Consider the following 57,671-nt stretch of genomic DNA (forward strand, 5'->3'; position numbering starts at 1 on the left):
GTGGAACGACGACCTGGCCAATGCCGCCAACAGTCACACGCGCAATATGGCCAACGGTAACTTCTTCGACCACCTCGACCACGACGGCCGCACCCCCGGTGACCGCGCCGAACTGGCCGGGTATATCGCGAAGACCATCGGCGAAAACATCGCCGCCGGCCTCGACACGCCGCGCAAGGTGGTGGACGGCTGGCTCGCCAGCCCCGGCCATTGCGCCAACCTGATGAACCCGCAGTTTCGTGAACTGGGCGCGGCCTATGCGATGGACCCCAAGAGCGACGCGGGCATTTACTGGACAGGGGTTCTGGGTTCGCAATAGCAGCGCGGCTGCCGAGCAGCCCTGGCCTCACGTGCAGGTAGCGTCAGATTGCCAGCATCTGGATAATCGCACTGAACTGGCAGCCGCCCCACCGGTCTGTTGCCTGACGCGCCGGCAGATTTGCGTGCCCTCAAGACCGCTGTAGAGAAGGTGTTCACCCCATGATGAATTGGCTGCAAAGCAGCAGCGACATGGCCGAGCAGGTTCGCCTGCATGATTGGGCCAGCACCCCTCTGGGGCCGCTGGAACATTGGCCCGATGTGCTCAAGACCACCGTCGCACTGTGCTTTGCTTCGAGTTTCCCCCAGTCCATCATCTGGGGGCCGTCGATGACCCTGCTCTACAACGACGCGGCCATTCCCATCCTGGGCGACAAACCCTACGCGCTGGGCCGTCCGTTCAACGAGGTGTGGCAGGAGGTCTGGGAGGAAGTGCGCCCCATCGCCCAGGCCGCTTTCGAAGGGCATGCCACCTACGTGGAAAACTACCCACTGGTGATCGAGCGCGGCAACGGCCCGGAACAGACCTACTTCACCTTTTGCTACAGCCCCATCCGCGACCCGCAGGGCACAGTCGTGGGCATGCTCAACACCGTCACCGAAACCACCGCCACCGTATTTCTGGCGCGGCGCCTGGCGGTGCTGGATGCGATCGGCAACGGCGTGGCCAACGCCACCGATGCCGAAGCCATAATGACCATCACCACCCGCCTGCTGGCCGAACACCTGAACGTGTCCAACTGCGCCTACGCCGACATGGACGCCGATGAAGACGGCTTCACCATTCGCGGCAACTGGGCGGCACCGGGTTCGCCGAGCATTGTGGGGCGCTATAGCCTGGCCTCCTTTGGCGCGCGGGCAGTGCAACAGTTGAACGCCGGTGAAGCGTTGGTGATCCGTGACAACCGTGTCGAGTTCACCCCCGAGGAATCCGCCAGTTACCAGGCGCTGGGCGCTACCGCCACGGTGTGTTTCCCGCTGATCAAGGATGGCCGCCTGACCGCCCTGATGGCCGTGCATGACAAGGCGGCACGTGCCTGGTCGCCCTATGACCTGGCGCTGGTGGGCGAAGTCACCGAGCGCTCCTGGGCGCACATCGAACGCGTGCGCGCCGACGCCGCCGTACGCGAAGGCCTGGCAGCGATCACCGAACTCAATGCCACCCTGGAGCAGCGCGTTCAAGAGCGCACCGCCGCGCTGACCCAGGCCGAAGCCGCGCTGCATCAGTCACAAAAGCTCGAGGCCATCGGCCAATTGACCGGCGGCGTGGCCCACGACTTCAACAATTTCCTGACCATCATTCGCTCGTCGATGGATTTTTTGCGCCAACCGAACCTGGCCGATGAACGCCGCCAACGCTACCTGAGCGCGGTGTGCGACACGGTGGAGCGCGCCAGCAAGCTCACCAGCCAGTTGCTCGCCTTCGCCCGCCGCCAGCCGCTCAACCCGGAAGTCTTCGATGTGTGCCTGCGGGTACGCAATATCGGCGAAATGCTCGAAAGCCTGACCGGCGCGCGCATTCAGGTGCAGATCGAGTTACCCGAGCAGCCCTGCCATGTGCGTGTCGATTCCAGCCAGTTCGAGACCGCGCTGATCAATATCGCCCTCAATGCGCGCGATGCCATGGATGGCCAGGGGACGTTGTGCCTGCGCGTCAGCCATGTGGCCGCATTGCCACGCATCCGCGGGGATGCCGAAAGCCGGCAACCCTGTGTGGCGATTGCCCTGGCCGACACGGGCGTGGGTATTGCCCAGGAAGCATTCGAACGCATTTTCGAGCCTTTCTTCACCACCAAGGCGGTGGGCAAAGGCACCGGCCTGGGCCTGTCGCAGGTCTTCGGCTTTGCCAAGCAGTCCGGCGGTAACGTCGACGTGGCCAGTACCCTGGGCCAGGGCACGGTATTCACCCTCTACCTGCCCGCCGTTGAAGCACCGGCCTCGGCACCTGCGGCCGTCGCCGAGGAACGTTGCCCGAGCATCGATGCGGCCCTGCGCCATATCCTGATCGTGGAAGACAACCTGGAGGTCGGCCGTTTCGCCAACCAGATCCTGCAAGACCTGGGCTACCAGACCACGTGGGCCACCGATGCCGAACAGGCGCTGGCCCTGGCTGGCCCTGCGGTTGCGGGTTTTGATGCGATTTTCTCGGATGTGGTCATGCCCGGGATGACCGGCGTCGCCATGGCCAAGCTATTGCGCCAGCGCCGGCCCGATCTGCCGGTGGTGCTCACGTCCGGCTACAGCGAAGAATTGGCGGACAGGGGTTATGAAGGATTCGAGTTCCTTGCCAAGCCCTACTCTGCCGAGCAGGTGGCCAGGGTGTTGGCCAAGTCGATGCACAAGGACTGACGGCTAGTCGGCCACGGCGACCTGGTTACGCCCCATGGCCTTGGCGCGGTACAGCGCCTTGTCGGCGGTGTTCATCAGGCTGTGCAGGTCCTGATCCAGGCTGCGGGTGGAGGCCACGCCGAGGCTGGCGGTCAAGCCCTGCACCGGCTCGGAGGCCAGCCCGGAAATCGCCTTGATCAGTTGTTCGGCAATGTCCCGCGCGGTCTCCAGTGACGTATTGGGCAGCAACACCGCGAACTCTTCCCCGCCTAGACGCCCGTACACATCCGCCTGACGAAACGATGCGCTGATCACCCCGCCAATCTGGCGCAATACCTGATCGCCCGCCTGGTGGCCATAGGTGTCGTTGATGTCTTTGAAATGGTCCATGTCCATCATCAACGCGCACAGCGGTTGCCGGTTGTGGCGGCATTGCGCGTACAACAGGTGGGCATGTTCGAAGAAGGCGCGGCGGTTCATCAGCCCGGTCAGCTCATCGGTCTGCGCGGCCCGCGTGGAGATATTGTGGGCGCGCTCCATTTGCCGGGTCAGGCGAAAGGCTTTTTCCAGGGCATCAGACAATTTGCGTGTGGCGCTGACCACAAAGGTCGAGAACACCAACACCGCCACGGCCACGCCCACCTGCATCGGCGAGTGCTGGAACAACAGCCACAGCGTGCACGGCAACAGCACCAGGGCCATGGAGCCCAGGGTCATATACCGATAAGCCGAATAACACGAGACCGCGCTGACCGACATGCCCACGGTAAACAGCATGACCAGCACCTGGGAAACACGGTCGTCGATGGGCATCACCGCCAGTGCACCGATGCCCCACACACCCGCAGACAGCATCAGCGTGACCCAGTAACGGCGCTCCCACCGATCGGGGGTACGCTCATGGTTCGGGCAGCGAAACCAGTCCATGAACATCTTGACGCGCAACAGTGACGTCACCGCCAGCACCGTCAGCCAGACCAGCATGACCTTGTGGTCGAAGCGGTCCCAGCACAGCCAACAGAGCATGACAGCGCCCAGGTAACTGCCAAAAATGGCGGCGAACGATTGGCGAAACAGCTGGTGCAAACGGTCAGTTCGCACCTGCTCTTCGATAAAGCCATCCTGGTCTTGCCCACGCCCAAGGCCGTTCATGAAATCCGCCTGCTTCAACTGCCACGACAAAGGCGCCATTGTGGCACCCTGCCACTAGCCCGGACAACAGAATCCGGCACAGTAGAGCCCTTAAAGCACTTGCGGCCGCAGAATCAGCACGCCCAACGGCGGCAGATTCAGCGACAACGATACCGGCTGCCCGTGGCGCGGTTCATCCACCGTGAACACCTCACCCCCGTTGCCATAATTGGAACCGGCATAGGTGTCGGCATCACTGTTGATCACCTCGCTCCAGCGCCCGGCAAACGGTACACCGACGGCATACGCCTCACGGGGCACCGGGGTGAAATTGGCCACCACCAGCACCGGCTTGCCGTCCTTGCTCCAGCGCAACCAAGCGTAGACGCTGTTGATCGCGTCGTCACCGATCAACCACTGAAAACCTTGCGGCGCATCGTCCTGCTCATGCAGCGCAGGCTCCTCGCGGTACAGGCGGTTGAGGTCACCCACCAGTTTCTGCACGCCCCGGTGCTCGGGGTATTGCAAGAGGTACCAGTCCAGTTGCTGGTCGTGGTTCCATTCGCGCCACTGGCCGAACTCGCAGCCCATGAACAGCAGCTTTTTGCCGGGGTGCATCCACATGAAGGCCAGGTAAGCGCGCAAATTGGCAAACTTCTGCCAGCGATCGCCGGGCATCTTGTCGATCAGCGAGTGCTTGCCATGCACCACTTCGTCATGGGAAATCGGCAGGATGAAGCGCTCGGACCAGGCATACACCAGGCCGAAGCTCAGCTCGTTGTGGTGATGGGCGCGGTACACCGGGTCTTGCTGGATGTAATGCAGCGAGTCGTGCATCCAGCCCATGTTCCATTTGTAGTTGAAACCCAGGCCGCCCTGCTGGGTCGGCTGGCTGACACCCGGCCAGGCCGTGGACTCTTCAGCAATCACCAGCGCACCGGGCGCCTCCAGCGCGACCACGTCGTTCAAGTGGCGCAGGAAGTCGATGGCTTCGAGGTTCTCGCGGCCGCCATGGCGGTTAGGCACCCACTCGCCGGCCTTGCGCGAGTAGTCGCGGTACAGCATTGAGGCCACGGCGTCGACGCGCAGGCCATCAATATGGAAGTGCTTGAGCCAGTGCAACGCCGACGCCAGCATAAAGCCATGCACTTCGGTGCGGCCCAGGTTGTAGATCAGCGTGTCCCAGTCCTGGTGAAAGCCTTCCAGCGGGTTGGCGTACTCGTACAGTGCCGTGCCGTCGAATTGCGCCAGGCCGTGGGTATCGGTGGGAAAATGCGCCGGCACCCAGTCGAGGATCACGCCGATGTTGGCTTGGTGCAGGGCATTGATGAAGAAAGCAAAATCCTGCGGCGAACCAAACCGCGCGGTCGGCGCGAATTGCGACAACGCCTGATAACCCCAGGAACCGCCGAACGGGTGCTCCATGATCGGCATCAGCTCGATATGGGTGAAGCCCAGCTGCTGCACATACGGAATCAAACGCTCGGCCAGTTCGCGCCAGCCATATTGGCGGGCGACTTCACCGGCCTCGTCCAGCTCGCACTGCCAGGAGCCCACGTGCAACTCATAAATCGACAGCGGCGCGGAGGCTTTTTGTCGCTCGGTGCGCGACTGCATCCATTCATGGTCCTGCCAGTCCACCTGCAACGGCTCGGCAACCTTTGAGGCAGTGTCCGGCGGCAACTGAGTGGCCAGCGCCATCGGGTCGGCCTTGAGCGGCAGAATCCCGTGGGCGCCGAGAATTTCATACTTGTAGGCCGCGCCCGCTTGCAGGCGCGGGATAAAGATTTCCCACACCCCAGACGGATGCCGCAGGCGCATCGGATGGCGGCGGCCATCCCAGATATTGAAATCACCCACTACCGACACACGCCGGGCATTTGGCGCCCACACGGCAAAACGCACACCGTCTACGCCGTCAACCTGGGTGACTTGCGCGCCCAGGCAACTGCTGAGGTCGCGGTGGTTGCCTTCAGCAAACAGGTACAGGTCCATCTCACCGAGCAATAATTGATTGAAGCTGTAGGGGTCTTCGGTGATCTGCTCGCCACCGGCCCACTGGATTTTCAGCAGGTAAGGCTGGCGTGTGGAAAAATGCCCGACGAACAAACCCGGCACTTGCGTGGCGTCAAGGCTGCCGATCGGTTCGCCGCTGTCGCGCGCCAGTACCTGGACACTCAGGGCCTCCGGCAGGAATGCGCGGATAAACTGGCCGCCGTGTTCATCATCGTGCGGCCCCAGAATCGAGAACGGGTCGTGGTGTTCGGCGCGCACCAATGCTTCAACGTCGTGCGGCGCCGGCATTGCAGTCAACTTCGCTTGCAGCGGTTCTTTATGTGTAAAACTCATGACGTCTCCCCACCGCGTGCAGTCTTCGATATAGGTATGAGCCCGCTGAGCAGGCCGTGCAAACCTTGCAACGGCACCGGCAACCAGGTCGGGCGATTTTCCGCTTCGTAAGCCACTTCGTACGCGGCCTTCTCCAGGCTGAACAACGTCAGCGCTGCGTCCTGGCCTTTGGCATCCTGCCAGTCATGCGCCAGTGTAGACGTAGCCTGATGATAAGCCTGGATAAATGCCGCGCGCGCTTCATTCAAGTAACGGTCGGTCACACGCCTGCGGGCAATGTCCGCTTCGGGCGAGTGATCAACGCCTTGCACATTCAGGGCCATGGCCGCTGCGTAATCAAACGAGCGCAACACACCGCTCACATCTTTATACGGGCTGTGCTTGCCGCGCCGCTCGTGCAATGGGCGCGCCGGCTCGCCTTCAAAGTCGATCAAATAGGCATCGCCCTTGACCACCAATACCTGGCCCAGGTGCAAGTCACCGTGGACGCGAATCCGCAACCCGCCCGCCGTGGCTTTCGCCAGGGCCTGGACATGGCTGCCGATGGCCTTTTTCTGCGCCAGTAATTCACTGACCAATGCCTGATCAGCGGGGTTCAACTGGCTTTGATGAAGTTTTAGTAATTGCAGGGCGCGGTCGATCTGCGCCCCCACGTCCTTGGCCCAGGCTTGAGTGTCTTTGGCGGTGGTGGCTTCAGGCTTGAAGTCTTTGTTGGCGGTTTTCGCCGCCAGCACCACGTGCATTTCGCCCAGGCGCTGACCCAGCAAGCCGGCAAAGTCCTGCAGCTCGCCGAGGGCGTTGTAATGCTGTTCCTGCTCGGACATCGCCTCGGCCAGCTCATCGCGAATCGCCCGCTCCAGGCTGTTTTGCGTCCAGGCCCAGGCATCGCCCTGGTTGCTTAAATAGCCTTGGGCAATCATCAGCAGGTTGTCTTGCCCTGCCCCGTCGCGACGCACCATCGAACCCAGCAGCGGCGAGATATTCGGGTAACCGGCGGCCGTCAGGTAGGCGCTCATTTCCAGTTCCGGGTGGACCCCGGTGCTGACTTTGCGGATCAGCTTGAGCACCAGGCTCTCGCCGACCACCACCGAGCTGTTGGACTGTTCAGCAGACAGGTAGCGCACCTGGGATTCGTCACTCAGGTGCAGGTTGGCCAGGTGCGGGGTGGCTTCAAAACGCAGGTCGCCGTCAGTGGAGTTCAGCACCGTACCGGCCTGCAGGCCCTGGATGACGGCACGAATGAAATGCTCCAGGCTGAAGGCATCGGTGACCAGGCCCACCTGTCGCGTGCGACGCACGCGGGCCAGGGCCAGTTGTTGCGGCAAGGCGCTGGTGAACTGATCCTCGCCGAGAAAGCCGAACGGCAGTTGATAACGGCTGACCTGCCCGCCGCTGGTGACTTCAATTTCACTGAGCAGCACCGGGTGCTCCGGGTCGCCAAACCGCACGCCGTAGGCGATGTTGACCTGTTCAATGGCTGCGTCCTTGCCGGCAAACCAGCGTCGTTTGGGCAGCCAGGCCGGCAACGAGGTTTGCTCCAGGCTGGTGCGGCACGGTTCTTCAAGCAACTCTTCCATGCGCTTTTTCAAGACCAGGGTGGTGAAGTCCGGAATGCTCTGCGCCGGTTCCACATGCCAGCTGGGCATCTGGTTTTCCGCCGCCAGCACGAACCAGTAAAAGCCGTAAGGCGCCAGGGTCAGCAGAAAATTCAGCTGGCCAATCGGCGGGAACGCGTTGCCGCCAAGCATCTCTACCGGCACCATCCCGGCGAACGCCGACAGGTCCAGTTCCGCCGCCTGGGCACTGCGCGACACGTTGGCCACGCACAGGATGATTTCCGTGCGGCCATCGGCCCCGGTGTATTCGCGGGTGTACGCCAGGATGCGTCGGTTGCTCGGCGAGAGCATTTTCAAGCTGCCACGGCCAAAGGCCTTGGACTGTTTGCGCACCGCCAACATGCGCCGGGTCCAGTTCAGCAGCGAATGCGGGTCCTGGGTCTGGGTCTCGACGTTGACCGACTGGTAGCCGTACAGCGGGTCCATGATCGGCGGCAGCACCAGGCTGGCCGGGTCGGCGCGGGAAAAACCGCCATTGCGGTCGATAGACCACTGCATCGGCGTGCGCACGCCATCGCGGTCGCCCAGGTAAATGTTGTCGCCCATGCCGATTTCATCGCCGTAATACAGAGTCGGTGTGCCGGGCATCGACAGCAGCAAGCTGTTGAGCAGTTCCACGCGGCGGCGGTCGCGCTCCATCAGTGGCGCAAGGCGACGACGAATGCCGAGGTTGATGCGCGCGCGGCGGTCAGCGGCGTAGTAATTCCACAGGTAATCGCGCTCCTTGTCGGTGACCATTTCCAGGGTCAGCTCATCGTGGTTGCGCAGGAAAATGGCCCATTGGCAATTGGCAGGAATCTCCGGCGTCTGGCGCAGAATGTCGGTGATGGGGAAGCGATCTTCCTGGGCCAGGGCCATGTACATGCGCGGCATCAGCGGAAAATGAAAGGCCATGTGGCACTCGTCGCCGTCATCGCCCTTTTTGTCGCCGAAATACAGCTGCGTGTCCTCCGGCCATTGGTTGGCTTCGGCCAGCAACATGCGGTCGGGATAATGGGCATCGATCTCGGCGCGGATCTGCTTGAGCACGTCATGGGTTTCGGGCAGGTTTTCGTTATTGGTGTCGTCACGCTCGATCAGGTACGGAATCGCGTCCAGGCGCAGGCCGTCGATGCCCATGTCCAGCCAGTAACGCATCACCGACAGCACGGCTTTCATGACTTGCGGGTTGTCAAAGTTGAGGTCGGGCTGGTGCGAATAGAAGCGGTGCCAGAAGTACTGGCCGGCTACCGGGTCCCAGGTCCAGTTGGACTTTTCGGTGTCGAGGAAAATGATGCGGGTGCCGTCGTATTTCTGGTCGTCGTCGGACCACACATAGAAATCCCGCGCCGCCGAGCCGGGCTTGGCCTTGCGGGCGCGCTGGAACCAGGGGTGCTGGTCGGAAGTATGGTTGATCACCAGTTCGGTAATCACCCGCAGCCCACGCTTGTGGGCTTCGGCGATAAAACGCTTGGCGTCGGCCATCGTGCCGTAATCGCTGTGCACGCCACGGTACTCGGCGATGTCATAGCCGTCATCGCGACGTGGCGAGGGGTAGAACGGCAGCAGCCAGATGGTGTTCACGCCCAGGTCGGCGATGTAGTCGAGCTTGGCGATCAGCCCGGGAAAGTCGCCGATACCGTCGTTGTTGGAGTCGAAATAGGATTTGACGTGAACCTGGTAGATCACCGCGTCTTTGTACCAGAGCGGGTCTTTGATGAAGGTGGAGGGGCTGGGTTTCTTCGCCATTGGAAACTCCTCGAAACGCTGAATTTATGCAGACTGGAAGCGGCCAATGTGGGAGCGGGCTTGCTCGCGAAAGCGGTGTGTCAGGCGATGAATTCATTCACTGGCCCACCGCTTTCGCGAGCAAGCCCGCTCCCACCTTTTGACCTCAATCAGGCTCAAGAAAGACTGATACGCCAGATACCGAACGGGGTATGGGGCTCCAGCCGCATCCACTGGGTTTTGCCGTACCAGGTCCAGCGGTGGCCATTCATCAAATCTTCGCCCTGGGTTTGCGCATCGTCGGGCAGGCCCAATTCCCATAATGGCAATTCGAAATTGGCTTCCTGAGCGTTGAACGGGTCGAGGTTGACGGCGACCAGAATGAAATTGCTGCCATCGGCGCTGCGCTTGCCGAAGTACAGGATGTTGTCGTTCCAGGCGTTATAGAGCTTCAGGCCCAGGTGCGTGTGCAGCGCCGGGTTCTGCCGGCGGATGCGGTTGAGTTGGGCGATTTCGGCAATGATGTTGCCGGGCGCGGTGAAGTCTCGGACGCGGATCTGGTATTTCTCCGAATCCAGGTACTCCTCTTTGCCCGGTACGGGCGCGGCTTCACACAGCTCAAAGCCCGAATACATGCCCCACAAGCCCGACCCCATCGTGGCCAGTGCCGAGCGGATCAAAAAGCCCGGCCGCCCGGATTCATGCAGGAACGGCGGGTTGATATCCGGAGTGTTGACGAAGAAGTTCGGTCGGTAACACTCGCGCCACGGCGACTGGTTCAATTGCGTGAGGTATTCACTAAGCTCAGCCTTGGTGTTGCGCCAGGTGAAATAGGTGTAGCTCTGGGAATAACCGACCTTGCCAAGGCGCGCCATCATTGCCGGCGTGGTGAAGGCCTCGGCCAGGAAAATCACCTCGGGGTATTTGCAACGGACGTCACTGATCAGCCATTGCCAAAATGGCAGCGGCTTGGTGTGGGGGTTGTCCACGCGAAAGGTCTTAACACCCTCCTCCACCCAGCCGACTACGATGTCGCGCAATTCGGTCCACAGGCTGGGGATCGCATCGGCGGCGTAAAAATCGACGTTGACGATGTCCTGGTATTTCTTCGGCGGGTTTTCCGCGTATTTGATCGTGCCGTCCGGGCGCCAATTGAACCAGCCCGGATGCCTCTTGAGCCACGGGTGGTCCTGGGAACACTGGATGGCAAAATCCAGGGCGATTTCCAGGCCGTGGTCGGCAGCGGCCTGGACCAGCCGACGGAAGTCGTCGCGGCTGCCCAATTGCGGGTGGATGGCTTCGTGGCCGCCGTCTTCACTGCCAATCGCGTAGGGGCTGCCGGGATCATCCGGGCCTGCGGTCAGGGAATTGTTCGGGCCTTTGCGATGGCTGCGCCCGATGGGGTGGATCGGCGGGAAATACAGCACGTCAAAGCCCATGTCGTGAATCATCGACAGGCGCGAGTGCACATCATTGAACGTGCCGTGACGCGCGGGATCATCGGTGATCGAGCGGGGAAACAACTCGTACCAGCTGGCAAACTGCGCCGCTGTGCGCTCCACGTCGATGGGGTAGACGGTGCTGATGCTCAAATACGCGCGGTGATCGGCCTGAGTCATCAGGTGTGCACTGTCATCGTGCAGAAACAACGCGACCTGCTCGGTTTCCAGCAGCCCGGAAAGCTCGTGGTGCAGCAGCATCAGGCGGTCGCGCAATTCGTTGTCACTGCGCTCGGCGGCCTGCAACACCAGGCTGCGACCCTCCTGCAATTCCAGGCTGACCGGCACCCCGGCCTCATGTTTCTTGCGCAGTTCGTAGCAGAAGCTGGCGAAGGTATCGATCCAGGCTTCAATGCAGAATTCGTGCGGGCCTTGGGTGGTGACCGTGAACGCGCCTTCCCAGCCATTGTTGCCCGCGTCGGCCATGACCACGCTGTGCCAGCTTTCATCCTGCAGCGGGCGCCAGCGAATCAGCACAGCCAGCTTGTCGTGGCCGTCGGCAAACACTTTGCTGGTGACATCAACCTGCTGGCCTACCACGGCCTTGACCGCAAATTCGCCGCCGTCGATCACTGGCGTGGTGCTTTCAATCGCGATCCTGGGCAGCAGCAATGCCTGGGACAGCGGCAATCTGGAGTCTTCTGGAGTCAGTGTTTCAGCAGTCATCGAGCATCTTCCCCTTACGCCCTGTGGACGCTCTTTGCTTGATCCGAATTCTGAGACGGCAGCGCTCTCCCTGAGCAGGGCCGTAATAGGTCCGAGCCCGGGGGCGCGCCAAAAGTTCAGGTGGATGTGCCGCCATCCGGCGGGGAATCAATTCACCCGTGCGGGTGTCCACCGCTAGAGCAAAGCACACTCGATAGAACAAAGCACAAAGGAGGCCACACCGATGAATATCCCGATCCCGGCTGAAACCCCTGATCCCAATATCGATAATCCAACCCTGCCGCCCACCGAACCGGAACCGATTCCCGAGAAAGAACCACCTGAAGACCCGCCGCCACCCGTGGAGGAGCCGCCGACGACCATGCCGCCGGTGATTGTCAGTCCTTCTCAAACCGCTTGACGATCTTTGGCATCACGCTGAACACCGCCAAGGCCAGCAACGTACTCAGCACCGCTGTCGATTCCCGGCCCAACCCGGCCGAGACCCCAATCGCAGCGGTCATCCACAGGCCGGCCGCCGTGGTCAGGCCTTTGACATGGCCTTCTTCATCATCCTTGCCCTTGATGATGGTGCCTGCCCCCAGGAAGCCGATGCCCGCGATCACGCCCTGCACCACCCGGCTCATCGCATCCGCCTGATTACCGGACATCTGCGGCACCATCACAAACAACGCAGCGCCCAAGGCCACCAGCATGTGGGTGCGCACCCCGGCGGCCTTGCCCTTGCTCTCTCGCTCGAAACCGAGGATGCCGCCCAGCACGGCTGCGATCAGCAGGCGCGCAGTAATCTGAGTGAGTTGCCTGGCATCGCCGATGTCGGCAAATTCGGCCTGCAGGGTTTGCCACACTTCATGCCACCAGGCGTCCATGAATACCTTCCTTTGTCGGGTTGATACAGGGTTGACACCGGCGACCGCCAGTCAGTTGCCTTGAACCCCTGCGCATGACGGGTCCCTAACCTGAATAGCCCACAAATAAGGAGAACGGCATGCCACTGCGTATCGAAAACCAGCTGTGCTACTTCACGCTCGATGACAACGGCCAGGAACAAAGCGTGCCAGCGACTCGGGTCACTATCGTGACCGACACCGACAAAGCCATGTCCTACGTCGAATTGGCGGCAGAGCGCATCTACATCACCGAAGCCGAGGCTGACGCGCTGACCGTCGCGGGGGCCCACGATGGTCGCCAGCATGTAAAGGCCGAGGAGCCTGGTTCGCTGATTTGACTGATCTGTATCAGGCCACGCATAAAAACGCTGCGCCCCATATGCCATGGGGTGCAGCACAATGTCGCAGGCAACCTTCGAAGTACCCTCTGATACGGTTTTTATCGCTCTAGCTGAGTCTGTTATGAAATCAGCGCGACGCTCATAGTTTGACGGCCTGATGGAGGCTGATGAGCGAACGACCATGAGCGAAAGAATCCCGACCGTGGAAACCTTTGAGCCCATACACCCAAAGAAGGTGAAGGCCAAAGCCAGTGACACCCTGATCCATACCCGCAGCTTCACTGGCCTGTACCGCACCTTGCGGGTGAGCGGCGCGGCGTTGCTGTTCCTGGCCTTTTTCGGCACCGTGTGGCTGAACTGGGGTGGGCGCCAAGCGGTGCTGTGGGACTTGGCCGAAAGCAAGTTTCACGTATTTGGCGCGACGTTTTGGCCCCAGGATTTCATCCTGCTGTCGGCGTTGCTGATCATCTGCGCCTTCGGCCTGTTTGCGATGACCGTGTTTGCAGGGCGTGTGTGGTGTGGCTACACCTGCCCGCAAAGCTCATTTACCTGGCTGTTCATGTGGTGCGAAAAAGTCACCGAGGGGGAGCGCAACAGTCGCATCAAACTGCAGGCAGCGCCGTGGAACCTGAACAAACTGGCGCGGCGCTCGGCCAAGCACACGTTGTGGTTGGGCATCAGCGTCATGACCGGGCTGACCTTTGTCGGCTACTTCACGCCCATCCGCCCGCTCGCCGCCGAACTGCTGACCTTGCAAATAGGCGGCGTGAGCCTGTTCTGGGTGCTGTTTTTCACCGCGGCCACCTACCTCAATGCCGGTTGGTTGCGTGAAGCCGTGTGCATGCACATGTGCCCGTATGCACGGTTCCAGAGTGTGATGTTCGACAAGGACACCCTGACCATTTCCTACGACGCCGCGCGTGGCGAGCGCCGTGGCCCGCGTAAACGTGAGGTCAATCCTGCTCAGGCCGGCTTGGGTGATTGCATTGACTGCCAACTGTGCGTGCAGGTGTGCCCCACCGGCATCGACATCCGTGACGGCTTGCAAATGGAATGCATCGGTTGCGCGGCCTGCATCGATGCTTGCGACTCGATCATGGACAAGATGGGTTACGCTCGCGGGCTGGTCAGCTATACCTCCGAGCATCAACTGCAAGGCGGCAAGACCCACCTGCTCAGGCCGCGCCTGATCGGCTACAGTGCCGTGCTGCTGGTGATGATTGCCGCGCTGATAGTCGCCCTGGTGGAGCGGCCGATGGTTTCACTGGACGTGACCAAAGACCGTGGCCTGTTCCGTGAAAACAGCCGGGGGCAGATCGAAAACATTTACAGCCTGAAAGTCATCAATAAAACCCAGCAGCGCCAGGACTATTGGCTGGAGCTGGTTGACGCGCAGGGCTTCCAGCTGCAAGGCAGGACGCAGCTAAGCCTGGCGCCGGGGGAAATCAGCGACGTGCCGGTGTCGGTGGCGCTGCTGGCGGACAAGCCGGCGAGCAGTTCGCAGACCATTCGCTTCAAGGTGACGGATGTGGATGAACCGTGGATCTTCAGTGCTGCCGACAGCCGCTTCGTCGCGCCCTTGAACCGCTGAGGTCTAACTGACTACAGAGATTAACTGTGGGAGCTGGCTTGCCTGCGATGGCGGTGGGCCAGCTGCTAAATATGAACACTGACACACCGCCATCGCAGGCAAGCCAGCTCCCACATTTTGTCCTGCGCACAGGTCAAGAACGCTAATCAGGCCCCTATGAAACGCTACGAAAAATTCGCCGACGACATCGCAGAACTGATCCGCTCCGGCGTCCTCGGGCCCGGGCAGCGCGTGCCTTCGGTGCGCTATGCCAGCCAGACCTACGGCGTCAGCCCGTCCACCGTATTCCAGGCCTATTACCTGCTGGAGCGCCGTGGCCTGATCCGCGCACGCCCGCGTTCCGGCTACTTCGTCAACACCCATGCACCCAGCCCGTTTTCCGAGCCCGTGGTGAGTGAGCACGCGCATGAATCCACCGAAGTCGATGTGAGCGAACTGGTGTTTTCGGTGCTCGACTCCATCAAGGACCCCAATACCGTGCCTTTCGGCTCGGCGTTCCCCAGCCCCATGCTGTTTCCGTTGCCCAGGCTGGCGCGCTCCCTGGCCAGCGCCAGCCGCGAGATGGACCCGCGCCTGGTGGTCACCGACATGTCGCCGGGCAACCCGCACCTGCGCCGGCAAATCGCCCTGCGTTATATGGTGGGCGGGCTGATGCTGCCCATGGAAGAACTGCTGATCACCAACGGCGCCCTGGAAGCATTGAACCTGTGCCTGCAAGCCGTGACCGAACCGGGCGACTTGGTGGCCATCGAAGCACCGGCGTTTTATGCCTGCCTGCAAGTGCTGGAGCGCCTGAAGCTCAAGGCGGTGGAAATCCCCGTGCACCCGCGCGACGGCATCGACCTCAACGCCTTGGCGCAAAGCCTTGAGCGCTACCCGATCAAAGCCTGCTGGACCATGACCAGTTTTCAGAACCCGATGGGGGCCACGTTGCCCGAGGCAAAAAAACAGGCACTGGTAGAACTGTTGCGCAGCCATCAGGTGCCGCTGATCGAAGACGACGTTTACGCCGAGTTGTATTACGGGCAACAGGCACCCAAACCGGCCAAAGCCTTCGACACCGAGGGGCTGGTCATGCACTGCGGGTCTTTTGCCAAGAGCCTGGCGCCGGGTTACCGCGTCGGCTGGGTGGCCGCCGGGCGGTTTGCACAGAAGGTCGAGCGCTTGAAGCTGATGACCTCGCTGTGCCCATCGATGCCGGCCCAGGCCGCGATTGCCGATTACCTGCAACACGGCGGCTACGACCGGCACTTGCGCAAATTGCGTTATGCCCTGGAAGAGCAACAAAGCGCGATGCTGGCCGCCATCGCCCGCTACTTCCCGCCACAGACGCGGGTCAGCCAGCCAGCCGGCGGGTATTTCCTGTGGCTGGAGCTACCGGAGCAAACGGATTCGTTGAAGTTGTTTCAAATGGCGCTGGCCCAGGGCATCAGCATCGCACCGGGGCCGATTTTCTCGGCGACCCGGCGTTTCAGGAATTGCATTCGCCTGAATTATGGAAGCCCGTGGTCCGACGTGTCTGAAAAAGCGATGGAAACCCTGGGCCGGATAGTCCGCTCGTTCTAAGCGGGAACCGAATCGCAGAAAAGACCACGCAGTGAGGCGCACTTTCCCCGGGGCGAGTGCGCTTCCCTTGGTCTGACCCGGAGGCTTTCTCCCATGTGCCTGTCTGTCACCTCCAGCCCCTTGAGGCTGCCCATTCCTCCTCACTACATGCGTGCAGCCGAACAGCGGCACGTTCGAGAGATGGCTGGGCCCACAGGCCGTTCAGCCATTGATCACCGCAGTGCCGAACGAATCATTGAGCAGAGCCCTGTGATGAGGCGTTTTCTGGAAGGCCGCGATCACTACGAAGTGGGTGATGAACTCATGCTGCAGGTCGGTGACTGGACGCACGCCAACCCGGATCCAAAGGCCAGGGCCGATGCAGCCTATTACCTGGACCAGGTGCTGCGGTTTATCGACAACGTGGACGATCGCACGCTCAAACAGAGCCATAGCCGCAACGGCTTTATCGACGGCTTTTACAGCGACGGCTATGGCAGTGCGGACGAGTCGGAAGCCAGCTTGTTGAAGGCATTTTCCCGCAAGGGCTACGAAGTCTTGCGTTATCTGCCGACCTGATCAGCAGACGCTTTAACGGCCACCGCCCAAATCCAGGAACGTGCCGGTGGTGTAGGAAGCCTTGTCCGACAGCAGCCAGATAATCGCTTCCGCCACTTCATCCGGGCGCCCGCCACGTGCCATGGGGATCCCCGACTCCAGCTTACTGACCCGGTCCGGGTCGCCGCTCAGGGCGTGAAAATCGGTAAAGATGTAACCCGGACGCACCGCGTTGACACGAATCCCTTCACCCGCCACTTCTTTGGACAGACCAATGGTGAAGGTATCCAACGCGCCCTTGGACGCCGCGTAATCGACATATTCACCCGGCGACCCCAGCCGCGCCGCTACCGACGACACGTTGACGATACTGCCACCCTGCCCGCCATGCCTTGGGGACATGCGCAACACCGCGTGCTTGGCGCACAGGATTGGGCCCAGCACGTTGGTCTTGATGATTTTCAAAATGCGAAATTCGGACATCTCGTCCACCCGCGACTTGTGCCCCACCGTGCCGGCGTTATTGACCAGTGCGGTCACACGCCCCAACTCGGCATCCACGCGGCTGAACAGCGCGATGACTTCATCTTCGATGCTGACATCGGCGCGCACCGCAATGGCCTGTGCACCCAGCGCGCGAACCTGCTCCAGCACACGGTGGGCGGCCTCCTCGTCGGACTGGTAATTGATGCAAATCCGATAGCCCTGGCGCGCAGCCAGCAAGGCCGTCTCGGCGCCAATCCCGCGACTGCCTCCGGTGATGATGACGACTTTGTCCATGCGTGCGGTCTCCTGATTCAACCTGATGGTTAGGGTTGGATCCAAGAATACCCGTCACATATGGCTTTTGTCAGTCGTGGCCGCGACTTCGGCACGCTGGATGTCGGCCATGAACCCGTCAGCCGGCAAAGGGTGCCCCAGCAAATAACCTTGCAGGGAATTGCACCCCAGGCGCGTCAGGAAACTCTGTTGTACATCCGTCTCCACGCCTTCGGCGACAATCCGCAAACCCAAGGCTTGGCCAAGGGCGACGATGGCCGAAACAATCGCAGCGTCATCACTGTCGTGCTCCAGGTCGCGAACAAACCCACGGTCAATCTTCAGCTCGTTGGCCGGCAGGCGCTTGAGGTACATCAGGCTGGAATAGCCGGTGCCGAAATCATCGATGGACAGGTCGACGCCCATGTCCGAAAGCTGCTGCAACACCGTCATGCTCGCATCGGCATCGCTCATGGCCGTGGTCTCGGTGATTTCCAGGGTCAGGCTGTTGGCGGGTAACTGATGGCGCTCCAGCGCCGCCGCGACACTGTTGACCAACCCGGCATGGCAGAACTGCAACGCCGACAAATTCACCGCAATGCGCCAGTCTTCGTAGCCCTGGGCGTACCAGAGGGCCATCTGGCGGCAGGCTTCATTGAGCACCCACTCGCCAATGGGAATAATCAGCCCGGTCTTTTCCGCCAGCTCGATAAAGGTCGCCGGCAGCAACAAGCCCTGCTGCGGATGCTCCCAACGCAGCAAGGCTTCAGCACCAACTGCAATGCCACTGGCGGCATCGAACTTGGGTTGGTAGTACAGACGCAACTGCCCTTGTTCCACAGCGTTGCGCAGATCCTGCAGCAGTTGCAGTTGTTTGCGCGCATTGGTGTTCATCGACACATCGAAAAAGCTGTAACCGTTCTTGCCCATCCCCTTGGCGTGGTACATCGCGGCGTCGGCGTTCATCAACAGGTCCTGGGGGTTATTGCCGTTACCCGGGAACAAAGCGATGCCGATGCTGGCGGAGATTTTCAGCTCATGCTCGGCCACCTTGAACGCACGATTGATCAGGCCCACCTGGCGATCGGCCAGGCCCATCGCATCGTCCGGCTGGGTCAATTGCACCAGCAACACAAACTCGTCGCCGCCAATACGCGCCAGTGTGTCCTGGCTGCGCAAATCCTCGCGCAGACGCAGGCCAACCTCGCGCAGCAATTGGTCGCCCATATGGTGGCCAAAAGCATCGTTGACCGGCTTGAAGCCGTCCAGGTCGATAAACATCAGCGCAAAGCAGCCGCCCTGCTCTTTCACCACCTCAATGGCTTGCTGAATGCGGTCGGCCAGCAGGGTGCGATTGGGCAGGCCGGTCAGCATGTCGTGCAGGGCCAGGTGGGTCAGCTCCTGGTTGGCCAGGGTCAGCGAATCGGCGAGGACCGCCGTGCGCGCTTCAAGCCGGGCGTCGAGCAACGAGGTCACCAAGGCGATCAGCAACACCGCCAACGACGTCACCAACACCAGGTTATCCAGGCCTTTGCCGCTCAGGCCGGTCAGTGCCGCGCCACAAAAACTGTCATCGGCAAACTGCGCCGCCGCCATCCCGGTGTAGTGCATGCCGACGATGGCAATGCCCATCACCACGGCTGCCCCGCCACGGGCCAGGCGCACATAAGGCGTGTTGCGGCGCAGGTTGAAGGCGATCCACAGCGCGGCGCCGGAGGCCCCCACGGCGATCAGCAATGAGGCGCCGAACAGCGTCGGATCGTAGTCGATACCCGGCGTCATCTGCATCGCGGCCATGCCGGTGTAGTGCATGCTGCTGATACCCGCCCCCATGATCAGCGCACCGAATGCCAATTGCCACGCCGGCAAGCGTGGCTGGCTGACCAGCCACAATGCAAAGCCGCAGGACAACACCGCGATCAACAGCGACAGCGCCGTGATGCCCAAGTCAAACCCCAGGGCAAACGGCAGGCGCAAGGCGAGCATGCCGATAAAGTGCATGGACCAGACCCCCACGCCCATGGCCAACGCACCGCCGGCCATCCACACATACACTGCGCGGCCTTTGGCGGTCGCGATGCGGCCAGCCAGGTCCAGCGCGGTATAGGACGCCAGTATCGCGACGAACAGGGAGATCACGACCAGAGAGGGGGAGTAGCTACCGATCAGCATGGGCTTTCTCGAAACTGACGGGCGTGAGACGCCCGTGCCAGGTGGCAAAGCGGGCGATTGTAGCGAGATTAATTCTTGACGCGTTGATTAATTATCACGGGGCCATTAGTGGCGTTTTGACGCCAATTTGCTGACTTGAGGCTGCACTCCCGCAGAAAAACAGAGCACAGCGGTCTGGCGGCTGAAACAGGTAAAACTGTGGGAGCGGGCTTGCTCGCGAAAGCGGTGGGTCAGCCAGCTCATGTTCAACTGACCCGCCGTATTCGCGAGCACGCCCGCTCCCACATTTGGATCTCAGTACATCAGGTAGGCGTACTGTTGCCCTGCTTTTGCTTCAACCACTCAGGTCGATATGCACTCGGTCATTTCTTCTGCGTCAGAGCTGTCTGGCCGTCCCAACCACCGCCCAATGCTGCAATCAGTTGCACACTGGCTACCAACCGGTTTTGCAACAGCGTCAGCACCGTGCGCTCGTTGCTCAAGGCCGTCGCCTGCACCGTCACCACATCCAGGTAAGCAATCAACCCGGCTTTATACTGGTTCTCGGTCAACCGCAGCGATTCGCGCGCCGCGTCCAGCGCTTCATTGCTCACCACCGCCTCGTCTTCCAATACCTTCAACTGGACCATGTAGTTTTCCACTTCGCGAAAACCATCCAGTACCGTCTGCCGGTACTTGGCCACCGTTTCGTCATAGGTTGCGACAGTCCGGTCAACCTCCGCCGAACGCTGCCCGCCGTCGAACAGCGTCATCGCCAGTTTCGGCCCCACCGACCAGAAGCGGTTCGGCAAGCTGATCCAGTCGGCGTAGGTGCTGCTGGAGTAACCGCCCGCCAGGCTCAGGGTCAAGTCCGGATAATAGGCCGCCTTGGCCACACCGATGTTGGCGTTGGCGGCAATCACCGAGCGCTCAGCCGAGGCAATATCCGGGCGGCGCTCCAGCAACTGCGAGGGCAGGCTCACCGGAATCTGCGGCAGCGCCGGAATGTCCTGGCTCACCGCCAGGTTGAAATTGGCCGGCGCCTCACCGATCAGCACGGCGATGGCATTTTCCAGCTGGGCGCGCTGCCAGATCAAATCGATCAGGCTGGCCTGGGTGGTCTTGAGCTGGGTCTGCGCCTGGGCAATCGCATCCTTGCCGGACACGCCTGCGCGGTACTGGTTTTCGGTCATTTTCAGCGAGCGCTGGTAGGTATCCAGCGTGGCTTGCAGCAAACGGGTCTGTTGATCCATCACACGCAGTTGCAGATAGTCCTGCACCAGTTCCGACTGCTGGCTCAAGCGCATCGCTGCCAGGTCCGCAGAGCTGGCTTCGGCGGTGGCTTCATTGGCCTCCAGGCCACGGCGCAACTTGCCCCACACGTCTGCCTCCCAACTCACGCCCAACTGCGTATTGAGGGTGTCACGGATACCGCTGCTGGAGCTGCTGAGGCTGGCATTGCTGCTGCCGGTGCCCTGGCTGGCGCGGGTTTTCCCGGCGCTCAGGTCAACCGTGGGGAAAAACGCGCCCCGCGCGCTGCGCACCTGGGCCTGGGCCTGGCGAAAGCGCGCCTCGGCCTGGGCCACGGTCTGGTTGGAATTGTTGAGGCGTGTGACCAGCTCATTGAGTTGGCGGTCGCCATACAATTCCCACCAGGCACCACGGGCCAGGGAGTCGCTCGGTTTGGCCTGGCTCCAGCCCTGGGCTTGCTTGAACTGTACAGGCTCGACGACTTCCGGGCGTTTATAGTCCGGGCCGATGGCGCAGGCGCTGAGCAAGGCACCGCACAGCACTACCGAAAATAACTTAATACCGTGGCGAGGGAGCTTGCTCCCGTTGGGCTGCGCAGCGGCCCCGCAAAAGCCAGGGAGTGCTTCGCCCTCCAGCGGGAGCAAGCTCCCTCGCCACAGGTCGGGTGTTGAGTCGGTCATAGCGCAGTGTCCAGGGCAGCATCGGTACGCACGCCGCGCCAGGCGTTGAAGCGGTGGCGCGCGCGGTCGAGGTAGAGGTAAACCACCGGGGTGGTGTAAAGGGTCAGGACCTGGCTGAAGACCAGGCCGCCAATGATGGTCAGGCCCAGCGGGTGGCGCATCTCTGCACCGTCACCCGCGCCAAGCAGCAAGGGCAAGGCACCCAGAATCGCCGCCAGCGTGGTCATCAGGATCGGCCGCAAACGCAGCAGGCAGGCACTGCGAATCGATTCCAGCGGCCCCATGCCGTCGTGACGCTCCAGTTGCAAGGCCAGGTCGATCATCAAGATGGCGTTTTTCTTGACCACGCCGATCAGCAGAAACAGGCCCAACAGGGAAATCAGGCTGAACTCGCCCCCCGTGAGGTAGATGGCGAGCATGGCGCCAACCCCGGCCGAGGGTAGGGTCGAAAGAATCGTGAGTGGGTGAATGTAGCTTTCATACAGAATGCCCAACACCAGATACACCGCGACCAACGCGCCGAGAATCATGAACGGCTGGCCCTTCTGCGTCGCCGCAAATGCATCGGCGGTGCCGGCCATCTTGGCGATCACGTCTTCGGGCAACCCGACCTTGGCAACCGCCCGCTCGATGGCGGCTGTGCCCTGCTCCACCGTCACCCCGGGCGACATGTCGAAAGCGATGTTCTCCGAAGCGAACTGGCCTTCATGGCTGACGCGGTCGTCGGCCAGGCTGTTTTCGTAATGGGCAATGGTCGACAGCGGCACCCGCGCGCCCGTGGAGGTGATCACCTGCATCTGGTTCAGGGTGATCGGGTCCTGGGCATATTTCGGGTTGACCTCCATCACCACCTGATACTGATTGAGGCTGTCGTAGATGGTCGAAATCTGCCGCTGGCTGTAGGCGTTGTTCAACACCGCCGTGACCATGCTCATGTCGATGCCCAGGCGCTTGGCCTGGTCGCGGTCCACCACCAGCGTGACCTGGGCCGCACCGCGCCCTTCGCGGGCGTCGATGGCGGTCAGCTCCGGCAGCTCGCGCAAGGCGGCGACCACTTTCGGGTACCACAGGCGCAATGCGGCCAAATCGCCGCTTTGCAGGATGTAGGAATACTGCGCGCTGGTCTGGTCGCGGCTGCCGCCGAATTGCAGGTCCTGGTCGGCCATCAGGAACAGGCGCCCGCCCGGCACCAGCGGCATTTCCTTGCGAATACGTTCGATCACGGCCTGGGCCGAGATTTTGCGCTCGGCGATGGGCTTGAGCCGCACCAGCATCACCGCGTTGTTGGTGCCGCTGTTGCCGCCGATAAACCCGGCCACGCTGAGCACCGCCGGGTCCTTGAGCACGGCCTTGCGGAATGTCTCCATCTTCGGCTGCATCACGCTGAACGACAGCCCGTCATCGCCGCGCACAAAGCCGATCAACTGGCCGGTGTCCTGCTGGGGCATGAAGGTTTTCGGCACCACCACATACAGCGCAACGTTCACACCGATGGTCAGAAACAGGCTGAGCAGGGTCAGGCGCCGGTGGCGCAGCACCCAGTCCAGGCTGGTGGCGTAAACGGCCACCATGCGGTCATTGACCCGCTGGCTCCAGCGCTGCAAGCCGGTCATCTGCCCCTTGATATGCGGCTTGAGCCAGCGCGCGCAGAGCATCGGGGTCAAGGTCAGCGAGACGATCAGCGACACGATGATCGCCGCCGACAAGGTGATGGAAAACTCGCGGAACAGGCTGGTCACGATGCCGCCCATAAACAGGATCGACAGGAACACCGCGACCAGCGACACGTTCATCGACAGCAAGGTAAAGCCGACTTCCTGAGCGCCCAGGTACGCCGCCTTCATCGGCGGCACGCCTTCGTCGATGTGCCGGGAAATGTTCTCCAGCACCACAATGGCATCGTCCACCACCAGGCCAGTGGCGAGGATCAGCGCCATCAGCGAGAAGTTGTTCAGCGAGAAGCCCCACAGGTACATCACCGCAAAGGTGCCCACCAGCGACACCGGCACCGCCAGCGTCGGGATCAGCGACGCGCGGAAGTTACCGAGGAACAGGTACACCACCAGAATCACCAGGGCCACGGCGATCAGCAAGGTCATCTCGGCTTCGTGCAAGGTCGCGGTGATCACCGGCGAGCGGTCCATGGCCAGGTTGAGCTTGACGCTGGACGGCAACACCGCCTGCAAGGCCGGCAACTGCGCCTTGATCTGCCGCACCGTCTCGATGATGTTGGCGCCGGACTGGCGGTTGATCACCAGCAATACGGCCGAATCATTGTTGAAGAAACCACTGTTGTAGCGGTCCTCCACGCCGTCGCTGATCTTCGCCACATCGCCCAGGCGCAGAGCCGCGCCATTCTGGTAGCGAATCAGCAACGGCTCGTAGTCCTTGGCCTTTTCCAGCTGGTCATTGGCCTGGATCTGCCAGTTGCGCTCGCTGTCTTCCAGCGAGCCCTTGGGCCGGCGCTGGTTGGCGTTGGCGATGGTGTTGCGCACATCATCCAGGGCCACGCCGTACTGGTCCAGCGCCTTGGGTTCCAGCTCGATACGCACGGCCGGCAACGAACTGCCGCCGATCTGCACTTCACCCACCCCCGGCACCTGGGACAGGCTTTGCGAGAGGATGGTGGACGCCAGGTCGTAGAGCTGGCCCTTTTGCAACACGTCCGAGGTCAGCGACAGCACCATGATCGGCGCCTGGGACGGGTTGATCTTCTTGTAGGTCGGCATGCTGCGCATACCGCTGGGCAACAGGTTGCGCGAGGCGTTGATGGCCGCCTGCACTTCCCGCGCCGCGCCGTTGATGTCGCGGTCGGAATCAAACGCCAGGATCACCCGCGTGGAGCCCTGGCTCGACGAACTGCTCATGGTGGTGATGCCGGCAATCGCACCGAACGAGCGTTCCAGCGGTGTGGCCACGGTAGACGCCATCACCTCGGGGCTCGCGCCGGGCAAGCTGGCCGACACCACGATCACCGGAAAGTCGATCTGCGGCAACGGCGAGACCGGCAACAGGTTGAAGCTCACGCCGCCCAGCAACATGATCGCCAGGCTCAGCAGCATGGTGGCGACCGGCCGGCGAATAAAAGGCCCTGACAGGTTCATGACTCAACCGGCTCCAGGCTTTGCGGCTCTTTGCGCCAGCGACGGCCAAGACGGTCGAAGTACAGGTAGATCACCGGCGTGGTGAACAGGGTCAGTACCTGGCTCACCAGCAAGCCGCCGACCATCACCAGGCCCAATGGCTGACGCAATTCCGCGCCCGAACCGGTGGCCAGCATCAGCGGCACCGCACCGAACAGCGCGGCCAGGGTGGTCATCAGGATCGGCCGGAAGCGCAGCAGCGCCGCCTGATAAATCGCCGTCTGCGGGTCCAGCCCCTGGTTGCGCTCGGCGTCGAGGGCGAAGTCGATCATCATGATCGCGTTCTTTTTCACGATGCCAATCAGCAAAATGATGCCGATGATCGCGATCATGCCCAAGTCATTGCCACTGAGCAGTAACGCGAGCAAGGCCCCCACCGCCGCCGACGGCAAGGTCGAAAGAATGGTGATCGGGTGAATGTAGCTCTCGTACAGCACGCCCAGCACGATGTACATGGTCACCACCGCCGCCAGTATCAGCAGCAAGGTGCTCGACAGCGAAGCCTCGAACGCTTGCGCCGCGCCCTGGAACTGAGTCTGCACGCCCACCGGCATGCCGATGTCTTTCTGGGTCTGGTTGATCAGCTCCACGCCTTTGCCCAGTGCCACACCGGGGGCCAGGTTGAATGACATCATCACCGCCGGGAACTGGCCGATGTGGGCAATCGCCAGCTGCGCCTGGCGCTGCTCCACATGGGCCAGGCTCGACAGCCGCACCTGGCCGCCGTCAGTGGTTTTCACGTGGATCTGGTTCAGCGCCGCCGGGCCGAGGGTTTCACCCGATTGAGCCTGCAGCACCACCCGGTATTGGCTGGCCTGGGTATAGATGGTGGAAATCTGCCGCTGGCCAAACGCGTCGTACAGCGCATCGGTGATGGTCGACACACTGACGCCCAGGCGCGAGGCCGCGTCGCGGTCGATCACCAGGTACACCTGCAAGCCTTTGTCCTGCAGGTCGCTGGCGACGTCAGTGAGTTCCGGCAACTGGCTGAGGGCGTGCACCAGCTTGTCGCTCCACAGCGCCAGCAGCTCGGCGTCGGGCGACGACATGCTGAACTGGTACTGGGTGCGGCTGACACGGTCTTCGATGGTCAGGTCCTGCACCGGCTGCATAAACAGGCGGATGCCCACCAGCTTGTCGATTTGCGGTTGCAAGCGCGTGATGATTTGCGCGGCGCTGAGGTCGCGCTGGCCGTGGGGCTTGAGGTTGATCAGCAGGCGGCCACTGTTGAGGGTGGCGTTATCGCCGTCCACGCCGATATAGGACGACAGGCTTTCAACCGACGGGTCGGCCAGAATCACCTTGGCCAGTTCCTGCTGGCGCTGGCTCATTGCCGCGAAGGAAATCGACTGCGGCGCCTCGGAAATCCCCTGGATCACCCCAGTGTCCTGCACCGGGAAAAAGCCCTTGGGCACCACCAGGTACAGCACCACCGTCAGCCCGAGCGTGGCGATGGCCACCAGCAAGGTCAGCGGCTGGTGCTTGAGCACCCACTGCAATTTGCGCCCGTAGGCTTCGATCAGCCAGTCGATCCAGGCCCCGCTGGCCTTGTAGAAACGGCCCTGCTCTTCTTCCTTGGGTTCGCGCTTGAGCAAACGTGCGCACATCATCGGCGTCAGGGTCAGGGACACCACCAGGGAAATCAGGATGGCGACAGCCAAGGTGATGGCGAACTCGCGGAACAGCCGCCCCACCACGTCAGCCATGAACAACAGCGGGATCAACACCGCGATCAGCGACAGGGTCAGGGAAATCAGGGTGAAGCCGATCTGCTTGGCGCCCTTGAGCGCAGCATTGAGCGGGGTCTCGCCCTCTTCAATGTAACGCGAGATGTTCTCGAGCATCACGATGGCATCGTCGACCACAAAACCGGTGGCGATGGTCAGGGCCATCAGCGTGAGGTTGTTGACGGAGAAGCCCGCCAGGTACATCACGCCAAAGGTGCCGATCAACGACAGCGGTACGGCAATGGACGGAATGATCGTGGCGCTGACCCGCCGCAGGAACAGGAACGTCACCATCACTACCAGCGCAATGGCGATCAGCAATTCATGTTGCACATCGGTAACCGAGGCGCGGATGGTCTGGGTACGGTCGGTGAGCACCGTCACGTCCAGGCCGGCCGGCAGGTTGTCGGTGATGCTCGGCAGCAAGGCCTTGATACGGTCGACCACCTCAATCACGTTGGCACCCGGCTGGCGCTGGATATTCAGCAGCACGGCCTGGTTTTCGTTGGCCCAGGCGGCAAGGCGTTCGTTTTCGGCGCCATCGACGATTTGCGCGACATCTTTAAGGCGCAACGGCGCACCGTTGTTGTAGGCCAGGATCAGCTCGGCGTATTGCTGGGGCGAAACCAGTTGGTCGTTGGCGTCGAGCATCGACACGCGGGTCGGGCCGTCAAAGTTACCCTTGGGCTGGTTGACGTTGGACGCGGCGATCAGGGTGCGCACGTCCGACAGGTTCAAGCCATTGGCCGCCAGGGCCTCGGGGTTGACCTTGATGCGCACGGCCTGGCGCTGGCCGCCGGCGATGCTGACCATGCCGACGCCGCTGATCTGCGCAATTTTTTGCGCCATGCGCGTGTCGACTAAGTCATTGAGCTTGGGCAACAGCATGGTCTTGGAGGTGATTGCCAGGGTCAGCACCGGGGTGTCCGCCGGGTTGACCTTGTTGTACACCGGCGGCGCCGGCAAATCCTTGGGCAACAGGTTAGTGGCGGCGTTGATCGCGGCCTGCACCTGTTGCTCGGCGACATCCATATTGATGTCGAGGTTGAAACGCAGGGTCAGCACCGACGCGCCGCCGGAACTGGTGGAGGCCATTTGCGTGAGGCCCGGCATTTGCCCGAACTGGCGCTCAAGCGGCGCCGTGACCGCACTGGTCATCACATCCGGGCTGGCGCCGGGGTACAGGGTCATCACCCGGATGGTCGGGTAATCCACTTGAGGCAAGGCCGAGACCGGCAGCAGGCGATACGAAATGATGCCGGCCAACACAATGGCCAGCATGCTCAGCGTGGTGGCAACCGGGCGAAGGATAAACAGCCGCGACAGGTTCATGCGCCGACCTTTTGCGCCTTGCCGGCGTCAGCGCCGGTCTCCCCTTTCGCTGCAGGCTTGCCTTGCAGGTGCTCGGTCGGCGTGGTCGGCACGTCACTGCTGTCATTGACCACTTCAATTTCGCTGCCGTCTTTCAGGCGGTCGGTGCCTTCCAGCACCACGCGGTCGCCGGCCACCAGGCCTTCCTTGATCACGGTGTTGTCGCCATCGGTGTCACCGACTACCAACGGCTGGACTTTCACCTTCTTGTCGCCATCAAGCTTGTAGACAAAGGTGCCGTTGTTGCCGAACTGAATCGCGGCAGACGGCGCCAGCACCACGTTGTGCAGGGTGTCGGCCAGCAGGTGCACATTGACGAACTGGTTGGGGAACAGCGCCTGATCCTTGTTATCGAAGCGGCCCTTGAATTTCAGGGTGCCGGTGGTCACGTCGATCTGGTTGTCCAGGCTTTGCAGTACGCCGACCGCCTGTTTTTTCACGTCGCCACGGTCCCAGGCTTCCACGGGCAGTTTGTTGCCGGCGTGGTAACGGGTGAGCACGGTGTCCAGGGTGTTTTCCGGCAATGTAAAGACCACGCTGATCGGCTGGGTCTGGGTGATCACCGCGAGAAAGGTGGTGTCATTGGCCGCTACCAGGTTGCCCACATCGACTTGACGCAAGCCGACCCGGCCGCTGATCGGCGCGCGGATTTTGGTGAATTCAAGGTTGAGTTTGGCGTCATCCACCGCGCCCTGGTTGGTCTTGACCGTGCCCTGATACTGCATGACCAGCGCTTCGGCGGTGTCCAGTGTCTGCTTGGCGATACTGTCCTGGGCGTACAGGTCGCGATAGCGCTGCACGTCAACCTGGGCGTTTTTCAGCTGCGCCTGGTTTTGCAGCAGCGTGCCCTGGGCTTGCAGCAAGGCATTCTGATAGCTGCGCGGGTCGATTTCGGCCAACAAGTCGCCGGCCTTGACCATCTGCCCTTCTTCAAAGGCGACCTTCACCAGCTCGCCGCCTACCCGGCTGCGCACATTAATAGTGTTGAGCGCGGTGACCGTACCCAGCGCCTTGTAATAAACCGGAAACTCGCCCAGCACCGTGGGCGCCACGCGCACCGGGATCGGGCCGGTGGAACCCCCGAAGCCCGGGCGCATCATCCCCGACTTGCCGGCATGCCCGGCCGGTTTCTTCTCGGCGGCATCCTTGTGGTTGCCGGGCCAGAATTTCCAGCACAGGCCGGCGATAACCAGCAGTACCAGCAGGCCGAACAGCCAACGGCGGGAATGACGAGGGGAGGATTGCATGGAGTGATCAACCATTGGGCGCGAGAGCTTCTTCTTTGGGAGGCTGAAAGATAAGCACTGGGGCGCATTAAGAAAAGCGCCTTTACCGGCTATTTACCTTGGACTTACAACTTTTAACTTCTGAGCTTAGTCCGTTGGCTATCTCGCTAAGCGTTTGAGCCCTAAATAAAAACGGCCTGGACTAGGCCAGGCCGCAAGCATGCATCATGCGTGTTACTGCCACACGACAGTAATGCGCCGAAACAGTTACTTCAAAACAGCCAGGGCTGCTTCGTAGTTCGGCTCTTGGCCGATTTCAGCAACTAGCTCGCTGTGCAGCACGTTGTTGTTCTCGTCCAGTACCACGACGGCACGGGCAGTCAGGCCACGCAGTGCACCTTCGGCAATCGAAACACCGTAATCAACGGCGAAAGCCGGGTCGCGGAAGTCCGACAGGTTTTTTACATTTTCCAGGCCTTCAGCGCCGCAGAAGCGTGCTTGAGCAAACGGCAGGTCGCTGGAGATGCACAGCACAACGGCGTTGTTCAGGTCATTGGCCTGAGCGTTGAACTTGCGAACCGAGGTGGCGCAGGTTGGGGTGTCCACGCTTGGGAAGATGTTCAGCACTTTGCGCTTGCCGGCGAAAGTGGCCAGGGTTGCGTCCGACAGATCGCCGGCGGTCAAGATGAAGTCTGGAGCCTGGGTACCGGTTTGCGGCAGCTCGCCTTCAACCTTGATTGGGTTGCCACGGTGGGTGACTTGAGCCATGAACGGAATCCTTATGCTGGTTTATTGAAACGAATTCGAGAGGCCGAAGTTAACCACAAAGTGCAGTGACTACCTACCACCGCACGCAAATTGTCATGCCGCACAGGTGTGGTTTAATTGCGCGCTTTTCGCCCGCCCTTCAAGGATCTGCTTTAGATGAATCAGCCCGCCACCAAAGTCCTGGTCATTGGTTATGTCTGGCCGGAACCCCGTTCCTCGGCCGCCGGCGGGCACATGATGCAGATTCTGCAGAGCTTTCTCGACAGAGGCTGGGACATCACCTTCAGCAGCCCGGCAACCCTTGGCGAGCATAAGGCCGACCTGCCGGCACTGGGCATTGCCGAATGCGCGATTGAACTCAACAACTGCAGTTTCGACGACTTTATCTGCGCGTTGGCCCCGGATATCGTGCTGTTCGACCGTTTCATGATGGAAGAGCAATTCGGCTGGCGCGTGGAAAAACACTGCCCCGACGCCCTGCGCGTACTGGAAACCTCCGACCTGCAAAGTCTGCGCGACGCACGGCACCAGCGCTTCAAGGACCACCTCAAGGCCCATCCCGGCAGCGACGACTTCACCGCGCTGTTTACTCCCGCGCTGGAGGAGGAGTTCCTGTTGATGGCCGACACCGACCTGGCCAAGCGCGAAATCGCAGCGATTTACCGCTGTGATATCAGCCTGATGATCTCCGACATGGAAATCCGCCTGCTCACCGAGCACTTCAAAGTGCCGGCCGCCCTGCTCCACTGGTGCCCGTTGATGCTGGAGCCGCCGGTCGAGCCTTTCACTCCGTTTGAAGACCGCGCGCACTTCCTGAGCATCGGCAACTTCCGCCACGCGCCCAACTGGGATGCGGTGCTCTGGATGAAAAACAGCCTGTGGCCGTTGATCCGCCAGCAATTGCCGGGGGCCCAACTGCACGTCTACGGTTCCTACACACCGCCCAAAGCCACCGCGCTGCATAACGCTGCGCAAGGCTTTCATGTGATGAACTGGGCCGCAGACGCGCTGCAAGTGATGTCCGCTGCGCGGATCTGCCTCGCACCACTGCGTTTCGGCGCAGGCATCAAGGGCAAGCTGGCGGATGCGATGCTCTGCGGCACGCCGAATATCACCACGCCTATCGGCGCCGAAGCCATGGGCGACGAGCAACCATGGCCGGGCGTGATCGAGCACAGTGCTCCGGCCTTGGCTGCCGCCGCTGTAGCGCTGTACCAGGACCGTGAACGCTGGACCCAAGCGCAGGAAGACGGTCGCCAGTTGCTGGCCCGCCGCTACGATCAGGCCCTTCACGGCCCGGCGCTGGTGGACTGCCTGGAGCGTTGCCGCAGCGACCTGCATGCCCATCGCCGCCGCAACTTCACCGGCAGCATGCTGCGCCACCATGCGCATAAAAGTACCCAGTACATGGCCCAATGGATCGAGGCGAAAAACCGCGTGGTTTGAACACCGGCGCTGGCGAGGTCGCGCGCAAGGGGGCATTATCCCGTGCAGCAACCACAATAAAGCGACGGCAGCATGACCCGAGCAACGCGCATCACCGACCCTTCCTACGAGCTGATGGACGACCATAACGGCCTGTCCATCATCTATCGCCAGCACGGCTTCCCCTGCCCACTGGTGCGCTGGCATTTCCACAAGGAATACGAGCTGCACCTGATCGTCGCCAGCTCCGGCAAGGTGTTTATCGGCGACTATATCGGCAACTTCTACCCCGAAAGCCTGTTTCTCACCGGCCCCAACCTGCCGCACAACTGGATCAGCCAGGTGGAGGAAGACGAGGTGGTGCCCAAGCGCGACATGCTGGTGAACTTCACCGATGACTTGTTCGAAAGCGGCAGCCAGATCTTCGCCGAACTCAAGAGCCTGGCGCCGCTGCTGGAACGGGCGCAATACGGCATCGAGTTTCGCTGCAAAAAAACCATCGCCCAGGCCATGACCCTGATGCAACGCATCGAAGACGCCCAGGGCATGGCGCGGCTGGGGCACTTCTTTATCCTGCTGGAAGTGCTGAGCGCGTGTGAGGACTACCAGTTGCTGTCCGGCGTGACCACGCCGCAATTGGCGGATGAACACAGCATTGACCGCACCAACCGCGCGGTGGATTACATCTTTGCGCACTACGCGCGGGAATTGTCACTGGAGGAAGTGGCGGAATACCTGGGGATGAAACCGACCTATTTCTCGCGCGTGTTTAAACAGGCCACCGGGCGCACCTTTATCGAATTCGTCAACCGGCTGCGTATCAGCAAGTCCTGCGAGTTGCTGGCCGACGGGGATAAAGCCGTGACCGATGTCTGTTTCGAATCGGGCTTCAACAACATCTCCAACTTCAACCGGCGCTTCCAGCAACTTAAAGGGATGACCCCCTCTCACTACCGACGGCTGGCGGTGCAGCGGTTGACGGAGCAAAACCTGGCCTGAAGCCAGCGGCCGGGTTGCCTGCTCCCATAGCCACTCAAAACGCAGTGCAAAAAAGTATCAGTCCAAGTGCGCCCAAGGATTTGTCACATCGCCATTTCAAGGCTGTAATCAACCGCACACTCTTCCTGACTCCTTGTAGGAAGACACAACAACAATAACCGTCCTTCTGTAGCCCCCTGGGCGCGGAAATGGAGTGCGCGATGAAGTTCACAGCAAAAGCTCTGCTTGCCTCTACCTGCATGATGACCTGCATGACCCTCAGCGCCGTCAGCTTTGGCGCGCAGACCCTGACCATTGCCACCGTCAACAACAGCGACATGATCCGCATGCAAAAGCTCTCGAAAACCTTCGAGACCGAGCACCCGGAGATCAAGCTGAACTGGGTGGTGCTCGAAGAAAACGTGCTGCGCCAACGCCTGACCACTGATATCGCCACCCAGGGCGGGCAGTTTGACGTGTTGACCATCGGCATGTACGAAGCCGCACTGTGGGGCGCCAAGGGCTGGCTGGAGCCGATGAAAGACCTGCCGGCTTCCTACGACCTTGATGATGTATTCCCTTCGGTGCGTGACGGTTTGTCCGTCAAGGGCTCGCTGTACGCGCTGCCGTTCTACGCCGAAAGCTCGATCACCTATTACCGCACCGACCTGTTCAAGGACGCCGGGCTGACCATGCCTGAGCACCCGACCTGGACCCAAATCGGCGAATACGCGGCAAAACTCACCGACAAATCCAAAGAGCAATATGGCCTGTGCCTGCGCGGCAAAGCCGGTTGGGGCGAGAACATGGCGCTGATCACCACCCTGGCCAACGGCTACGGTGCGCGCTGGTTCGATGAAAAATGGCAACCGGAATTCAACGGCCCCGAGTGGAAAGACGCGCTGAACTTCTACGTCGACAACATGAAAAAATCCGGCCCGCCGGGTGCCTCCAGTAACGGCTTCAACGAAAACCTGGCGCTGTTCAACAGCGGCAAGTGCGCGATCTGGGTGGATGCCAGCGTCGCCGGTTCGTTCGTGACCGACAAAACCCAGAGCAAGGTTTCCGACCACGTCGGCTTTACCTTCGCCCCACACGAAAAAACCGATAAGGGCACGTCGTGGCTGTACTCCTGGAGCCTGGCGATCCCGACCAGCTCCAAAGCCAAGGACGCCGCCAAAGTGTTCACCAGCTGGGCCACTTCCAAGGAATACAGCCAGCTCGTGGCCAAGACCGACGGCATCGCCAACGTACCGCCAGGCACGCGCAAGTCGACCTACAGCGACGAGTACATGAAAGCCGCGCCGTTCGCCAAGGTGACCCTGGAATCGCTGAAAGTCGCGGACCCGACCAAACCGACGCTCAAGCCGGTGCCGTATATCGGTATCCAGCTGGTGACCATTCCTGAGTTCCAGGCAATTGGTACCCAGGTCGGCAAGTTCTTCTCGGGCGCGCTGACCGGTCAGCAGACGGTGGATCAAGCCTTGACCGCCGCGCAGACCACCACCGAGCGTGAAATGAAACGGGCCGGCTACCCCAAGTAAAGCCGGTACCCCCCCCGTAAATGTGGGAGCAGGGCTTTTGTGGGAGCTGGCTTGCCTGCGATGCAGACAACTCGGTCTGTCAGTTACACCGAGGTGATGCCATCGCAGGCAAGCCAGCTCCCACATTTGATCGCGCTCCGACTTTGGTTCTGCATGTAATCGACTGGCTTTGATCACCATGAATACACCCGCCAAAAACCGCCTGGCCAACCCCGGCTGGTTCCTCGTCAGCCCCTCGGTGGCCTTGCTGCTGCTGTGGATGATCGTGCCGCTGGGCATGACCCTGTACTTTTCCTTGATCCGCTACAACCTGCTCTACCCCGGTGAAAACCAATTCGTGGGGCTGGAGAACTTCACGTACTTCATCACGGACTCGGGCTTCCTGCCCGGTGCGACCAATACCTTGCTGCTGGTCGGCAGCGTACTGCTGATCAGTGTGGTGTTCGGTGTGTTGATCAGCGCCCTGCTGGAGGCCAGTGAATTCTTCGGCCGTGGCATCGTGCGGGTGTTGCTGATTTCACCGTTCTTCATCATGCCCACCGTCGGTGCGCTGATCTGGAAGAACCTGATTTTCCACCCGGTGTCCGGCGTGCTCGCCGCCGTGTGGAAACTGTTCGGCGCAGAGCCGGTGGACTGGCTGGCGCATTACCCGCTGCTGTCGATCATCATCATTGTGTCGTGGCAATGGCTGCCCTTCGCCATTTTGCTGCTGATGACCGCCATGCAGTCCCTCGATCAGGAACAAAAGGAAGCCGCGCGCCTGGACGGTGCCGGCGCCATCGCGATCTTCTGGCACCTCACCCTGCCCCACCTGGCACGCCCGATTGCCGTGGTGGTGATGATCGAAACCATCTTTTTGCTCTCGGTGTTCGCCGAAATTTTCACCACCACCAACGGTGGCCCGGGCTACGCCTCGACCAACCTCGCCTACCTGATCTACAACCAGGCGCTGGTGCAATTCGACGTGGGCATGGCTTCGGCCGGCGGCTTGATTGCCGTGGTCATCGCCAATATCGCGGCGATCATCCTGGTGCGGATGATCGGCAAAAACCTGACTGACAAGCCTTGAGGGCCGCGCCATGACGCTTCAACAATCCCGCCGCCTGCAAAGCCTGTTGCTCGGCACGTTGGCCTGGGCCATCGCGATCCTGATTTTCTTCCCGATCTTCTGGATGGTGCTGACCAGCTTCAAAACTGAAATCGATGCGTTCGCCACGCCGCCGCAGTTCATCTTCACGCCCACGCTGGAGAACTACCTGCACATCAACGAACGCAGCAACTACTTCGCCTACGCCTGGAACTCAGTGGTGATTTCCTTCAGCGCCACCGCCCTGTGCCTGTTGATTTCGGTGCCGGCCGCCTACTCCATGGCGTTCTACGAAACCCAGCGCACCAAGGGCACGCTGTTGTGGATGCTGTCCACCAAGATGCTGCCGCCGGTGGGCGTGCTGATGCCGATCTACCTGCTGGCCAAGAGCTTTGGCCTGCTGGACACGCGCATTGCACTGATCATCATCTACACGCTGATCAACCTGCCGATTGTGGTCTGGATGGTTTACACCTACTTCAAGGACATCCCCAAGGACATCCTCGAAGCCGCCCGCCTGGATGGCGCCACCCTGTGGCAGGAAATGGTTCGCGTGCTGCTGCCCATCGCCAAGGGCGGTCTGGCCTCCACCGTGTTGCTGTCGCTGATCCTGTGCTGGAACGAGGCGTTCTGGTCGTTGAACCTGACCTCCTCCAACGCCGCGCCGCTGACCGCGCTGATCGCCTCTTACTCCAGCCCTGAAGGGTTGTTCTGGGCCAAATTGTCTGCCGTTTCGACCCTGGCCTGCGCGCCGATCCTGATTTTTGGCTGGATCAGCCAGAAACAGCTGGTGCGCGGTTTGTCCTTCGGCGCCGTGAAATAACGGCCTCATCATTTCTATACGGAGGGCCCATCATGGCCAACCTGAAAATCAAGAATCTGCAAAAAGGCTTCGAAGGTTTCTCCATCATCAAGGGCATCGACCTTGAGGTGAACGACAAGGAATTCGTGGTGTTCGTCGGCCCCTCGGGTTGCGGCAAATCCACCCTGCTGCGCCTGATCGCCGGCCTGGAAGAAGTCACCGAAGGCACCATCGAACTGGATGGCCGCGACATCACCGAAGTGACCCCGGCCAAGCGTGACCTGGCGATGGTGTTCCAGACCTACGCGCTGTACCCGCACATGAGCGTGCGCAAGAACATGTCGTTTGCCCTGGACCTGGCGGGCGTGGACAAGAAGCTGGTCGAAAGCAAAGTCAGTGAAGCGGCGCGCATTCTGGAGCTGGGCCCGTTGCTGGAGCGCAAGCCCAAGCAACTGTCGGGTGGCCAGCGTCAGCGTGTGGCGATCGGCCGCGCGATTGTGCGCAACCCGAAGATCTTCCTGTTCGACGAACCGCTGTCCAACCTCGACGCTGCGCTGCGCGTGCAGATGCGCCTGGAACTGGCGCGCCTGCACAAAGAGCTGCAAGCGACCATGATCTATGTGACCCACGACCAGGTCGAAGCCATGACCCTGGCCGACAAAGTAGTGGTGCTCAACAGTGGCCGCATCGAACAGGTCGGCTCGCCGCTGGAGCTGTACCACCAGCCGGCCAACCTGTTCGTGGCGGGTTTTCTCGGCACGCCGAAGATGGGCTTCCTGAAGGGTAAAGTCACGCGCGTCGAGAGCCAGGGCTGCGAAGTACAGCTGGATGCGGGCACCACCATCAGCCTGCCGTTGAGCGGCGCGAGCCTGAGCGTGGGTAGCGCAGTGACCCTGGGCATTCGCCCGGAGCATCTGGAAATCGCCTCGCCGGGCCAGACCACCCTGACCGTCACCGCCGACGTCGGCGAACGCCTGGGCAGCGACACCTTCTGCCATGTCATCACCGCCAATGGCGAGCCGCTGACCATGCGCATCCGTGGCGACATGGCCAGCCAGTACGGCGAGACGCTGCACCTGCACCTGGACCCGGCGCACTGCCACCTGTTCGACACCGACGGCAAAGCCGTGGCCCGCCCACTGCGCGCAGCCGCCTGATTTCGCGAGATTTGTGATGAAACTGAATAAACAGAACCTCAATCAATTGGCGCCGCAAGTCAAAATCCCGGCCTACGCCATTGCCGATACCCGCCAGGGCATCGCCCATATCGGCGTCGGTGGTTTTCACCGCGCGCACCAGGCGTATTACACCGATGCGCTGATGAACACCGGCGAGGGCCTGGACTGGAGCATCTGCGGCGTCGGCCTACGCGCCGAGGACCGCAAGGCCCGCGACGACCTGGCCGGCCAGGACTACCTGTTCACCCTGTATGAACTGGGCGATACCGACGACACCGAAGTGCGCGTGATCGGCTCGATCAGCGACATGCTGCTGGCCGAAGACAGCGCCCAGGTGCTGATCGACAAGCTGGCCAGCCCCGAGATTCGCATTGTCTCGCTGACCATCACCGAAGGCGGCTACTGCATCGACGACAGCAACGGCGAGTTCATGGCCCACCTGCCGCAGATCCAGCACGACCTGGCGCACCCGAATGCGCCGAAAACCGTGTTTGGTTTCATCTGCGCCGCGTTGACCCAACGCCGCGCCGCCGGCACCCCGGCGTTTACCGTGATGTCCTGCGATAACCTGCCGCACAACGGCGCCGTGACCCGCAAGGCGCTGCTGGCGTTCGCCGCCTTGCAAGATGCCGACCTGCATGACTGGATCGCCGCCAACGTGAGCTTCCCGAACGCCATGGTCGACCGCATCACGCCGATGACCAGTACCGCGCACCGCCTGCAATTGCACGACGAACACGGCATCGACGATGCCTGGCCGGTGGTGTGCGAGCCCTTTGTGCAGTGGGTGCTGGAAGACAAGTTCGTCAACGGCCGCCCGGCCTGGGAAAAAGTCGGCGTGCAGTTCACCGACGACGTGACGCCTTATGAAGAGATGAAAATCGGCCTGCTCAATGGCAGCCACCTGGCCCTCACCTACCTGGGCTTTCTCAAGGGTTACCGGTTTGTTCACGACACCATGAACGACCCGGTGTTCGTGGCCTACATGCGCGCCTACATGGACCTGGACGTCACGCCCAACCTGGCGCCAGTGCCCGGCATCGACCTGACGGACTACAAGCAGACGCTGGTGGACCGCTTCTCCAACCAGGCGATTGCCGACCAACTGGAACGCGTGTGTTCGGATGGCTCGTCGAAGTTTCCCAAGTTCACCGTTCCGACCATCAACCGCCTGATTGCCGACGGGCGCGAGACCGAGCGTGCGGCGCTGGTGGTGGCAGCGTGGGCCTTGTACTTGAAAGGCGTGGATGAGAATGGGGTGAGCTACAAGATCCCGGACCCGCGTGCCGAGTTCTGCCAGGGGCTGGTGAGTGATGATGCATTGATCAGCCAGCGGCTGTTGGGCGTGGAAGAGATTTTTGGCACGGCTATTCCCAATTCGCCTGAGTTTGTGGCAGCGTTTGAGCGGTGTTTTGTGAGCTTGCGTGACAATGGCGTGACAGCCACCCTACAGAACCTCCTGAAGAAACCGGCTTAAAAATGTGGGAGCTGGCTTGCCTGCGATAGCAATCTGTCAGTCACCCCATGATTGACTGAACCACCGCTATCGCAGGCAAGCCAGCTCCCACATGGACAGCATTTTCACTTCAACAATAATTAATGCTGAGCACCCCACCATGACCCAGCAAAACCTGTTTCTCGGCATCGACTGCGGCACCCAGGGTACCAAGGCCATTGTGCTCGACGCTTCCAGCGGCAAGGTGCTGGGCCTGGGCGCGGCGGCGCACACGCTGATCAGCGGCGCCAATGGCCGCCGTGAACAGCACACCCAGGAATGGCTGGACGCCTTTACCGAAGCCACCCACCGCGCCCTGCAACAGGCCGGCGTGGACGGCCAGGACATCCTCGGCATCGGCGTTTCCGGCCAACAACACGGGCTGGTGCTATTGGACGAGCAAGGTGCAGTGCTGCGCCCGGCCAAACTGTGGTGCGACACCGAAACCGCGCCGGAGAACGACCGCCTGCTGGCGTATCTGGGCGGCGAAAGTGGCTCGCTGGAACGCCTCGGCGTGGCCATTGCGCCGGGCTACACCGTGTCCAAACTGCTGTGGACCCGCGAACAACACCCGGACGTCTTCGCGCACATCGCACATATTCTGCTGCCCCATGATTATCTGAATTACTGGCTTACTGGCCGCGCCGTCGCAGAATACGGCGACGCTTCCGGCACCGGTTATTTCAACGTGCGTACCCGTGAATGGGACGTGGCGTTGCTCAAGCACATCGACCCCAGCGGGCGCCTGGAAAAAGCCCTGCCCGCGTTGATTGCTGCGGACCAGACTGTCGGCACGATCCTGCCGGCCATCGCCGAACGTCTGGGGATCAACCCGAATGCCAAGGTGTCCAGCGGCGGCGGCGACAACATGATGGGCGCCCTCGGCACCGGCAATATCGCGCCCGGCGTGATCACCATGAGCCTGGGCTCATCGGGCACCGTCTATGCGTTTGCCGACCAGCCGAATGTCAGCCCCCAGGCTTCGGTCGCGACCTTCTGCTCCTCCAGCGGTGGCTGGTTGCCGTTGATCTGCACCATGAACCTGACCAATGCCACCGGAGTGATCCGCGAGCTGTTCGACCTTGACCTGGCAGCGTTCAATGCACTGGTCGCCGAAGCGCCGATTGGCGCCGATGGCGTGAGCATGCTGCCGTTCCTCAACGGCGAACGCGTGCCCGCCCTGCCCCACGCCACCGGCAGCCTGCACGGCCTGACCATGACCAATCTGACCCGCGCCAACCTGTGCCGGGCCGTGGTCGAGGGCACCACCTTCGGCCTGCGCTACGGCCTGGACCTGCTGCGCCAGACCGGCTTGCAAAGCCAGAGTATCCGCCTGATCGGCGGCGGCTCGAAAAGCCCGGTGTGGCGGCAGATGGTTGCCGATATCATGAACACCGAAGTGGTCTGCACCGAGCAAAGCGAAGCCGCGGCCCTGGGCGCGGCGATCCAGGCGGCGTGGAGCCAGTCGGGCGAATCGCTGGCCAGCCTGTGCGACAAATGCGTGAGCGTCGACCCGGCCAGCCGTACGCTGCCGGTCGCCGAGCATGTGAGCGCCTATCAACACGCCTACGAGCGCTATCAACAGCTCGTGGCAACCCTTTAAGAGCGAACAATTATGTATCTGGTGTGTGGCGAAGCGCTGTTCGATTTTTTCAGCGAAGAAGAGGCCAGCGGGCAGGCTTCCAAGGTCAATTACAAGGCGATTGCCGGTGGCTCGCCCTTCAACGTCGCAGTCGGCTTGCGCCGGCTGGGTATTGAGTCCGCCCTGTTCGGCGGGCTGTCCACCGACTACCTCGGGCGCCGCTTGTTGCAGGTGCTCAAGGACGAGGGCGTGAATGAGCAGTTTCTGGTGGAGTTCGCCGCGCCGACCACCCTGGCCATGGTGGCCGTAGGCGCCAATGGCTCGCCGCAATACAGTTTTCGTGGCGAAGGCTGCGCCGACCGCCAACTGGAAGTTGCGCACCTGCCCGCCCTGGGCAAGGACATTCGCGGCCTGCATATCGGCTCTTTTTCACTGGTGGTGCAGCCGATCGGCGATACCCTGCTGGAACTGGTCAAGCGTGAAAGCGGCAAGCGCCTGATCAGCCTCGACCCCAACGTGCGCCTCAATCCGCAGCCGGATATCCAGCTGTGGCGTGAGCGCATCGCCGAGCTGGTCAAGCATGCCGACCTGATCAAGGTCAGCGACGAAGACCTGCACCTGCTGTACCCCAATCAGTCGCCGCAAAGCGTGGTGCAAGGCTGGCTGCAGCACCGTTGCCAGCTGGTATTTCTGACCCGTGGCGGTGATGGTGCCACCGTGTTCAGCCGCCAGCACGGCACCTGGTCTGCGCCTGCCGTGAAGGTGGTGATGGCCGACACCGTCGGCGCCGGCGATACCTTCCAGGCGGCGTTGATTGCCTGGCTGACCGAGCAGAATCTGGACTCGGTGGCGGGCCTGCAAAAGCTCACACGCGAGCAAATCGACGCCATGCTCGGGTTCGCCATCCGTGCTGCCGCACTGACCTGCAGCAAGACCGGCCCTGACCTGCCCTACCGTCAACAGCTGGGCTGAACACCCGCTAAAAAACCACTGTGCCACTACGGCAGCCCGCGTAATACGTGGCCTGCCGTATAGAGCCATCTGTCAGAAAGCGCTGCCCGATCTCAAAAACCCTACTAAACCAAACGCAATGTATAACGTTTGATACCAGCAGTAGGGCATCTCAATGTTTACACAACGGTCAGTTGGCTATCGTGCCGTATTAGCTGCCGGCATCCTTTCAATGCACTGCGTGCACCCACCTCAGGCGCAAGCCGCCTGCATGCTTAACGCGGGACCGGGCGATGACACCTCCGTCTGCGACAGTGGCAGCAGTGGCGCGGGCCTCACCGACCTGCTGGGCAATAACCGCCTTACCCTGCCCGCGGGCGGCACCGGGACGGTCAATGGCAACGTGACCTTCGGGCCGGGCGCCGACAGTGTCCAGGTCGATTCAGGGCTGATTACCGGCGCCGTGCAGCAAGGCAATGGCATTGACGACTTCAAAATGAGCGGCGGGCAGATCCAGTCGCTTGCCCAGGGCGATGGCCGCGATACGTTCCTGATGACCGGCGGGACTATTGTCGGCGCGTTCGAGGACGGCGACGTTGCGCGCCAGACCGGAGGCACCATCGGCCGGGTCGACATGAAGCTCGACAACAATATCTATGACATGTCTGGCGGCACGATTCTCGGCAACCTGGTGACCGCCTTCGGCACCGACACCATCATCCTCTCCGGCGGCACAGTGGGCGGCAATATCAGCGTCAGCGGGGGCAATGACAGCATTACCGTCAGTGGCGGCACCCTCAAGGGCGAACTCCGCGCCAGTGCGGGCGATGACACGTTCAATTGGCTGGGCGGCGGCCAGATCAGGTCAGCGGTGTTGATGGGCGACGGTGACGACACCGCGTTGCTGCGCGGCCTCAGTGAAAACCTGCTCGCCGCCACGCCCTCCATCGACGGCGGTTTGGGCCGTGACCAACTGACCTTCGACAACACCACTTCAAGTAACGCGGCCCGCTACGTCGGTTGGGAAACGGTCGACCTCAATAACGCCTCGCGCTTTAACCTGGCCGGGGATTTTTTCCTCGGTGACAGTGCGTCGAATACCGGCGCAATCAATATCGACAGCAGCAGCGCGCTGGCGGTAACCCAGGGCAGCATTCGCCCCTACACCGCAGGCCAGCTGGCGACACTGAACAACGCGGGGACGGTCGACATGACCACGGGCAGCAACAGCGCCACCGACAGGCTCACGGTGTATGGCAATTATGTGGGCAACAACGGCCAGCTCCTGTTGCAGACCGTGCTCGGTGACGATTCATCCGCCAGCGACAAACTGGTGGTGGCCGTCGGCACCCTCAGTGGCCATACCCAATTGGCCGTGACAAACCTGGGCGGCGCGGGCGGCTTCACCGCCAACAATGGCATTGAAGTGGTGCAGGCGCTCAACGGCGCCGTCAGCAGCAACGATGCCTTTGCCCTGAAAGGTTCGGTATCTGCCGGGGCGTATGAGTACTTGCTGTTCAAGGGCGGCGTCAGCGCCGGCACTGAAAACAACTGGTACCTGCGTTCATCCGTGGTTGCCGTGCAGCCACCGGCGGTGCCCCCGGTAACGCCTGCGCCCCCCGTGGTGGTGCCCGTGCCGCCGCTGCCGGTCACGCCACCGGTGGTGGCTGCCGACGAGCCGCCCGTCGAGCCACCCACGGCGCAACCGGTGGCCCCTGCCGAGCCGCCTGCCCCACCCGCCAGCCCGGTCGCCGCCGCCACTTCGCCGCAGTCCGCCGCTAGCAACCCCGTATTGCCGAGCGCTGTTGCCGGGGCGGCGCCGATTCCGTTGTACCGCCTGGAAGTGCCGGTGTATTCGGTGGTCGTACCGGCCGCACAACTGATGACGTTGCAAGCGCTGGGCACCTTTCACGACCGCCAGGGCGAGCAAAGCCTGTTGACTGAAACCGGGGCGGCATCCGCCGGCTGGGGCCGTGCCTATGGCAGCGATTTCAACAAACGCTGGTCGGGTACGGCTGCGCCAAGCGTTGACGGTAGGGTCAAAGGCTATCAGGTCGGCCATGACCTCTACGCGTCCGAAACCAGCGGCGGCCAGATTCAACGGTTTGGGCTATTCGTCGGCCAAAGCCGCCTGCAAGGTGACGTAAAAGGCTTTGCCGAAGGCTTTCAGGACCGCCGCGCCGGCCGCGTCAAACTCGACGGCGATCACTTCGGCGCCTATTGGACCCTGACTGACCCTGTTGGCTGGTACGTTGACCTGGTGGCCATGGGTACCCGCCTCGATGGCAAGAACAAATCCGATCGGGGCGTGAACATGGATACCAAAGGCCATGCCTTGGCAGTGTCTGGCGAAGCCGGCTACCCGATGACTGTTTCCGAACACTGGGTGGTGGAGCCGCAAGTACAGGTGATCCGCCAGACAATCGACCTGGATAGCCAGGACGACGGTATTTCCAGGGTCGACTTCGACGCCCAGGACTACTGGACCGGCCGGCTCGGTGCGCGTCTGAAGGGCCACTATCTGCTGAACAACACGCCCGTGGAGCCGTACCTGCGGGCCAATGCCTGGCGCACATTCGGCGGCAGCGACACGGTGACTTACGAGGGCGTCGACCGAATCAAAACCGATCACACGTCATCGTCGGCGGATGTGGGTGTGGGAATCGTTGCCCGACTGTCACCTACTGTAAGCGTCTACCTGGCGGCGGATTACACCACCCATCTGGACAGCAACGCGCTTGAGGGCGTCAGCGGCAATGCCGGTGTGAGGATGAGCTGGTAAAGATGAAGGTTTTGTCAGCCTGGGCAAAATTAATCCACGGTTAATCCCCCGGGCCGACTGTGAAGGTGACCGCACTCACCGCCCCCGGGGGCCCGTGCGGCCGCCGGCTCATCATGTTGATGCGCCCGCGAACGACTTGCGGAGAACTCTCATGAAACTGCGTACGTTACTGTTCACCGGCACGCTGGCCCTGGCTGCGGTATCCGGCCTGGCCCAGGCCGACACACAACAAGCGGCGACCAAACCAGTGCCTTATCAGTACGGCATGCCCTTGAACATCGACAAGGTCATTGCCATGAACGAAACCCAAACCAATGAATGCAAGGTCATCAACGCGGACATCAAGTTCGTGGACAAGGCCGGCAAGGTGGAAGACGTGGGTTATCGGAAAATGTCCGAGGCGTGTGACTTCCAGAACTAAGTAGGACACAAGACCAAAACATGTAGGACTTTTCTCCAAAACTCCAATTTAATCAATGATTAAGGTCTGGAGTTAACAGTGGCCTCGACCGCACCTCTACCGCCATCGGTTGAAGGTGCGGCCACCGGTTCATCATTTCGATGCACCGAACCACTGACGGAGAATCATCATGAAACAGCACCTGTTTTTACTCCTCGGCACGGCCCTGACGCTGGTCGACGTGTCGGGTATCGCACAAGCCGATTCAAAACCCGTGCCTTATCACTACGGAATGCCGCTGGATATCCGCAAAGTGATCTCTATGTACGAACCCAAACCCAATGAATGCAAAGTCATTACTGCGACCATGAAGTACGTGGACAAAGCCGGTGATGTGAAGAACATGAGCTATCGCAAAATGTCCGAAGCCTGTCTGTTCCAGAACTGAAAACGTGCGGTACCAGCGACCGTACTGGGCCTGGCGTTTATCCGGGCCCACAGGTCGTCGGTGATTCAACCTCAGGCATCGGCCTAGTAATAGGCCCGGCCGCCCGCTCTGTGCAGAACAGGTGAATGGGTATGCTTGAGGTCTTCGCGCAACCCGGTGATCAGGTTGCAAATCGCTCGGCTGCTGTCGAGTTTGTCGGCGTTGATGCCTTTGACTTCCAAATCCACGCGGTCACGGTCGCGGTCGTCATAGACCTTGATCGTCAGCGAGGCATCTTCGGCTTTGGTGCATTCGCACCGTTTGGGCAGGAAACTTCCTTCAATGATGCTGCGAAGCTCTAATTCCGAAAGCATGGCCAACCTCTCCTTTTTATGAGACTGCCAACAGATTTTTGTGTGTCCGGCGGGCGCACACCCGCCACGTCTTGCCGACCCTGGAAGACGCTTTCATTGACCAGCCTACTCGGCAAAATCCACTCTCGTTGTAACCTTTCCTCATAAGCGACGCACTCCGTTATATAACGTGCGCCGAGGCGTGTTCACAGTGTTTGAATCGTCGTCGAAATGCGACGATTAAACGTTTAACCCCGGCCCGCGCGCTAAACGGCACCGTATGCCGCCGCTCTTTCAGCAACATGTCGCAAACTATCGAAGTTGATGTTGGCCCCTGAATTGATCGCCACGAGGGTTTGGTTGCGCACGCCGGTGTACGCCACATACTTGCGGATTCCCGCCACCGCCAACGCACCGGAAGGCTCGGTGATGGAGCGCGTGTCGTCATAAATCAGCTTCATGGCGCTGCACAGTTCATCGTTGCTGACCGTGATGACCTCATCCACCCATGCCTTGCAGATCTCAAACCCGCAGGCGCCGACCTGCGCCACAGCCGTGCCATCGGCAAACCCGTCGACACTTGGCAATACCACGCGTTCGCCGGCGCGCAGGGCGGCCAGCAGGCAACTGGAGCCCTCAGGTTCCACGCCGATGATGCGCACGTCCGGGCGCAGGTATTTGACATAGGCGGCGATTCCCGCGATCAAGCCGCCGCCGCCCACCGGTACGAAGATGGCGTCCAGCGGGCCTTGCTGTTGACGCAGCACCTCCATGGCCACGGTGCCCTGGCCCGCAATCACGTCGGGGTCATCAAAAGGCGACACGAACGTGCAGCCTGAGGCCGCGGCCAACTGCAACGCATGGGCCAACGCAAACGGAAAACTCTGCCCGTGCAACACCGCTTCGGCGCCCCGCGACCGCACGCCCAGCACCTTCAATTGCGGCGTAGTGCAAGGCATGACGATCTTCGCCTTGATCCCCAACTCCCGCGCCGCCAGTGCAACGCCCTGGGCATGGTTACCCGCCGAAGCCGTGACAACGCCCAGGGCCCGCTGCCCGGCCGTGAGCTGCACCAACTTGTTGTAGGCCCCGCGAATCTTGAAGGAAAAGGTCGGTTGCAGGTCTTCGCGCTTGAGCAAGATCGAGTTGCCCAACATCGCCGACAAGGCCGGGGCCGCCTGCAAGGGTGTGCGCACCGCCAGGTCATAGACCGGCGCTGCGAGAATCTTCTTCACGTAGTGCTCAAGCAACCCCGAATCGGCGGTCGGTGGGACGGGGCACGTGCTCATCGGTGTCTCCTGGCGTGTGTAAAAAGGCCCTGAGACGGAAAAACAAAACCCGCCTCAAGGGCGGGTTTGGGTGCAGCCGTGTGCTATCCCGCCAAATGAGGAATGGCGGTAATAATCATGCTCGGCTGGATGCGGAAGGCTGAAAATTTCATGCCCCGAAATTAACCGGCGCCTGCCAGGCAAGTCAATGGCCAGACGCCATTTAGCCGGTGAGGGTTTACGACCGACATACGAAACGTATACGCTTTGTATATTACTTCAGCACAGTGAACCCCATGGGCATCGTCAAAATCACCGATCAACTGCACGAACAGCTCCGCCTGGCCAGCGCCGCCATGGACCGCTCGATCAACGCCCAGGCCGAGTTCTGGATCAAGATCGGCCTGCTGGCAGAACTGAACCCCCACCTGCCCTACAACGACCTGATCAACAAACTGTTGCTGGACAAACCCGACCTGATCCGGGGGCGCGAGTGATGATCAAGACCGCCGCACAACTCGCCGTGATGCGTGAATCCGGGCGCCTGCTGGCCAGGGTGTTCACGATGCTCGACAGTTTTGTCGCCGCCGGCCGCTCCACCCTGGAGCTGGACAGTGCCGTCGAAGCTTTCATCCGCAATGATTTGAAAGCGCGCCCGGCCAGCCTCGGGCAATACGATTACCCCTTCTGCATCAACACCTCGATCAACGAAGTGGTGTGCCACGGCATGCCCAGCGCCAGGGAAATCCTCAAGGACGGCGACATCATCAACATCGACATCACCCTGGAAAAAGGCGGCTATATCGCCGACTCCAGCAAGATGTACATGATCGGCAACGTGGCGCCCAAGGCCCAGCGCCTGGTGGAAAAAACCTTCGAGGCGATGTGGGCCGGTATTCGCATGGTCAAGCCCGGTGCGCGTTTGGGCGATATCGGGCATGCGATCCAAAGCCACGCGCAAGCGAACGGCTACAGCGTGGTGCGCGAATACTGCGGCCATGGCATTGGGCGGGAAATGCATGAAGAACCGCAAATTCTGCACTTCGGGCGGCCCGGCACCGGGATGGAACTGCGCGAAGGCATGGTGTTTACCGTCGAGCCGATGCTCAATCAGGGCAGCTCGAAAGTACGCAGCCTGAAGGATGGCTGGACGGTGGTGACCAAGGACAACAGCCTGTCGGCGCAATGGGAGCACACCGTGGCGGTGACGGCGGATGGCTTTGAAGTGCTGACCCTGCAACCGGCCACCTGAACAACCCATTCTCCTGTGGGAGCTGGCTTGTCGAATCGCCGCACCGCTGCGATGCGGGCAACGCGGTGTTTCAGGCACACCGTGGTGATGCAATCGCAGGCAAGCCTCTCACAGAGAAGCAGATTGGTGAAGAGATTAGAGGCTTACTCGGTCAGAAATGTGGGAGCGGGCTTGCTCGCGAATACAGTGTGTCAGTTGATGAATTAATTGGCTGATACACCGCATTCGCGAGCAAGCCCGCTCCCACAGTTTGACCGTGGGGCATCAGCCAGATACAGGTTGGCAGGGAGGGCGCCATCGCAGGCAAGCCAGCTCCCACAGTTGATCAGTGTTCACATGACGTTCGCGCCGCCGGCTATTCGTTTGAGCCCCAAGACCATCAACCCGGCCCCCGCCCCCATCGCCAGCAGAAACAACGGGTACGACACCCACCACGGCGTCCCTGCCGTCATCATGCTGAACTCCGACATGCCGCCCACACTGGCAATCAGGTTAAGCGGCAGAAACACCACGTTGATCAACGTCAGCTTGCGCAGCAAATTGTTCATGCTGTTGTTCATCAAATTTCCGCGCGCATCGATCAACCCGGAAAATACGTTGGAATAGATCTCCGCCTGCTTGTAGCACTGGTGGTTCTCGATGATCAGGTCATCGATGAGCCCCAGAATCTCGGCACTGAAATGCTCCTTCTCGCCATGGTTACGCAGCCGCGCCAACACCGCGCCGTTGCTGTGCAGCGCGTTGATGTAATAGATCAGGCTTTCGCTGAGGTTGAACATCTGCATCAAATGGTGGTTGCTCATGGACGCGTTGAACTGTTGCTGCAACTCCCGCGCGACCAGCTTGATCACCTTGAGGTGGCCCAGATAGTGATGGATGTTGTTGAGCAACAGGTCGAGCAACACATCCAGCGGCGTGTGCAGCGGCCGGCGTGCGCCGAGCCCGGATAACGGGGTTTCATCGGTGGCGATCACCAGCAGGCGGCCGGGGGAAAACAACAGGCCGCAGGACGACACTTCGAACACCAGGTTGCCGCCGCCGGAATAGTTCTCCGGGCGTTTCCAGATCAGGAACAGGTTGTCGGGGTGAAACTCGATGCGCGAAACCTCATCCGGGTCGAGCGCCGAGGCCAGGGCATGCTCGTCAAGTTTGTGGTGGTCACGCAGCCATTCGCGCTCCGCCAGGTCGGGGTTGCTGACCAGCATGATCGGTACCGCGTCGCCCTCCCCGCTGTGTAATTTGCCGCCGCTCAATTCAAAGCGCTGGATCATCGCGCGTCACCACACCTGGCCTTGGCGCTTGAGCTCCAGGCGCCTCACGAATTCTTCCAGCACCAGCGCGTAGAGGTCGTCCTGCAAGTAGGCGTCTTCGATGCCGGCGTCCATGTTCGGGTTGTCGTTGACTTCGATCACCACCACCTTGTCGCCGGACTGTTTGAGGTCCACACCATAAAGGCCGTCACCGATCAGGTTGGCGGTCTTCACCGCAAGTTCCACCACCGCCTTGGGCGCTTCGTGGACCGCCAGGGTGCGGCATTCGCCGTTGATGTCCTGGCCGATGGCCTTGTGGTTGTAGATCTGCCAATGGCCCTTGGACATGAAGTATTGGCAGGCGAAGATCGGCTTGCGGTTGAGCACGCCAATGCGCCAGTCGTATTCGGTGTAGAAAAACTCCTGGGCCAGCAACAGCACCGAATGTTCGAACAGCTCGGCGGTGGCCTTGAGCAGTGCGGCCTGGCTTTCGACCTTGATCACGCCCCGGGAGAAACAGCCGTCGGGGATCTTCAACACCAGCGGGAAGCCGAGACGCTCGCCGACCCGCTCAAAATCTTCCGGTCGTTCCTTGTACAAAATTTCGGTCGCCGGCATGCCCAGTTGATGGCTGTTGAGCAGGTCAGTGAGATAGACCTTGTTGGTGCAGCGCAGGATCGACGCTGGGTCATCCATCACCACCAGGCCTTCGCTTTCGGCTTTCTTGGCGAAGCGGTAGGTGTGGTTGTCAACGCTGGTGGTCTCGCGGATCAGCAAGGCGTCGTACTCGGCGAGGCGCGAGTAATCCTTGCGTTCAATCAGCTCTACATCGATGCCCAACCCCTTGCCGACCCGCACGAAGTTTTCCAGGGCCTTGGCATTGGAGGGCGGCAATTGTTCCTGGGGGTCGTGGAGGATTGCCAGGTCATAACGGGCCAGGCGGCGTGAGCGCGGCTGGCGCCAGATTTTGCGGCTGAAGTTGTCGAGGGCGTGGGCGAACTGATCTTCCTGATCATCGCGCAACTTGTGCAGCACGCCGGACTTGACCCCTTCAATGTGCCAGCCGTTATTCTTGCGAAACTCAACTAACAGGATCGGGCACGGAAAGGTTTCAAACAACTGCCGGGCCAACTCTTGTAACGGATCGATATTGGTGCGGCCAAAGTAAAGTGTCAGGGTGAAGCCTTCGGTATTGCTGTAAAGATGATGACTCAGGGCTTTATCGAGGGTTTTATCCAGGTCATCCAGGGATAAACCGTACAGGGACTTTTTCGTCAACTCGCTGATGGTGCGCACCGAGGGAATCACCTTGTGCCCGCGTGCTTCGGCCAGCAGCGAGCAGTAGTAACCATGCCCCAGGTACTTGTAGCTGCGGCACAGGTTGATCACCTGCACCCGCTTGCCCGTCTCGCTTTCACGCGTCTGCTCAAGGTATTCCTGGGCGGTGACGATGTCTTCGCTGGGAAAGTAAGAGGCCCAGTCTTCCTTGCGCTCGACAATAATCACGACTTGACTGGAACCGCGTGGCGGGGAAGAAAAATAACCATGGGAAGTTATTGTCGCCGCGACAGTTTGCTCGGATACTTCACGCCAATGACCTTGTACCGCCGACATAATATTTGATCCGCTTTAGAGAACTCGACCTTTTCTATTAAGCACGATCTTTTAGAGAAGTCCCGTTTCGTTACGCAACTTTTACGGCGGTCCCATGGCTCTTTCCTTTCGCGTTGCAACCCCCCGTGACGTGCCCGAATTGGTGGCACTGGAACAGCATTGTTTCACCACCGACCGGCTCTCGCCGCGCAGCTTCCAATGGATGGTCAGCCGCGCCCACGGCCAGTTGCTGGTGGCCGAAAAAGACGGCCATTTGCTCGGCTACGCGCTGGTGCTGTTCCACCGCGGCACCTCGCTGGCACGCCTGTATTCCATCGCCATCGCCGAGCAGGCGCGCGGCCTGGGCCTGGGCAAGCAGTTGCTGGCGCGTATCGAGGCCTGCGCCGTCGAACACGATTGCGCCTACCTGCGCCTGGAAGTGCGCACCGACAACCCAGCCGCCCTGGCCCTGTACGAGCGCACGGGCTACCGGCGCTTTGCGCTGATCAACGATTATTACGAAGACCACACCGCCGCCCTGCGCCTGGAAAAACGCATCGTCCAGCATCAGGACGCGCGCCCGCAAAGCGTGCCGTATTACCAACAGACCACCGACTTCACCTGCGGCGCCGCCTGCCTGCTGATGGCCATGGGCGCGCTGGTGCCCGAGCGCGTTGCGCAACGCCGTGAAGAGCTGCAGATCTGGCGCGAAGCAACCACCGTGTTCATGACCGCCGGCCATGGCGGTTGCAGCCCGCAAGGGTTAGCGCTGGCGGCGTGGCGCCGGGGCTTTCGCGTGCGCATGCAGGTCAATGTGCACGGGCCGTTATTTCTCGATGGCGTGCGCGACCCGCATAAAAAGGATGTCATGCGCCTGGTGCATGAGGCGTTTGAGCAAGAGCTTGCCGCCAGCAACGTCGAGCAGGTGTTCGGCGGCGCGCTGGATTTGCCCCAGGTGTTGCGCGATGGCGGGCAGCCGCTGGTGCTGATCAGCAGCTACCGCCTCACCCGCTCCAAATCGCCGCATTGGGTGATGGTCACCGATTGCGACGACGACTTCGTCTACCTGCACGACCCGGACGTGGACCACAGCCAGCACCGCCAGCCCCTGGACTGCCAGCACCTGCCGGTCAGCCATGGGGAGTTCGAGCGGATGTGCCGGTTCGGCAACAACAAATTGCGTGCCGCCGTGGTGCTGTTTATGCCACTTGCTTGATGCCTGCCTTGGCTTCCAGCGCGCGCACCAGCGGCAACACGCGCTGGCCGAAGTACTCGACTTCTTCCTGGAAGTGCAGGAAGCCGGCCAGTACCAGGTCCACGCCCACCGCCTTGAGCGCGACGATGCGTTCGGCTATCTGTTGCGGGGTGCCGATCAGGTTTGTCTTGAAGCCGTCGTTGTATTGCACCAGGTCCTCAAAGCTGGATTTGGCCCAGTTGCCCTCGCCTTCCGGTGACGACTTGCCCGCCTGCTTGGCGGCGTCGCCAAATGCGTTCACGGCCTCCGGGTCGGCCTTGTCGATGATCTCGGCGAGCACGGCACGGGCTTCTTCTTCAGTGTCGCGGGCGATCACAAAGGCATTCACGCCGACTTTGACCGAATGGTTATTCGCCGCTGCTTTGGCGCGAATGTCATCCACCTGGGCCTTGATGCCTTCGGGCGTGTTGCCGTTGGTGAAGTACCAGTCCGACACACGCGCGGCCATATCCCGCGCTGCGCGTGAGCTGCCGCCCTGGAACACTTCCGGCTGGCTCAGCGGTTTGGGTTTGAGGGTGTAGTTGTTGAAGCGGTAGAAGTCGCCCTTGAAGGTGAAGTCGTCCGTGGTCCAGATGCCTTTGAGGGCACGGATAAATTCCTCGGAGCGGCGATAGCGCTCATCGTGCTCCAGCCAGGGTTCGCCGATGGCCTGGAATTCGCCTTTGAACCAGCCACTGACAATGTTCACGGCGATGCGGCCGTTGGTGAGCTGGTCGATGGTCGCCAGTTGCTTGGCCGCCAATGCGGGTTGCCACGGGCCCGGCAGGATCGCCGCAATCACCTTGAGCGTGGTGGTGGCCGCCAGCAAGGCATGGCTGAATGCCACGGATTCGTGCTGATTTTCTGCACCGTAGCCCGCGGTAAAACGAATTTGCGTGAGGCCATATTCAAACCCGGCCGCCTCCGCCAATTGCGCCAGTTTGCGGTTGTAGTCAATGCCCCAGTGGGTGCGCTGCTCGATCTTGCTGACCACCAGCCCACCGCTGACGTTGGGCACCCAATAGGCAAATTTCACGGCTTGCTGACTCATCTGGCAGTACCTCGCACACAGGGATGTATCAAAGGCTTGAGCAGCAAGCGTGCCAGCCACTCCAAGAGGCCCGCCCTACACACGCTGCGATACCAAACCTGCCGTTAATGGGCCAGGCCGGCGATGTCATGGATCGCGATGATTTGTCGATCTGCTGTTGCTGGAGCAACACCCCACGGCGAGCCCCTGCCGCAAACACAGGCCGCCCGCCCCGGCACGGACTGTGCAACCACCCCCAGGACTTGATTACTGCCAAGGAGCCGCCCCCATGACCGAGCAACACGTCATCAACCCGCTGTCTACCGGCGTGGATTACCCTACGCTGGCCGCACGTTTCCGGCCGATCTTCCAACGCATCGCCGAGGGTGCCGTGGCGCGCGAACACACCCGCGCCCTGCCCCATGAGCCTATTGAATGGCTGAAACAGGCCGGTTTCGGCGCGGTGCGCGTGCCCGTGGAATATGGCGGCGGCGGGGCTTCGTTGCCGCAGTTGTTTGAGCTGTTGATCGAACTGGCCGCCGCCGACTCCAACGTGCCGCAAGCGCTGCGGGGGCACTTCGCGTTTGCAGAGGACCGCCTGAACGCACCGCCCGGCGCCGGGCGCGACCTCTGGTTCAAGCGCTTTGTCGAGGGCGATATCGTCGGTTGTGCCTGGACTGAAATCGGCAATGTGGCCATCGGCGATGTGGTCACCCAGGTCAGCCCCGACGGCAACAACTGGAAGCTCAACGGCGAAAAGTTCTACAGCACCGGCAGTATTTTCTCGGACTGGATTGACGTGTACGCCCAACGCAGCGACACCGGCGGCGATGTAATCGCCGCCACCCGCACGCGCCAGCCCGGCGTGGTGCAAAGCGATGACTGGGACGGCTTCGGCCAGCGCACCACCGGCAGCGGCACCACGCGTTTTACCGATGCGGTGGTAGAGGCCGAAAACGTCATCGACTTCTCTACCCGCTTCAAATACCAGACGGCGTTCTACCAGTTGGTTCTGTTAGCCACCCTGGCCGGGATTGGCCGCGCTGCGCTGAACGACGTGGCCCATCAGGTGCGCAGCCGCAAGCGCATCTACAGCCATGGCAACGCGGCGCATGTCAGCCAGGACTCACAGATTCAGCAGGTGGTCGGTGAAGTGGCCGCCCTGGTGTACGCCGCCGAGGCCAGCGCGTTGAAAGCCGCAGTACCGGCGCAACGGGCGTATCTGGCGCGGTTTGGTGGCGATGAGGCGTTGGAGCGCGAGGCCAATGTGGCCGCCGAGATTGAGTCGGCAACGGCGCAGGTGGTGGTCTCGGAGCTGATCCAGCGGGCGACCAGCGAACTGTTTAACGCCCTGGGGGCTTCGGACGTGCGCCAGGGCAAGGCGCTGGATCGGCATTGGCGCAATGCGCGCACGGTGTCCTCGCATAACCCGGTGATCTACAAGGCGCGGATTGTGGGGGATTGGGTGGTCAATGGCACCGAGCCGCCGTTTGTGTGGCAGATCGGCAATGGCCCGGCCAAAAACTGAGGTCAACACAACCCCTGTGGGAGCTGGCTTGTCGGGTCGCCGCATCGCTGCGATAGCGGTGGTTCAGTTGACTGAATAGGTGGCTGACACACCGTCATCGCAGGCAAGCCAGCTCCCACAGTTGACCGGGTAGACCTAAAAGGCGAGTTTGTAGCCAATGGTCATCAACATGATCGCCAGGCACGGGCGCAGTACGCCGTCCGGGACTTTGCCGGTCATGTGGCTGCCCAGGTAGATGCCCGGCAGCGAACCCATCAGCAAAAAGCCCAGCAGGTGCCAGTCCATATTGCCCATGCTCGCATGGCCCAGGCCTGCCACCAGCGTCAGCGGTACGGCATGGGCAATCTCGGTGCCGACCAGACGCCGCGTGGCCAGGAAGGGATACAGGATGAACAACGCCACGGTGCCCAATGCGCCGGCGCCGATGGAGGTCAACGCCACCATGGTGCCGAGGATGGCACCCGTCACCACCGTCAGCGCATTCAGGTTGCGCGGGCTCATGTGGTAGTCATCGCCCGCATGGCGCTGGGCGAAGGCCAACAGGCTTTTCTTGAACAGAATGGCCAGGGCGGTCAGCAACAGCACCACGCCGAGAGCCTGTTTGATCACCGCGTTCATGGCGCTGGGGTCAGTGTGCAGGCTGGCGAGGAACCACAGCGTCAGCAGCACGGCGGGCACGCTGCCCAGGGTGAGCCAGCCGGTGATGCTCCAGTCGATGTTCTTGTTCTTGCTGTGTACCAGCACCCCACCGGACTTGGTAATGGCCGCGTACAACAGGTCGGTGCCCACGGCGGTAGCCGGGTTGATGCCGAACCAGAGCAGGATCGGCGTCATCAACGACCCCCCGCCGACCCCGGTCATGCCCACGATAAAACCAACGATCAGGCCAGCAATTACAAAACCAACATTACCCACATCCATTACAACTACCTGCGGCCTTATAAATTTCTGGCCGCAGGATAGCGATTTTTCTTATAACGACTTATACCAATATGATCTGACTTTATGCCTTTTAGCTCAGCCGCCGGCAGACGTACGCCTGGGTCTGATACGGGAAGGCCACGGTGTCCCGCCCTTTCAAGGCCGGGTGGGTGTCGATCAACGCCTGTAGCTGCGCGGTGACCCTGGCTTTTTCATCGAGGCCCAGCGCGGCGATAAAGCTGACCGAAAGGAACCGGTCCATGATCACTTCCTGCGGGCTGCCGACGTGGCTGTATTGAAAACACGCCATTTCGGGCGCGGAAAAATACTCACCAGTGAACGCTTCGCGCCAACGGCCGGTATGAAAACGCGGCGTGTCCCCCTCGTACGGGGTGATGATGCCAGTAATCGCCGCGACCCAATCCACCGATTCATCCCGCACATTCCATATCAGCCCCAGGCGCCCGCCCGGCTTGAGCACACGGTGAATTTCCGCCAGCGCGGCCTCGGTGGAAAACCAGTGAAAGGCCTGCGCGCACACCAGCGCATCGGCGCTGGCGGCTTCAAGCGGGATGGACTCAGCCGTGCCAGCGAGCAGGCGCACGTCCGGCAGCAGTTTTGCCAACTGCGCGCCCATCGCTTGTACCGGCTCGACGGCAATCAGCGTCGGCGCCAAGGTGCTGAGCAACCGGGTGAACTTGCCGGTACCGGCGCCCAAATCGATCACCGTGGAGTGCGCGTCGATGTGCAAGGTGTCGGCCAGCCAGCCGGTGAGTTGTCGCGGATAGTCCGGGCGGCCTTGGGCGTAGGTGACGGCCTGGGTCGAGAAACCTTGTTGAGCAGACGTGTGAACACCAGTCATTGCCAATCTCTCCTCGGTTGTTGCGGGGCGCACAGTGTGCGCCCTCTGCCGTTTATTTTCTAACCCGTGCATCCAATCGTGCGCGTCGCGGGTAGTCCTTTCAGTTACCCCGCTGTTTGACTGAAATGGAGAAACACCCATGAACGCTAAAGCACTGCTCTGCCTGACCGCCCTGCTGGCCCCCCCCGCCGTTTTCGCCCAGGCCGGCTTGCCGGACAGCATCAAGGTGCCGGACGGCCACAAGATTGCGCTGGAAACTACCGGCGTCGGCGAAATCACCTACGAGTGCAAGGACAAAGCCAACGCCGCCGGCCAGACCGAATGGACTTTCGTCGGCCCCAAGGCCGTGTTGAATGACCGCAGCGGCAAGCAGGTGGGCACCTACTTCGGCCCACCGGCCACCTGGCAAGCCAAGGACGGTTCGAAAATCACCGGCACCCAATTGGCCGTGGCGCCTTCCAGTGCGGGCAACCTGCCCTATCAACTGGTCAAGGCCAACCCAGCTGAAGGCAAGGGCGCGATGAGCGGCGTGAGTTATATCCAGCGGGTCGCCCTCAAAGGCGGCGTGGCGCCGAGCAGCGAATGCACAGCGGCGAACAAGGGCAAGCAGGAAGTGGTCAAGTACCAGGCCGACTACATCTTCTGGGCGGCCAACTGAGTAAAGTCGGCTACGCTGCCTGTGGCGAGTGCGCTCGCCACAGGATCGAGCCATTAAGGGATACCGTGTTTGTTTGATTATGAAGCGTGCCTTGCGGCCTGCGCCCGTGGCGATAAACGTGCCCTGCGCCAACTCTATGTGCAGGACAGCCACCAACTGCTCGGCGTGGCCTTGCGCATCGCCCGGGACAAAGCCCTGGCCGAAGACATCGTGCATGACGCGTTTATCAAGGTCTGGCATGGCGCCGGCAGTTTCGACCCAAGCCGGGGTTCCGCGCGCGGCTGGGTGTTCAGCGTGACCCGCCACCTGGCGCTCAATGCCGTGCGCAACCGCTACCGCGAAGTGACGCTGGAGGATGAACACGAGCAAGTCGCCGCGCCCGGTGCCAGCGTTGAATTCAGCGCACGGGAAGGCCGGGTGTATGCCTGCCTGGAACACCTCGACCCGGCCCGTCGCGCGTGCATCCTGCACGCCTATGTGGACGGTTGTTCCCACAGCGAAATCGCCCGGAAACTGGACACGCCCCTGGGCACCGTCAAAGCCTGGATCAAACGTAGCCTCGCCGCGCTGCGGGAGTGCATGGCATGAACGAGCCGATCGATGAACTGGCCAGCGAATACGTGCTGGGCACCCTGCCCGCTGAGCAACGGGCCGAGGTGGAGCAACGCCTGAAGCACGACCCCGAATTGCGCGCCGCCGTGGACGCCTGGGAACAACGCCTGCTGCCGCTGACGGCACTGGCTGAACCGGTACCGCCCACCGCTCAGCTCTGGCGGCGCATTGAACGCACCGTTAAAAACCCCGACGAAGCTGTGGCGTGGTGGAACCTGCTGGCGCTGTGGCGTGGGTTGGCCGGCGCGGGCTTGCTGACCACGCTGGTGTTGGCGGCGCTGTTGCTGACTCGCCCGCCCGCAACGCAACCCAGCTTTGTGGTGGTGCTGGTCGCGCCCCAAAGCCAGGCACCGGGCTGGGTGATCCAGGCGAGCAATGACCAACAGATCCAGCTGATTCCACTGGGGGTGATGCAAGTGCCGAGCGACAAGGCCCTGCAATTCTGGACCAAGGGCGACGGCTGGCAAGGCCCGGTCTCGCTGGGCCTGGTCGAGCCGGGGCAAACCCTGTCAGTGCCGCTGGACAAGCTGCCGCCGCTGACACAAAACCAGCTGTTTGAGCTGACCCTGGAAGACCCGCGCGGCTCGCCGACGGGCAAGCCTACCGGGCCGATCCAGGCCATCGGCCGGGCGGTGAAGGTGCTGTGATCAACCGACGCTGGGCAACCACAGCCGGAACCGCGCGCCGCCCAATGGCGAGGCCAGCGCCGTCAGGCTGCCGCCCTGGGCTTCCACTGCGCGGCGGCTGATCGCCAGGCCCAGGCCGAAGCCACCGGTGGCGCGGTCGCGGCTGCGGTCGAGGCGGTAAAACGGTTCGAAAATGCGCTCACGCTGGTCCAGCGGAA

Annotated in this window: 46 protein-coding genes (2 of these 46 only partly in view); 26 read left to right on the forward strand and 20 right to left on the reverse strand. The window is 61.4% G+C overall.

What is annotated here, in order from left to right; all coding sequences use genetic code 11:
• Positions 1–319: the 3' end of a CAP domain-containing protein gene (locus AB4P94_RS23410; protein ID WP_395607685.1), read on the forward strand. The gene continues 533 nt to the left of window position 1, outside the view; 319 of the gene's 852 nt are visible here — the last part of the coding sequence; its start codon lies off the left edge, out of view; it ends in the stop codon at positions 317–319.
• 161 nt (positions 320–480) lie between these two features.
• Positions 481–2,667, forward strand: coding sequence for a response regulator (locus AB4P94_RS23415; RefSeq protein ID WP_395607686.1), 2,187 nt, complete (start codon positions 481–483; stop codon positions 2,665–2,667).
• 3 nt (positions 2,668–2,670) lie between these two features.
• On the opposite strand, the gene AB4P94_RS23420 is transcribed toward AB4P94_RS23415, so the two are convergent.
• From AB4P94_RS23420 to AB4P94_RS23435, 4 genes are all read right to left on the reverse strand, one after another.
• Positions 2,671–3,837, reverse strand: coding sequence for a diguanylate cyclase (locus tag AB4P94_RS23420; protein ID WP_395607687.1), 1,167 nt, complete (start codon positions 3,835–3,837; stop codon positions 2,671–2,673).
• Between the two features lie 51 nt (positions 3,838–3,888).
• On the reverse strand, positions 3,889–6,126 hold the full coding sequence (gene glgB, locus AB4P94_RS23425; RefSeq protein WP_395607688.1) for a 1,4-alpha-glucan branching protein GlgB: 2,238 nt from the start codon (positions 6,124–6,126) through the stop codon (positions 3,889–3,891).
• A complete protein-coding gene (treS, locus tag AB4P94_RS23430) occupies positions 6,123–9,470 on the reverse strand; it encodes a maltose alpha-D-glucosyltransferase (protein WP_395607689.1) in 3,348 nt (1,115 codons plus the stop codon). Before treS ends, glgB begins: the two co-directional genes overlap by 4 nt.
• A gap of 155 nt (positions 9,471–9,625) precedes the next feature.
• The gene (locus AB4P94_RS23435; RefSeq protein ID WP_395607690.1) at positions 9,626–11,614 is read right to left on the reverse strand and encodes an alpha-1,4-glucan--maltose-1-phosphate maltosyltransferase; all 1,989 of its coding nucleotides are present in this window, start codon (positions 11,612–11,614) and stop codon (positions 9,626–9,628) included.
• Positions 11,615–11,837: 223 nt separating this feature from the next.
• Between AB4P94_RS23435 and AB4P94_RS23440 the strand changes: the two genes are divergently transcribed.
• On the forward strand, positions 11,838–12,014 hold the full coding sequence (locus AB4P94_RS23440) for a hypothetical protein (RefSeq protein WP_395607691.1): 177 nt from the start codon (positions 11,838–11,840) through the stop codon (positions 12,012–12,014).
• Here the strand turns inward: AB4P94_RS23440 and AB4P94_RS23445 are convergent.
• Positions 11,992–12,483, reverse strand: a complete 492-nt coding sequence (locus tag AB4P94_RS23445; RefSeq protein ID WP_395607692.1) for an MgtC/SapB family protein — start codon at positions 12,481–12,483, stop codon at positions 11,992–11,994. The two genes, AB4P94_RS23440 and AB4P94_RS23445, sit on opposite strands and share 23 nt — an antisense overlap.
• 119 nt (positions 12,484–12,602) lie before the next feature.
• On the opposite strand from AB4P94_RS23445, the gene AB4P94_RS23450 reads away from it, so the two are divergent.
• The 4 genes from AB4P94_RS23450 to AB4P94_RS23465 all read left to right on the forward strand — a co-directional run bounded on the left by AB4P94_RS23450 (position 12,603) and on the right by AB4P94_RS23465 (position 16,560).
• Entirely contained in the window at positions 12,603–12,842 is a 240-nt protein-coding gene (locus tag AB4P94_RS23450) for a DUF3203 family protein (protein WP_395607693.1), read from the forward strand.
• A gap of 184 nt (positions 12,843–13,026) precedes the next feature.
• Entirely contained in the window at positions 13,027–14,436 is a 1,410-nt protein-coding gene (gene ccoG / locus AB4P94_RS23455) for a cytochrome c oxidase accessory protein CcoG (protein WP_395607694.1), read from the forward strand.
• A gap of 156 nt (positions 14,437–14,592) precedes the next feature.
• Positions 14,593–16,002: a GntR family transcriptional regulator MpaR gene (gene mapR, locus AB4P94_RS23460; RefSeq protein WP_395607695.1), complete on the forward strand. Its 1,410-nt coding sequence runs from the start codon at positions 14,593–14,595 to the stop codon at positions 16,000–16,002.
• A gap of 252 nt (positions 16,003–16,254) precedes the next feature.
• On the forward strand, positions 16,255–16,560 hold the full coding sequence (locus AB4P94_RS23465; RefSeq protein ID WP_395607696.1) for a hypothetical protein: 306 nt from the start codon (positions 16,255–16,257) through the stop codon (positions 16,558–16,560).
• Between the two features lie 12 nt (positions 16,561–16,572).
• Here the strand turns inward: AB4P94_RS23465 and AB4P94_RS23470 are convergent, their stop codons facing one another.
• The 7 genes from AB4P94_RS23470 to tpx form a co-directional block, all read right to left on the reverse strand.
• Positions 16,573–17,319 (reverse strand): SDR family oxidoreductase, encoded by a 747-nt coding sequence (locus AB4P94_RS23470; RefSeq protein ID WP_395607697.1) that lies wholly within the window; start codon positions 17,317–17,319, stop codon positions 16,573–16,575.
• A gap of 54 nt (positions 17,320–17,373) precedes the next feature.
• On the reverse strand, positions 17,374–19,470 hold the full coding sequence (locus AB4P94_RS23475; protein WP_395607698.1) for a putative bifunctional diguanylate cyclase/phosphodiesterase: 2,097 nt from the start codon (positions 19,468–19,470) through the stop codon (positions 17,374–17,376).
• Positions 19,471–19,832: 362 nt separating this feature from the next.
• Entirely contained in the window at positions 19,833–21,380 is a 1,548-nt protein-coding gene (locus AB4P94_RS23480) for an efflux transporter outer membrane subunit (RefSeq protein ID WP_395607699.1), read from the reverse strand.
• On the reverse strand, positions 21,377–24,484 hold the full coding sequence (locus tag AB4P94_RS23485; RefSeq protein ID WP_395607700.1) for an efflux RND transporter permease subunit: 3,108 nt from the start codon (positions 24,482–24,484) through the stop codon (positions 21,377–21,379). The genes AB4P94_RS23480 and AB4P94_RS23485 overlap by 4 nt, the downstream gene beginning before the upstream one ends.
• A complete protein-coding gene (locus tag AB4P94_RS23490; RefSeq protein ID WP_395607701.1) occupies positions 24,481–27,582 on the reverse strand; it encodes an MdtB/MuxB family multidrug efflux RND transporter permease subunit in 3,102 nt (1,033 codons plus the stop codon). Before AB4P94_RS23490 ends, AB4P94_RS23485 begins: the two co-directional genes overlap by 4 nt.
• On the reverse strand, positions 27,579–28,883 hold the full coding sequence (locus AB4P94_RS23495; protein ID WP_395607702.1) for an MdtA/MuxA family multidrug efflux RND transporter periplasmic adaptor subunit: 1,305 nt from the start codon (positions 28,881–28,883) through the stop codon (positions 27,579–27,581). Before AB4P94_RS23495 ends, AB4P94_RS23490 begins: the two co-directional genes overlap by 4 nt.
• Positions 28,884–29,114: 231 nt before the next feature.
• Complete coding sequence (gene tpx / locus AB4P94_RS23500; RefSeq protein WP_395607703.1) at positions 29,115–29,615, reverse strand: thiol peroxidase; 501 nt, start codon at positions 29,613–29,615, stop codon at positions 29,115–29,117.
• Between the two features lie 156 nt (positions 29,616–29,771).
• On the opposite strand from tpx, the gene AB4P94_RS23505 reads away from it, so the two are divergent.
• The 12 genes from AB4P94_RS23505 to AB4P94_RS23560 all read left to right on the forward strand — a co-directional run bounded on the left by AB4P94_RS23505 (position 29,772) and on the right by AB4P94_RS23560 (position 44,287).
• Positions 29,772–31,061 (forward strand): glycosyltransferase, encoded by a 1,290-nt coding sequence (locus AB4P94_RS23505; protein WP_395607704.1) that lies wholly within the window; start codon positions 29,772–29,774, stop codon positions 31,059–31,061.
• Positions 31,062–31,133: 72 nt separating this feature from the next.
• Positions 31,134–32,039: a helix-turn-helix domain-containing protein gene (locus AB4P94_RS23510; protein WP_395607705.1), complete on the forward strand. Its 906-nt coding sequence runs from the start codon at positions 31,134–31,136 to the stop codon at positions 32,037–32,039.
• A 200-nt stretch (positions 32,040–32,239) separates the two neighbouring features.
• A complete protein-coding gene (locus AB4P94_RS23515; RefSeq protein ID WP_395607706.1) occupies positions 32,240–33,562 on the forward strand; it encodes an ABC transporter substrate-binding protein in 1,323 nt (440 codons plus the stop codon).
• A 178-nt stretch (positions 33,563–33,740) separates the two neighbouring features.
• Positions 33,741–34,631, forward strand: coding sequence for a carbohydrate ABC transporter permease (locus AB4P94_RS23520; protein WP_078742105.1), 891 nt, complete (start codon positions 33,741–33,743; stop codon positions 34,629–34,631).
• Between the two features lie 10 nt (positions 34,632–34,641).
• Entirely contained in the window at positions 34,642–35,472 is an 831-nt protein-coding gene (locus AB4P94_RS23525; RefSeq protein WP_016968929.1) for a carbohydrate ABC transporter permease, read from the forward strand.
• Between the two features lie 32 nt (positions 35,473–35,504).
• Complete coding sequence (locus AB4P94_RS23530; RefSeq protein ID WP_395607707.1) at positions 35,505–36,608, forward strand: ABC transporter ATP-binding protein; 1,104 nt, start codon at positions 35,505–35,507, stop codon at positions 36,606–36,608.
• A gap of 16 nt (positions 36,609–36,624) precedes the next feature.
• Positions 36,625–38,106 (forward strand): mannitol dehydrogenase family protein, encoded by a 1,482-nt coding sequence (locus AB4P94_RS23535; protein WP_395607708.1) that lies wholly within the window; start codon positions 36,625–36,627, stop codon positions 38,104–38,106.
• A gap of 139 nt (positions 38,107–38,245) precedes the next feature.
• Positions 38,246–39,727, forward strand: a complete 1,482-nt coding sequence (gene xylB, locus AB4P94_RS23540) for a xylulokinase (protein WP_395607709.1) — start codon at positions 38,246–38,248, stop codon at positions 39,725–39,727.
• Between the two features lie 12 nt (positions 39,728–39,739).
• A complete protein-coding gene (locus AB4P94_RS23545) occupies positions 39,740–40,678 on the forward strand; it encodes a carbohydrate kinase (protein WP_395607710.1) in 939 nt (312 codons plus the stop codon).
• Positions 40,679–40,832: 154 nt separating this feature from the next.
• Positions 40,833–43,439 carry an autotransporter outer membrane beta-barrel domain-containing protein gene (locus tag AB4P94_RS23550; RefSeq protein ID WP_395607711.1) on the forward strand — a complete coding sequence of 869 codons (2,607 nt, stop codon included), beginning with the start codon at positions 40,833–40,835 and terminating at the stop codon, positions 43,437–43,439.
• Positions 43,440–43,590: 151 nt separating this feature from the next.
• Positions 43,591–43,860: a DUF2790 domain-containing protein gene (locus tag AB4P94_RS23555; protein WP_395607712.1), complete on the forward strand. Its 270-nt coding sequence runs from the start codon at positions 43,591–43,593 to the stop codon at positions 43,858–43,860.
• A gap of 169 nt (positions 43,861–44,029) precedes the next feature.
• Positions 44,030–44,287, forward strand: coding sequence for a DUF2790 domain-containing protein (locus AB4P94_RS23560; RefSeq protein WP_395607713.1), 258 nt, complete (start codon positions 44,030–44,032; stop codon positions 44,285–44,287).
• An 83-nt stretch (positions 44,288–44,370) separates the two neighbouring features.
• On the opposite strand, the gene AB4P94_RS23565 is transcribed toward AB4P94_RS23560, so the two are convergent.
• Together AB4P94_RS23565 and ilvA are read right to left on the reverse strand one after the other, a co-directional pair.
• Positions 44,371–44,640, reverse strand: coding sequence for a DUF1652 domain-containing protein (locus tag AB4P94_RS23565; protein WP_395607714.1), 270 nt, complete (start codon positions 44,638–44,640; stop codon positions 44,371–44,373).
• A 245-nt stretch (positions 44,641–44,885) separates the two neighbouring features.
• Positions 44,886–45,908 carry a threonine ammonia-lyase, biosynthetic gene (gene ilvA, locus AB4P94_RS23570; protein WP_395607715.1) on the reverse strand — a complete coding sequence of 341 codons (1,023 nt, stop codon included), beginning with the start codon at positions 45,906–45,908 and terminating at the stop codon, positions 44,886–44,888.
• 275 nt (positions 45,909–46,183) lie between these two features.
• Between ilvA and AB4P94_RS23575 the strand changes: the two genes are divergently transcribed.
• Positions 46,184–46,384, forward strand: coding sequence for a ParD-like family protein (locus AB4P94_RS23575; protein ID WP_395607716.1), 201 nt, complete (start codon positions 46,184–46,186; stop codon positions 46,382–46,384).
• Positions 46,384–47,139: a type I methionyl aminopeptidase gene (gene map / locus AB4P94_RS23580; protein WP_395607717.1), complete on the forward strand. Its 756-nt coding sequence runs from the start codon at positions 46,384–46,386 to the stop codon at positions 47,137–47,139. The genes AB4P94_RS23575 and map overlap by 1 nt, the downstream gene beginning before the upstream one ends.
• A 332-nt stretch (positions 47,140–47,471) precedes the next feature.
• Here map and AB4P94_RS23585 read toward each other — a convergent pair whose 3' ends face one another.
• Together AB4P94_RS23585 and AB4P94_RS23590 are read right to left on the reverse strand one after the other, a co-directional pair.
• Positions 47,472–48,410, reverse strand: coding sequence for a magnesium transporter CorA family protein (locus tag AB4P94_RS23585; RefSeq protein ID WP_395607718.1), 939 nt, complete (start codon positions 48,408–48,410; stop codon positions 47,472–47,474).
• Between the two features lie 6 nt (positions 48,411–48,416).
• Positions 48,417–50,003 (reverse strand): RimK family protein, encoded by a 1,587-nt coding sequence (locus AB4P94_RS23590; RefSeq protein ID WP_395607719.1) that lies wholly within the window; start codon positions 50,001–50,003, stop codon positions 48,417–48,419.
• 94 nt (positions 50,004–50,097) lie between these two features.
• Between AB4P94_RS23590 and AB4P94_RS23595 the strand changes: the two genes are divergently transcribed.
• The gene (locus AB4P94_RS23595; protein ID WP_395607720.1) at positions 50,098–51,198 is read left to right on the forward strand and encodes a peptidase C39 family protein; all 1,101 of its coding nucleotides are present in this window, start codon (positions 50,098–50,100) and stop codon (positions 51,196–51,198) included.
• On the opposite strand, the gene sfnG is transcribed toward AB4P94_RS23595, so the two are convergent.
• A complete protein-coding gene (gene sfnG / locus AB4P94_RS23600) occupies positions 51,182–52,267 on the reverse strand; it encodes a dimethylsulfone monooxygenase SfnG (protein WP_395607721.1) in 1,086 nt (361 codons plus the stop codon). The two genes, AB4P94_RS23595 and sfnG, sit on opposite strands and share 17 nt — an antisense overlap.
• Positions 52,268–52,535: 268 nt before the next feature.
• Between sfnG and AB4P94_RS23605 the strand changes: the two genes are divergently transcribed.
• Entirely contained in the window at positions 52,536–53,774 is a 1,239-nt protein-coding gene (locus AB4P94_RS23605; RefSeq protein WP_395607722.1) for an acyl-CoA dehydrogenase family protein, read from the forward strand.
• 135 nt (positions 53,775–53,909) lie between these two features.
• Here AB4P94_RS23605 and AB4P94_RS23610 read toward each other — a convergent pair whose 3' ends face one another.
• Positions 53,910–54,695 carry a sulfite exporter TauE/SafE family protein gene (locus tag AB4P94_RS23610; RefSeq protein WP_395607723.1) on the reverse strand — a complete coding sequence of 262 codons (786 nt, stop codon included), beginning with the start codon at positions 54,693–54,695 and terminating at the stop codon, positions 53,910–53,912.
• A gap of 91 nt (positions 54,696–54,786) precedes the next feature.
• A complete protein-coding gene (locus tag AB4P94_RS23615) occupies positions 54,787–55,557 on the reverse strand; it encodes a class I SAM-dependent methyltransferase (protein ID WP_395607724.1) in 771 nt (256 codons plus the stop codon).
• A 139-nt stretch (positions 55,558–55,696) separates the two neighbouring features.
• On the opposite strand from AB4P94_RS23615, the gene AB4P94_RS23620 reads away from it, so the two are divergent.
• From AB4P94_RS23620 to AB4P94_RS23630, 3 genes are all read left to right on the forward strand, one after another.
• The gene (locus AB4P94_RS23620) at positions 55,697–56,215 is read left to right on the forward strand and encodes a DUF3455 domain-containing protein (RefSeq protein WP_395607725.1); all 519 of its coding nucleotides are present in this window, start codon (positions 55,697–55,699) and stop codon (positions 56,213–56,215) included.
• 69 nt (positions 56,216–56,284) lie between these two features.
• Positions 56,285–56,803, forward strand: a complete 519-nt coding sequence (locus tag AB4P94_RS23625; protein ID WP_395607726.1) for a sigma-70 family RNA polymerase sigma factor — start codon at positions 56,285–56,287, stop codon at positions 56,801–56,803.
• Complete coding sequence (locus AB4P94_RS23630; RefSeq protein WP_395607727.1) at positions 56,800–57,474, forward strand: anti-sigma factor domain-containing protein; 675 nt, start codon at positions 56,800–56,802, stop codon at positions 57,472–57,474. Before AB4P94_RS23625 ends, AB4P94_RS23630 begins: the two co-directional genes overlap by 4 nt.
• Here AB4P94_RS23630 and AB4P94_RS23635 read toward each other — a convergent pair whose 3' ends face one another.
• A protein-coding gene (locus AB4P94_RS23635; RefSeq protein WP_395607728.1) for an ATP-binding protein crosses the window boundary here: on the reverse strand, positions 57,475–57,671 show its end. It continues 1,105 nt past the right edge of the window; only the last 197 of its 1,302 coding nucleotides appear in the window; its start codon lies beyond the right edge, outside the window; its stop codon occupies positions 57,475–57,477.

This window comes from Pseudomonas sp. B22129 (assembly GCF_044218875.1).
GTDB lineage: Bacteria > Pseudomonadota > Gammaproteobacteria > Pseudomonadales > Pseudomonadaceae > Aquipseudomonas.

Bases quoted from the DNA above. Each gene is read 5' to 3' on its own strand.
- treS (WP_395607689.1), bottom strand. From the start codon at position 9,470: ATGGCGAAGAAACCCAGCCCCTCCACCTTCATCAAAGACCCGCTCTGG.
- AB4P94_RS23450 (WP_395607693.1), top strand. From the start codon at position 12,603: ATGCCACTGCGTATCGAAAACCAGCTGTGCTACTTCACGCTCGATGAC.
- map (WP_395607717.1), top strand. From the start codon at position 46,384: ATGATCAAGACCGCCGCACAACTCGCCGTGATGCGTGAATCCGGGCGC.
- AB4P94_RS23555 (WP_395607712.1), top strand. From the start codon at position 43,591: ATGAAACTGCGTACGTTACTGTTCACCGGCACGCTGGCCCTGGCTGCG.
- tpx (WP_395607703.1), bottom strand. From the start codon at position 29,615: ATGGCTCAAGTCACCCACCGTGGCAACCCAATCAAGGTTGAAGGCGAG.
- AB4P94_RS23585 (WP_395607718.1), bottom strand. From the start codon at position 48,410: ATGATCCAGCGCTTTGAATTGAGCGGCGGCAAATTACACAGCGGGGAG.
- AB4P94_RS23535 (WP_395607708.1), top strand. From the start codon at position 36,625: ATGAAACTGAATAAACAGAACCTCAATCAATTGGCGCCGCAAGTCAAA.
- AB4P94_RS23415 (WP_395607686.1), top strand. From the start codon at position 481: ATGATGAATTGGCTGCAAAGCAGCAGCGACATGGCCGAGCAGGTTCGC.
- mapR (WP_395607695.1), top strand. From the start codon at position 14,593: ATGAAACGCTACGAAAAATTCGCCGACGACATCGCAGAACTGATCCGC.
- AB4P94_RS23435 (WP_395607690.1), bottom strand. From the start codon at position 11,614: ATGACTGCTGAAACACTGACTCCAGAAGACTCCAGATTGCCGCTGTCC.
- ccoG (WP_395607694.1), top strand. From the start codon at position 13,027: ATGAGCGAAAGAATCCCGACCGTGGAAACCTTTGAGCCCATACACCCA.
- AB4P94_RS23470 (WP_395607697.1), bottom strand. From the start codon at position 17,319: ATGGACAAAGTCGTCATCATCACCGGAGGCAGTCGCGGGATTGGCGCC.
- AB4P94_RS23440 (WP_395607691.1), top strand. From the start codon at position 11,838: ATGAATATCCCGATCCCGGCTGAAACCCCTGATCCCAATATCGATAAT.
- AB4P94_RS23520 (WP_078742105.1), top strand. From the start codon at position 33,741: ATGAATACACCCGCCAAAAACCGCCTGGCCAACCCCGGCTGGTTCCTC.
- AB4P94_RS23620 (WP_395607725.1), top strand. From the start codon at position 55,697: ATGAACGCTAAAGCACTGCTCTGCCTGACCGCCCTGCTGGCCCCCCCC.
- AB4P94_RS23615 (WP_395607724.1), bottom strand. From the start codon at position 55,557: ATGACTGGTGTTCACACGTCTGCTCAACAAGGTTTCTCGACCCAGGCC.
- AB4P94_RS23610 (WP_395607723.1), bottom strand. From the start codon at position 54,695: ATGGATGTGGGTAATGTTGGTTTTGTAATTGCTGGCCTGATCGTTGGT.
- AB4P94_RS23465 (WP_395607696.1), top strand. From the start codon at position 16,255: ATGAGGCGTTTTCTGGAAGGCCGCGATCACTACGAAGTGGGTGATGAA.
- AB4P94_RS23595 (WP_395607720.1), top strand. From the start codon at position 50,098: ATGGCTCTTTCCTTTCGCGTTGCAACCCCCCGTGACGTGCCCGAATTG.
- AB4P94_RS23480 (WP_395607699.1), bottom strand. From the start codon at position 21,380: ATGACCGACTCAACACCCGACCTGTGGCGAGGGAGCTTGCTCCCGCTG.
- AB4P94_RS23575 (WP_395607716.1), top strand. From the start codon at position 46,184: ATGGGCATCGTCAAAATCACCGATCAACTGCACGAACAGCTCCGCCTG.
- AB4P94_RS23505 (WP_395607704.1), top strand. From the start codon at position 29,772: ATGAATCAGCCCGCCACCAAAGTCCTGGTCATTGGTTATGTCTGGCCG.
- AB4P94_RS23495 (WP_395607702.1), bottom strand. From the start codon at position 28,883: ATGGTTGATCACTCCATGCAATCCTCCCCTCGTCATTCCCGCCGTTGG.
- AB4P94_RS23545 (WP_395607710.1), top strand. From the start codon at position 39,740: ATGTATCTGGTGTGTGGCGAAGCGCTGTTCGATTTTTTCAGCGAAGAA.
- AB4P94_RS23490 (WP_395607701.1), bottom strand. From the start codon at position 27,582: ATGAACCTGTCGCGGCTGTTTATCCTTCGCCCGGTTGCCACCACGCTG.
- AB4P94_RS23445 (WP_395607692.1), bottom strand. From the start codon at position 12,483: ATGGACGCCTGGTGGCATGAAGTGTGGCAAACCCTGCAGGCCGAATTT.
- AB4P94_RS23510 (WP_395607705.1), top strand. From the start codon at position 31,134: ATGACCCGAGCAACGCGCATCACCGACCCTTCCTACGAGCTGATGGAC.
- AB4P94_RS23590 (WP_395607719.1), bottom strand. From the start codon at position 50,003: ATGTCGGCGGTACAAGGTCATTGGCGTGAAGTATCCGAGCAAACTGTC.
- AB4P94_RS23475 (WP_395607698.1), bottom strand. From the start codon at position 19,470: ATGCTGATCGGTAGCTACTCCCCCTCTCTGGTCGTGATCTCCCTGTTC.
- sfnG (WP_395607721.1), bottom strand. From the start codon at position 52,267: ATGAGTCAGCAAGCCGTGAAATTTGCCTATTGGGTGCCCAACGTCAGC.
- ilvA (WP_395607715.1), bottom strand. From the start codon at position 45,908: ATGAGCACGTGCCCCGTCCCACCGACCGCCGATTCGGGGTTGCTTGAG.
- AB4P94_RS23420 (WP_395607687.1), bottom strand. From the start codon at position 3,837: ATGGCGCCTTTGTCGTGGCAGTTGAAGCAGGCGGATTTCATGAACGGC.
- AB4P94_RS23525 (WP_016968929.1), top strand. From the start codon at position 34,642: ATGACGCTTCAACAATCCCGCCGCCTGCAAAGCCTGTTGCTCGGCACG.
- AB4P94_RS23630 (WP_395607727.1), top strand. From the start codon at position 56,800: ATGAACGAGCCGATCGATGAACTGGCCAGCGAATACGTGCTGGGCACC.
- xylB (WP_395607709.1), top strand. From the start codon at position 38,246: ATGACCCAGCAAAACCTGTTTCTCGGCATCGACTGCGGCACCCAGGGT.
- AB4P94_RS23560 (WP_395607713.1), top strand. From the start codon at position 44,030: ATGAAACAGCACCTGTTTTTACTCCTCGGCACGGCCCTGACGCTGGTC.
- AB4P94_RS23530 (WP_395607707.1), top strand. From the start codon at position 35,505: ATGGCCAACCTGAAAATCAAGAATCTGCAAAAAGGCTTCGAAGGTTTC.
- glgB (WP_395607688.1), bottom strand. From the start codon at position 6,126: ATGAGTTTTACACATAAAGAACCGCTGCAAGCGAAGTTGACTGCAATG.
- AB4P94_RS23515 (WP_395607706.1), top strand. From the start codon at position 32,240: ATGAAGTTCACAGCAAAAGCTCTGCTTGCCTCTACCTGCATGATGACC.
- AB4P94_RS23565 (WP_395607714.1), bottom strand. From the start codon at position 44,640: ATGCTTTCGGAATTAGAGCTTCGCAGCATCATTGAAGGAAGTTTCCTG.
- AB4P94_RS23605 (WP_395607722.1), top strand. From the start codon at position 52,536: ATGACCGAGCAACACGTCATCAACCCGCTGTCTACCGGCGTGGATTAC.
- AB4P94_RS23550 (WP_395607711.1), top strand. From the start codon at position 40,833: ATGTTTACACAACGGTCAGTTGGCTATCGTGCCGTATTAGCTGCCGGC.
- AB4P94_RS23485 (WP_395607700.1), bottom strand. From the start codon at position 24,484: ATGAACCTGTCAGGGCCTTTTATTCGCCGGCCGGTCGCCACCATGCTG.